Source organism: Nonomuraea sp. NPDC003727, from assembly GCF_053586935.1.
This window is the reverse complement of the sequence record NZ_JBSFNE010000019.1, coordinates 55435-112969: the sequence shown is the minus strand read 5'-3', so window position 1 is coordinate 112969 and position 57535 is coordinate 55435. Positions and strand designations below refer to the sequence as shown.

The following is a 57535-nucleotide window of genomic DNA, read 5'->3' as shown; positions in this document are numbered from 1 at the left end:
CCCAGGTCGACGATCAGGTCGTAGAGGCGGACCACGCCGTACAGCGCGACGCCGACGAAGGCGGCCTGCCCGACCACGAGGTAGAGCGCCTCGCTCACCGTGTCGCGCACGGTCGTCGCCGACCAGTACTGGGCGGCCAGCACCAGCGAGAACGCCGTCCACCGCGGCCACGGCCTCCTGACCAGCAGCAGGACGGCGGCCGCGAGGAAGCCGGTGTTGCCGTACCAGGTGCCGGCGAACCACACCAGCCCGGCCGCCGTCAGCACCGCCTGGACGGCCAGCGTCACCGGCCACCGGCGCGGCCTGCTCCCGTCGGTCCGCCGCACGCAGTTGCGCAGGTGCAGCGCCAGCAGGACGGCCAGCATCGCGAACGCGACGGCCTTCCGCGCGGGCGGGTCGGGGGAGTAGACGACGCCGATGACACCGCCGAAGGAGAAGCCCGCGCTGACCACCACGGCGACCAGCTGCGCCAGCCGTAACATCGCGCCTCCACTGTCACGTGTTCAGCTCACGATGCACCGCGGGGATCACCTTGCGAAGGTATTTGCCGAGTTTCACGAAAGATTCACCGCTTTGCCGGAAGGCGTAGCGGATGGGCACCTCGCGATAGACGAAGCCCTTGGCCAGCAGGTCGAGCGTGAGCACCTGGGCGTAGTTGTAGTCGTGGATCACCTCGGCGGCCGCGACGGCGGCCGGGGAGAAGGCGCGATAGCCGCTCTGGCCGTCGGTCAGGTCGCGCCGCCTGGTCAGCCAGCGCATCCACACGGTCAGCACCCTGTTGCCGAACCTGCGGTGCGGCAGCATCCGCTCGATGGTGCCGGCGAAGCGGGAGCCGACCACGTAGTCGGCCGCGCCGCTGAGGACGGGGGCGGCCAGCGACTCCAGGTCCTCGGGGAAGTACTCCAGGTCGGCGTCCAGGTAGACGGCCGCGGCCGGGCGCAGCCGCGCCGCCTCCGCCAGGCCGCGCCGTACCGCCGCGCCGAGACCCAGGTTGCGCGGCTGCGGCAGGACGACGGCGCCCGCCTCACGCGCGCGGGCGGCCGAGGCGTCGGTGGAGCCGTCGTCGATCACGAGGGTGACCAGGCTCCTGCCGGCGACGGCCGAGGGCAGCCTCCTGATCACCTCGCCGATCGTGGCCTCCTCGTCGAAGACGGGGATGAAGGCGACGACGGGCGCGTCGTCCGGCACGGGACACGGTGCCGGACGGGACGGCAGCCGGCGCGGGAGCCGGAGCCGGCCGAAGTAGCCGGGAGCGGGAACGCCCAGGGCGACGCCGCCCACGACGAGGGAGTAGGCGGTCTTCACCGCGTGCGTGAGCAGCGCGACGGCGAAGGCGGTCCCGCCGGGCACGGCCAGCGCCACCATGGCGGCGGTGGCCGCGGCCTCGTAGGAGCCGAACCCGCCGGGGGTGACCGCCACGGTCTGGGCGGCGATGGTGACGGCGGTGACGGCGACCGCGTCCGCGGCGGACAGGTCCGCACCCGCCAGCCTGGCGACCTCGTAGACGACGGCGGCCTCCAGCACCCAGGCGAGCGCCGCGCATCCGCACACCGCGATCGCCCGCAGCCACTCCACCCGGCCACGGACGCCCCCAGGCCCGCCGGTGCCAGGCGCCCCGGACGGTGCCGCCCGCGTCGCGGCGGCCCTGCGGTGGCGGGCGGCGAGCGCGAAGCCGGCGACCGTGGCGAGCGCCAGGACCGCGGCGACGGGCCACACCCACCACCCGGCGGCCGACGACACCAGCGCGGGCGCGGCGGCGACGGCCAGCAGGACGACGGCCAGCAGGTCCGCCGAGCGCGCCCCGACCGCGGAGGCGACCACCTGGGTGGGCGCCAGCGAGGTCCTGCGCAGCACGGAGGTCACCCGCAGCGCCTCGCCGAGCCGGAACGGCAGCACGTGGTTGCCCAGCAGCGACACGTGGATCGCCGCCCACGACTGCCCGAGCGGCAGCCCCGGCAGCACCAGGGTCCACGCCCACGAGCGCAGCACGAACGCCGCGCCGTACAGGAGGATCGCGGCGGCCAGGCCGAGCGGGTCGGCGAGCAGGGCGCGGGCGGCCCGGGCCAGCGCGGGACCCGAGACCACGTCCGCGAGGTACCAGACGGCCACGCAGAGCGCGACGACGCCGACGGCGCGGCGCAGGGCCTTGGGCATGACGTGCATCGGGATCCTTGGAGGTCAGGCGAAGTGAGGTTAGGCTACCTTTACCCTGCAAGGAGAAACGAGAGGCGGGGTAGCAGGTGACGTGCGTGGTGACCGGTTCCGCCGGATTCATCGGAAAGGCGCTGACCGAGACGCTGCTCGCGGCGGGCCACAAGGTGATCGGGATCGACAGGATCCCGCAGCCGTCCCGTCCCGGGCTGACCGTCCTGACGGCCGACCTGCTGGACGACGACGAGCTGGTCCGCGCCGCCCTGGAAGACGCCGACGCCGTCTACCACCTCGCCGGCCGCCCGGGGGTCCGCGACCACCGCCCCGGCGTCGAATGGCACCGCCACCGCGACAACGTGCTCGCCGCCGCCAGGGTGCTGGCCGTCGTGCCGCGCCGAGTGCCCGTGGTCGTCGCCTCCTCCAGCTCCGTGTACGGCGGAGCCCGCCACGGGCGGCCCAGCGCCGAGACCGACACACTGCGGCCGCTCGGCGGCTACGCGCGCAGCAAGGCCAGGCTCGAAGCGCTGTGCGCCGGGCGGCCGACCACGATCGTCCGGCCGTTCACGGTCGCGGGGGAGGGGCAGCGGCCCGACATGGCGCTGTCGATCTGGCTCGCGGCGGCCGTGGCCGGGCGCCCGCTACGGGTGCTCGGGTCACCGGAGCGCACCCGCGACGTCACCGACGTCCGGCAGGCCGCGCGTGCCCTCGTCGACCTGACCGGGATGCCCGGCGTGGTCAACCTCGGGACGGGGCGCGGGCACACGCTGCGCGCGATGGCGGCGGCCGTCGCGACGGTGACGGGAACGGACGTCGCGCTCGTCGTCGAGCCCGCGTCCGGAGCCGAGCCCCACGACTCGCTCGCCGACACGCGCCGGCTGCGGTCGCTGATCGGATGGACGCCCGAGACGGACCTGCTCGACGTGGTCCGGCGCCAGCACGCGACATCAGGGGAGCTGGTGGGCGCGGTATGAAGCCGCCGGTCCACCGCTCGCCCGACGGTCCCCGTCCGACCGCGACGGTCCCCGAAGGGACGCCCCCGCACCCCGGCGCGTCCGGCGGGGGCCGGATCGCCCTGCGGTGGGCGATCGCCGGGGTCGCGCTCCTCGCGGCCCTGGCGGCGCTGCTCGGCATCGGGGTGCGGGCCAGCTTCGGCGCGCACGTCGCCGTCGACGAGCCGCAGTACCTGCTCACCGCCCTGTCGATCTACGAGGACTTCGACCTCGACATCAGCGACGAGCTCGCCGCGTGCAGGTGGGTGCCCTGGGGCGGCGAGGTGCTGCCCGTGCAGACCGAGGTGCTCGAGGACGGCAGGCAGATCAGCCCGCACGACCCGCTCCTGCCGGTGCTGCTGGCCGTACCGATGGGGCTCGGCGGGTGGGTGGCGGCCAAGGTGACGCTCGCCCTGATGGCGGGCGCGCTGGCGGCGCTCACCCTGTGGACGGCGGTGCGCCGGTTCGGCGTGCCGTACCGGCCGGCGACGGCGGGGGTGGCACTGGCCTTCGCGAGCGCGCCCTTCGCGGTGTACGGCCAGCAGGTCTATCCGGAGCTGCCCGCGGCCCTGGCGACGGTCGCCGCCGTCGCGATCCTGACCGCCTGGCCCGCCCGGCCGGTGTCCGGCCCCGCGGCGGACCCGCGCCGGCCCCGGCCGTCGGCCCTGTGGGCGTTCGGCCTGGTCGTCACCGCCCTGCCGTGGCTGTCGGTGAAGTACGCCCCCGTGGCCGCCGTCATCGCCCTGCTCGGCCTGTGGCGCGCCAGGTCGAGGGCGCTGGCGGCCGGGTTCGCCCTGATGGGCGCCGCCTACCTGGTGATCCACCGGCTGGTCTGGGGCGGCTGGACCGTCTACGCCAGCGGCGACCACTTCCAGCAGTCGGGCGAGTTCGGCGTGATGGGGTTCGACCCCGACTACGCCGGCCGCGCCTTCCGCCTGCTCGGCCTGCTCGTCGACAGGGGTTACGGCCTGGCCGCCTGGCAGCCCGCCTGGCTGCTGCTCGTGCCCGCCGTCGTCTGCGCGCTGCGCGCCCCCCGGCGGCCGGTCCTGCTGCTCCCGCTGGCCGCCGCCTGGCTGACGGCGACGTTCGTGGCGCTGACCATGCACGGCTACTGGTGGCCGGGCCGCCAGCTCGTCGTCGCGCTCCCGCTCGCGCTGATCCTCGTCCTCGCCTACGTGGCCACAGCCTCCAGGCCGGTGAAGGCGCTGGCCGCGCTGCTCGGCGCGGCGGGCGTGCTCACCTACGGCCTGCTGGTGGCCGACGGCCTCGCCGGCCGCATCGCCTGGGTCTCCGGGTTCGAGGACGTCAGCTCCCCGATCTACCGGGCCGCCCGCCTCGTCCTGCCCGACTACCGGCAGGGCTGGGCGCTCTTCTGGCCCTACCACGTCGCGTGGCTGGTCCTCGTGCTCGCTCTGGCTCTCGCTCCGATCATCATGCTGAGAAGGAAAACTCATGTCACTCCGTAGGCTGGTCGCCACCCTGCTCGTCCCCCTGGCGATGCTCACCGCTTGCGGCGGTGAGAAGGGCTTCGACGACGACGCGCTGGTCGTCTACTCCGGTCGCAACGAGAACCTGGTCGGCCCGCTGCTGGAGAAGCTCGAGAAGGCCACCGGGCTCGACGTCCAGGTGCGCTACGGCGACAGCGCCGAGCTGGCCGCCCAGATCATGGAGGAGGGCGACCGCACCCGCGCCGACCTGTTCTTCTCCCAGGACGCCGGGGCGCTCGGCGCGCTGTCCAAGCACGGCCTGCTCGGCACGCTGCCGCAGGACCTGCTCGGCAAGGTCGACCCGAAGTACCGCTCGGCCGACGGCACGTGGGTGGGCGTGTCGGGACGGTCCCGGGTGATCGTCTACGACCCGCGCACGGTGCCCGCGCCGCCCAAGAGCGTGTTCGAGCTGACCGACCCCAAGTGGAAGGGCGCGATCGGCTGGGCGCCCACGAACGCCTCGTTCCAGGCATTCATCACCGCCATGCGGGTGCTCGACGGCGAGGACAAGACACGGCAGTGGCTGCAGGCCATGAAGGCCAACGGCACGCAGAGCTACCCGAACAACGTCGAGATCCTCAACGCGGTCGACGCGGGCACGCTGCGGCTCGGTCTCATCAACCACTACTACTGGTACGAGAAGGTCGCCGAGCGCGGGCAGAGCGGCGTGCCCTCCCGCCTGGCCTACCTGCCCGGCGGCGACCCCGGCGCGCTGATCAACGTGGCCGGCGTGGGCGTCCTGAAGAACGCCCAGCACGCCGACGCCGCGCGGAAGGCCGCCGCCTACCTGCTCGACGCCGACGCCCAGCGCTACTTCGCCGCGAAGACCAAGGAGTACCCGCTGATCGCGGGCGTGGAGGCGGAGCCGGGGCTGCCCAAGCTCGCCACCCTCAACGGGCCCGCGGTCGACCTCGGCAAGCTCGACTCGTTGGAGCAGACGCTCAAGCTGCTCCAGGACGTAGGCCTGGTCTAGGTGGCCCGTCACATCCCCGCAGCCCTGCTGGTCCCGGCGGCCGTCACCGCGGGCCTGTCCCTCGCGCCCGTGGCCTACCTCGTCGTGCGGGCCGTGGAGGGCGGGCTGCCCGCCTTCGCCGCCACGCTGTTCCGCTCGCGTACGGCCGAGCTGGCCGTGCGCAGCATCGGGCTGGCGGTCGTCGTCACCGCGTTGTGCGTGGTGCTGGGACTGTCGCTGGCCTGGCTCGTCGTGCGGACGGACCTGCCGGGGCGCAAGGTGTTCGGCGTGCTGGCGGCCCTGCCGCTGGCGGTGCCGTCGTACGTCGCGGCGTACACGTGGATCTCCCTCTTCCCGGAGATCTCGGGGTTCTGGGGGTCGGTGCTGGTGCTGACGCTCTGCTGCTATCCCTACGTCTACCTGCCCGCCACAGCCACGCTGAGCCGGATGGACCCGGCGATGGAGGAGGTGGCGCTGTCCCTCGGCAGGGGCCGCGCCCCCGTCGTCGTGCGCCAGCTGCGCCCCGCCGCGGCCGCGGGCGGGCTGCTCGTGGCGATGTACGTGCTCGCCGAGTTCGGCGCCGTCTCGATCATGCGCTTCGACGTCTTCACCACGCAGATCTACACCGCCTACCGCGCCTCCTTCAACCGCACGCCCGCCGCCGTGCTGGGCCTGCTGCTGGTGCTCATCACGCTGCTGATCGTGCTGGGCGAGGCGCGCTCGCGGGGCAAGGCGGCCTACGCGCTGCGCGGCGCCCCCGCCAGGCGGCGCACCACGGTGCGGATGACCCCCGTCGCCAGGGTCGCCGCGACGGGCTGGGCGGCGGCGGTGGCCGCGCTGGCCGTCGGGTTCCCGTTGGCGGGCATCGGCTACTGGCTCCTGGACGGCTCGTCGCGCGGCATCGACGCCGCCGACCTCGGCGAGTCGGTGGCCGCCACGCTCGGCGTCTCGGCGGCAGGGGCGCTGCTGACGGGGGCGCTGGCCGTGCCCGTGGGGATCATCGCGGCCAGGCACCGCACGTGGGCGGCCAGGTTCGTGGAACAGTCGTCCTACGTCGGGCACGCGCTGCCCGGCATCGTGATCGCGCTGTCGCTGGTGTTCTTCGCCGTCCGCTACGCCTATCCCCTCTACCAGCAGTGGCCGCTGCTCGTGCTGGCCTACGCGGTGCTGTTCATGCCGGCGGCCGTCGGTGCCGTACGGGCCTCGGTCGTGCAGTCGCCACCCGTGCTGGAGGAGGTCGCCCGCTCGCTCGGCCGCGGCCCGCTCGGCGCGGTCAGGTCGGTCACGCTGCCGCTGGCACTGCCCGGCGTGGCGGCGGGCACCGCGCTGGTCTTCCTGACCGCGATGAAAGAACTGCCCGCCACCCTGCTGCTGCGGCCCACCGGCATGGACACGCTGGCCACCCAGCTGTGGACACAGACCGGCTCAGGTTCGTACGGCGCCGCGGCCCCCTACGCCGCGCTGCTGATGCTGCTGGCGGCGGTGCCGGGATTCCTGCTCGGGAGGCGTGAGGCATGAGCGGACTGACCGTTTCGGGGATCGTGAAGGCGTTCGACGGCGCGCCGGTGCTCAGGGGCGCCTCGCTGTCGGTGCGGGAGGGCAGCTTCGCCGCCGTGCTCGGCCCGTCCGGATGCGGGAAGACGACCCTGCTGCGGATCGTCGCGGGCTTCGAACGCGCCGACGCGGGATCGGTCTCCCTGGGCGGGCGCGAGGTGACCGCGCTGCCGCCGGAGAAGCGGCGGGTGGGGATCGTGCCGCAGGAGGCGGCGCTGTTCCCGCACCTGTCCGTCGCGCGCAACGTCGGGTTCGGGCTCCCGCGCGGGGGCTCCAGGGCGGAGTGGTCGTCACGGGTCGAGGAGTGCCTCGAACTGGTGGGCCTGGCGGGGTACGGCTCCCGCATGCCGCACGAGCTGAGCGGCGGCCAGCAGCAGCGCGTCGCCCTGGCCCGTGCGCTCGCGCCGCGACCGGGGGTGGTCCTGCTCGACGAACCCTTCAACGCGCTGGACAGGTCGCTGCGCGGGGTCGTGCGCGACGAGGTCAGGTCGGCGGTGAAACGCGCGGGGGCGACGTGCGTCCTGGTCACGCACGACCAGGAGGAGGCGCTGTCCATGGCGGACGTGGTCGCGGTCATGCGCGACGGCCTCATCGTGCAGTCGGACACGCCCGCCGAGGTGTACGCGTCGCCCGTCGATCTCGGGGTGGCGACGTTCGTGGGCGAGGCGGTCGTGCTGGACGCGATCTCGTCGGGCGGGGTCGCCTCGTGCGCGCTGGGCCGGTTGCGGCAGCGGTCGAACGGGGTGGCGGGGGCGGGCTTCGTCGCCCTCCGCCCGGAACAGGTCACCCTGACGGCCGGTTCCGCCCTTCCGGCCGACGGGGCAGGAAACGGGCAGGCCGGCACCCCGGCGTCCGCGGCGCCGAGGGGGCGGGTGGCGCGGCTGGAGTTCTTCGGGCACGACGCCGCCGTCACCGTCACCATGGACGACGGCGTGGTGATCCGCGCCAGGACCAGAGGCGTCGCCGTCCACCAGGTGGGCGACATGGTCGAGGTCGGCGTCGACGGACCCGTGCTCTTCTTCCCCGCCGCCGGATAAGGTCGCCCCATGGGTGAGTTTGTACGCGTCGAGGTGTCCGGCCAGATCGCCACGATCAGGCTCGATCGTCCGAAGATGAACGCCCTCAACGGGCAGGTCCAGCGCGAGATCGCCGAGTGCGCCCGCGCCGTGGACTCAGACCAGGGCGTCCAGGCGGTGGTCCTGTACGGCGGGGAGCGGGTGTTCGCCGCCGGGGCCGACATCAAGGAGATGGCCGACATGTCCTACGCGGACATGGCGGCCCACTCCAAGACCCTCCAGGACTGCTTCACCGCCGTCACCCGCATCGGCAAGCCGGTCATCGCCGCGATCACCGGCTACGCGCTGGGCGGCGGCTGCGAGCTCGCCCTGTGCGCCGACTTCCGCGTGGCGGGCGAGGGCGCCAAGCTCGGCCAGCCCGAGATCCAGCTCGGCATCATCCCCGGCGCGGGCGGCACCCAGCGCCTTCCCCGCCTGATCGGCCCGGCCCGCGCCAAGGATCTGATCTTCAGCGGACGCCACGTCACCGCCGCCGAGGCCCTGTCCATCGGCCTGGTCGACAGGGTCGTCCCCGACGCCGAGGTCTACGAGGCCGCGCTGGCGTGGGCGGCCACGTTCGTCGGCGGGCCCGCGGTCGCCCTGCGGGCCGCCAAGCAGGCCGTGGACGCGGGGCTGGAGGTCGACCTGGACACCGGGCTCGAGGTGGAGCGGCTGCAGTTCTCCGGCCTGTTCGCCACGGAGGACGCGAAGACCGGCATGCGCGCCTTCGCCGAGAAGGCCAAGCCCACGTTCACCGGCCGCTGACCCTTCCATCCCGGGGGCTCGCCTTCGCGCCGAGCCCCCGGGCCCCGGCGACGCCGGCGGCCTTCCCCGCGACCCCCGGGAGCGGCGTGCCGGGGGTTGGTCACTCCTTGATGACGGCGTCGCGCGGGCCGTCGTACACCGTGTTGCGGTCGTAGCGCCGGTCGGTGACGAGCAGGCGGACCGCGTTCTTGCCGTTCTCCTGCGCCTCCCACACGATCCAGTCGTCACCCACGGGGGTGTCCTGCACGCGCAGGATTCCGACGAACGTCTGGCCGGGCTTGAAGAGCTTGATTTCTGGTCAATCTCCAGAATCCCGACAGGCCCGGGTGGCAGAGGGTTTGCCGCTATCGTGGCGTTTCATGATGCGCGTCCTTGTCCCCGCGCGGCTGAGGAAGGCCGTGCGCTCGTGGTTCGACTCCCGCTACATCTCGGTCGCCGACCACCGCCAGGACATCAAGGACGCGTTGTGGGAGGTCCAGACCCTCCGCAGGGAGGTGACGAGCCTCCAGGAGGAGGTGCGGCGCCTCAGGGCGGCCCCCGGGCCCGCCGGGCCGCGCCCCGACCCCAAGGTCGCGGAGAAGGCGGACGAGGCGCACCGGCTGGCGCTCGAGACCGCGCAGGCGCTCGACAAGGTGCTCCAGAACGAGGTGCTCGTCTGGCAGGCGATCGACGAGCTGAAGGAGCGCTCGTGCGCGTGAGCTGGAGCGGGGGAGAGCTGACGTTCCGGCTCGACCCCGAGGACGAGATCACCGGCAGCGCCGCCGACGGCCACCCGGTGAAGCTGGCCACCAACTCGTGCGAGATCAGGGGCGTGCCGGGCGACGCGCACGACGACCTGTGGGCGGTGGCCGCGTGGACCGTCGTCGCGCCGTGGACGCGCAGGCGGATCACCTTCGACCGGCCGATATCGCCGGAGCTGGCGCGCGTGCTGCACGACGGGTGGGGCGTCGAGGCCGGGCCCGTCGGCGGGACGCCGCGCGCGGCGGGCAGGACGCTGGCCATCTCCTACAGCGGCGGCGCCGACTCGGTCGCCGCCGCGACGATCTTCCCCGACGCCCCGTTCGTGCACTTCAGGCGGGTGCCGCACCAGCGGGTGCCGAACCGCTGGCCGCACTACCGGTCGGACGTGCTGGCCAGGCTCGCCGCGCAGACGGGCCGCGAGGTCACCACGGTCGAGTCCGACCTGGAGTTCACGCTGGCCGAGCCGCGGCCCGGCTACCCGGAGCACCACGCGGTCGCGGCGGGCGCGCTACTGCTCGCGGACGAGATGGACCTGGGCGGGCTCGCGTTCGGTTACGAGCTCGGCTCGCGGTGGCTGGGCGGCGACCGCTACCTGCTGCGCTTCACCCCCGACAACCCCATGTGGGCGCCGCACGGCGCGTGGGGGCGGCTGTTCGCGGCGGCGGGGGTGCCCATCGTGCTGCCCGTGGGCGGCGTCAGCGAGGCGGTCACGATGCGCATCGCGCTGGACTCGCCGCTGAAGGCGCAGGTCAGGTGGTGCCTGAGGGGCACCGGCGGGCCCTGCCGTACGTGCGGGAAGTGCCTGTACAAGGAGCTGATCCAGGCCGCGGTCGAGCGCCGCCCGATGGACACGCCGATCACCGCGAACCGTCCCGTGGCGCGCAAGTGGCAGGAGCCGCCGCCGTACGGCGGGCAGGAGATGATCGAGTACGGCTGCGCGCGCGTCCCCGGGATCGAGACGACGCCGTTCGCGAAGGCGGCCCACCACCTGCGGGCGACGGAGGAGTCGACGGCGTGGCTCGACCACTGCTACCGGCCGGCGGTCGAGGAGATCCCGCGGGCGTGGCGGGACCAGGTGGCGGACTTCATGGCGACGCGGGTCGGGTTCATGGACGCGGCGCAGGAGCGGCGGGTGGAGACGTGGGGCGCGTGACCGTCGGAGGAGCCGCACGGCTCCCTCATGAGAGGCACGCGGGCGGGCCCGGACCGGGCCGCGGGCGAGTGGAGGCGATGAGGTGAAGGTCTACCTGTCGGTCGACATGGAGGGCGTGACCGGGCTGACCGACCCGGAGGAGATGCACGCGGGCAAGCGCGGCTACGAACGCGGCTGCGAGCTCATGACCGCCGACGCCAACGCCGCCATCGAGGGCGCCTTCGCCGCGGGCGCCACCAGCGTGCTGGTCAACGACGCCCACGGCTCCACCAAGAACCTCCGGATCGACCTGCTCGACCCCCGCGCCACCCTCATCCGCGGCCCCGGCAAGTCGCAGCGCATGGCGCAGGGGCTCGACGCCTCGTTCGACGCCGCCATGTTCGTCGGCTACCACGCCCGCGCCGGGGTGCAGCACGGCGTGCTCAACCACACCTGGATGGGCAAGGAGATCCAGAACGTCTTCCTCAACGGCGAGCCGTGCGGCGAGACCCGGCTGGTCGCCGCCTGCGCGGGCTTCCACGGCGTGCCCGTCGTGCTGGTCGCGGGCGACGAGGCGGTCGGCGAGGAGGCCAGGGGCGTGCTCGGCGACGTGGAGACGGTCGCGGTGAAGAAGGGGATCGACAAGTTCTCCGCCGAACTGCTGCCGCCGAGCCTGGCCCAGGCGCGCATCCGTGAGGGCGCGGCCCGGGCGCTTGCCCGGTTGAGCGACTTCACGCCCTACGCGGCGGCCAGGCCGTACACGCTGGGTGTGGAGTGGAACTCCACGGCGATCGCGGCGGCCTGCGCGCTGGTTCCCGGGGTGAAGCAGGCGGGGCCGCGGGAGATCGAGTTCGTGACCGGCGACTTCACCGAGATCATGGCGTTGATGGGCCTGTTCGCGACGATCGGCGGGCAGGTGGCCTGCGGCAGCGGTCCGTATGGCTGACCGGGCGACGCTCACCAGGCGGGGCCTGCTGGTCGGGATCGGCGCGGCGGGCGGCGCGGGGGCGATGTACGCCGCCATGGGCGCGCTCGGGATGGCCCCCTCGGCGCAGGACAAGGCCTTCACCCCGCCCCGGCAGGGGGATTTCACGCTCAAGGGCAAGGGCGCCGGGTCCGTGGTCGTCCTCGGCGCGGGCGTCGCGGGCCTGACCGCCGCCTACGAGCTGGGCAAGGCGGGCTACGACTGCACCGTGCTGGAGGCGAGCGACCGGACGGGAGGCCGCAACCTCACCCTGCGCGGCGGCGACCGGCTCACTGAGCTGAACGGCCCCGCCCAGGACGTCCGCTTCGGCGAGGGCGTCTACTTCAACGCGGGGCCCGGCAGGATCGCGCCGTGGATGGTCACGATGGACTACTGCCGCGAGCTGGGCATCCCCGTCGAGACGTTCGTCAACACCAACGCCGCCGCCTACGTGCACACCAACGGGCGGACGGTCCGCAACAGGACCGCCCGCGCCGACATGTACGGCTACATCGCGGAACTGCTGGCCAAGGCCACCCACCAGGGCACGCTCGACCGCAGGCTCACCGAGGACGACCAGGAGCGCCTGCTGGAGTTCCTGCGCAGGTTCGGCGACCTGGGGCCCAAGCTGTCCTACGAGGGTTCGGAGCGCCGCGGCTTCACCCGGTACCCGGGCATGGACGGCGGGACGGCGATCGCCGGGCCCGTGTCCGTCCACGACGTCCTGGCGGCGGGTGTCGGCCGGGCGATCACCAACGACTTCGGCTACGACCAGGCGACGCCGATGTTCCAGCCGGTCGGCGGCATGGACGCGATCGTCGTCAAGCTGGTGGCGGCCGTCGGCCGCGACCGCATCAGGACCGGCGCGAGAGTCACCGCGATCACGAACCAGGACCACGGCGTCACCGTCACCTGGGACGGCGGCGAGCTCACCGCCGACTTCTGCGTGGCCACCCTCCCACCGCACGTGCTGGCCAAGATTTCCCACAACCTTGGGGCAAACGTTACGAGTGCCCTCAAGACCCCCGTTCCGGTCGCCGCCGGCAAGATCGGACTGGAGTACGGCAGGCGCTGGTGGGAGCTGGAGGACCGCATCTACGGCGGCGTCACCGAGACCGACCTCGACATCACCCACATCTGGTATCCGTCGCACGACTACCACGCCCAGCGCGGACTGCTCGTCGGCTACTACAACGCCGACGAGGCCGCGCACCTGTACGGCGCGCTGACCCCCGAGGACCGCAGGCGCCGCGCGCTCACCCAGGGCAAGAAGATCCACGGCGAGAAGTACCGGGCGGACCTGCTGTCGAGCGTCTCCATCGCCTGGGAGCGCCAGCCGCACCTGCAGGGCGGGTGGGTTCGCTGGCCATCCTTTGATTCGTCCTTCACTCTCCTGCAACGTCCGTCTGGAAGGGTTTACTTTGCGGGTGACTGGCTCACTCATCTGGTGGCCTGGCAGGCAGGCGCCATGGAGTCGGCCAGGAGCGCCGTGACCCAGCTCCATCAGCGGGCCGCCGCGTCCGCGTGAGGCGTAGGGTCCTGGTCATGACATTGCACTGGGTTTCCGCGCTCGATCGGCTCGATCTGCTCGCCGAACCGGTGGCGCTGGCCGTACGTCACATGGAGGAGGAGGTGCGCGTGGCCGAGATCGACCCTGACCTGGCCGACACGGCGGCCTTCTGCGAAACCTACGGTGTGGCGATGGACGCGTCGGCCAACTGCGTGGTGGTGGCCGCCAGGCGCGGCGGCGAGGTGCGCTACGCCGCCTGCATGGTGCTGGCCACGACACGAGCCGACGTCAACGGTGTGGTGCGCAAACACCTCGACGCGCGCAAGGCCAGCTTCGCGCCGATGGACGACGCCGTCTCGCTGACCGGCATGGAGTACGGCGGCATCACCCCGCTCGGTCTGCCCGACGACTGGCCGATCCTGGTCGACGCCCGGGTGGCCGCGCATCCCGACGTGGTCATCGGCAGCGGGGTGCGGCACTCGAAGCTCGCCCTGCCGGGGGCGGCGCTGGCGGGGTTGAAGACCGCGGAGGTCCTGGATCTGGCGAATTGAGACTGAGGCGATACCGATGATTGGGAAACCCATGGGGGCGTGTCAGACGTTACACCTGCGTGGGAATGTGACCTCGAGGTTCATCTCTGGGGCGGGGTTTGAGCCGATATGGTGCTTCTGCCATGAACGATGACCGACTAGGCCCTTACCGGCTGCTCAGGCGGCTCGGCGAAGGCGGAATGGGCGTTGTCCACCTCGCTGTCGACCCGCAGGGGCGGCAGGTGGCGGTCAAGGTCCTGCGCGCGGAGGTCGCCGGCGACGACGTCGCCAGGCGGCGGCTCTCGCGCGAGGTCGACACGATGCGGCGGGTGCGCAGCAAGTACATCGCCGAGGTGCTCGACGCCGACGTGACAGGTCACCGGCCCTACATCGTGACCCGCTACGTGCCCGGACGTCCCCTCGACGAGGTCGTCAAGCAGGACGGACCGCTGGAGCTGCCGGCACTGGTCAAGGTCGCGCACGGGGTGGCCTCCGCGCTGGCCGCCGTCCACTCCGTCGGCGTGATCCACCGTGACCTCAAGCCGGGCAACGTGCTGATCCTCGACGGCGACCCCGTTCTCATCGACTTCGGCATCGCCCAGGCGGTCGACGCGACCAGGCTGACGCAGACCGGCATGTTCATCGGCACGCCCGGTTACCTCGCGCCCGAGATCATCGAGGGCCAGGAGGCGGGCCCCGAGGTCGACATCCACGCGTGGGCCGGCACCGTGCTGTTCGGCGCCACCGGCCAGCCGCCCTTCGGCAAGGGCACGCTGGAGATGATCTTCTACAACATCACGGCGGGCAAGGCCGAGGTGTCGGCGGCGCCGCGCGAGCTGCAGCCGATGCTCAAGGCGGCCTTCCAACGCAACCCCGCCAAGCGGCCCAAGGCCGCGGAGCTGGCGGAGCAGACCGCGAGGCTGCTGTCAGGGCTGTCGGCGCCGGCCAGGACGCCCGACGAGCTCTCCACCATGCCGGAGTCCGGCAGGCAGGGTTCCCGGCAGGTCACCGACCCGGCCGACGTGCCGACCCCCGCGATCCCGCCCGCGCGCCCGCCGCTCGGGACCTCTTCCGGGCCGCACGGTGCGCCCGCCCCCGGCAGCCAGGAGTTCGTCTCGCTGCTGGGCAACCAGGGCGGCGCGCCGCCCGCCGCCGGTCAGGGCCGGCAGGCCCCGCCGGGCGTCCAGGGCCGGCCGCCGGGCGCGCAGGGCCCCGCCGCGGGCGGCCGGCAGCACGGCGGCGGCGACCACGCCCCGCAGGTGCACCCGCAGGGCGGCAGGCAGCAGGGCCCGCAGCCGACGCAGCCGCCCGGCCTGCCCGGACAGGGCCAGGTCCCGGGGCAGGGTGCGCAGGGTCAGGTCGCTCAGGGACAGGGTCAGGGGCCCGGTTCGCGCGGGCAGGGCCAGGTCCCTGGGCAGGGTGCTCAGGGGCAGGGCACTCAGGGGCAGGGCACTCAGGGGCAGGGTGCTCAGGGTCAGGGGCCGCAGGGCGAGCCCACCACGACGGGCGGCGACCCGTGGCCGACGCGGCGCGTGAGCCCCGAGGAGCTGCGCCAGATGCGTGAGGAGGCCGCGGCGCACCCGTGGGACGCGCCGACCCGCGCGGCCACCGACCCGCCCGCCAGCCGTCCCTGGCCGGTGTCCGGCCAGCCCGACCATCACGCTTCGCCTCCCGGCCACGGAACGGCCCAGCCGCCCGCCGGCCAGGGTGGTGGCCACCCCGCGGGCGGCTTCCAGCAGGGAGCGGGGACGTTCCCGCCGGCCGGCGGCCAGGGCGCGCAGGGTGGCCGATCCGGCTACCAGGGCGTGCCCCCGCAGGCTCCGCCGTACCCGCACCGGGACGGCGACATCCCCACCCGCAGGGTCCGCACCGACTCGCCGGACTTCCCCTCCCCGTACGGCCAGCCGTACCAGGGGACGCCGCAGCAGGGCCAGCAGCAAGGCCACCAGCAGGGCCACCAGGCGCCGCAGGATCCGGAGACGTGGCGCGAGCCGCGCATCCCCGGCTCGCGTCCAGGAGCGGCGTTGCAGCGCTCCAAGGCGTACGGCGTCGCCGGCGCCATGCTGCTGGTCATCATGATCGTGCTGGCGGTCCTGGCTCCCGTGGTGATGACCGCGGTGGTGCTGCCGTGCGTCGTGCTGCTGCGCGCGGCCGACCTGGCCCAGCCGCAGCTCAACGCCAGACGGCCGACCGGCGCCGCGGCGGCCGACGTGATCAGGGTGTTCGGCCAGCCCGCCGCGCTGCTGAAGTCGATCGGCATCACGATCGCGCTCGTGCCGTACGCGCTCATCCTCGGCCTGCCCGTGACGCTGCTGCTGACCGTGCTGACCTGGATGCCGTTGCCCAACGCGCTGGCCTGGGGCGCGGCGATCGCGCTGTGGACCGTGTGCGCGGGTCCCGGGGTCGAGTCTCCCGGACGGCAGATGCGCAGGACGCTCGCGTCCCTGGTTCCGTCGCGTACGGTGGCCATGGGGGTCGCGGGCGTGCTCGCGGTCGGAGCCGCGCTCTCGCTGGTCCTGGCGCTCGGCACGGTGCCGAACTCAGGCAGGCAGGCGGTGTGGTCGCCGGTCGGCGTGAGTCCGGTCACGGACAGGCTTCAGGACCTCAGGGGGAAGGCGGAGCAAGGAGGGGGATGAGTAGATGAGCACCGGCAACACCCAGGCGCCCGAGCGTCTCGGACCCTACCGGCTCGTCAGGAAGATCGGCGAGGGGGGCATGGGGGTTGTCCACCTCGGGATCGACGAGGAAGGGCGCGAGGTCGCCATCAAGGTGCTGCACCCCCACGTGGCCGCCGACCTCAAGGCTCGCGACAGGCTGACCCGCGAGGTCGAGACCATGCGCAGGGTGCGCAGCAGGAACGTGGCCGAGGTGCTCGACGCCGAGCTGGTCGGGGGCCAGCCGTACGTCGTGACCAGGTTCGCGCCGGGGCGCACCCTCGAGGAGACGGTGCTCACCGACGGGCCGCTGCCCGCCCAGGAGCTCATCAGGCTGGCCCAGGGGCTGTGCACGGCCCTGGTGGCCATCCACGCGGCCGACGTCATCCACCGCGACTTCAAGCCGTCCAACGTCATGCTGGTCGACGGCGAGCCGCTGGTCATCGACTTCGGCATCGCGCACCTGGTCAACGCGACCAGGCTCACGCAGACCGGGATGTTCGTCGGCACGCCCGGCTATCTCGCCCCCGAGATCATCCGCGACTCGGAGATCACCCAGGCCGCCGACGTGCACGCGCTGGCCTCCACGGTGTTCTTCGCGGCCGTGGGGGCGCCGCCGTTCGGCACCGGCACGTTCGAGGTCGTCTGCTTCAACATCATGGAAGGCAGGGCGCAGCTCGACAAGGCCCCGGCGTGGCTGCGCGGCTGGCTGTCCAGGGCGCTGTCGGTCGACCCGCAGGCGCGGCCGAGCGCGCAGGACCTGCTGCGGATGGCGCGGCAGCTCGACCCGACGGTGACCAGCTTCCACGAGACGCCGCCGAACGGCACGCGGACGCTGGAGCAGCCGCCCAGGACCAGGACGTTCGAGCGCGACGACAGCTACTCCGACCTGCTGCCGCCGGTGGAGTACGCCCAGCCGCCCAGGCCCGAGCCGAAGCCCCGCAAGGAGCCGAAGCCGCGCGACGAGCAGCGACGGCGCGAGCCGGCCACGCCGCCGCCGTACGTGCCCGCGAACGTGCCGCCGTACCGGCCGGCCGCGCCGTACCCCGACCAGCGTGTGGCCGGCTATCCACCACCGCCGGAGCAGGCGGCGGTCAGGCCGTACACGCCGCCGCCGCCGGCCGCCGCCCGCCCCTACACGCCGCCGCCCGCCGCGCGGCCGAAGTACCGCGTCGGGCACCCGCTCATCGCGGCGTTGCTGCTGACCCTGCTGGTCGCGCTCGCGGTCATGATGCCGGTGATGGTGGGGGCGGCCGCCGTGGTGATCGCGCTGGTGCTGCGCGTGGGCGAGTACCTGTTCGGCGACCACGTGGCCCGCCGCCAGCTGCGCGGCAGCAGCGCGGCCGACCCGGCGCTGATCCTGCTCGGCACCCCGTGGGCGCTGATCAAGTCGGCGTTGATGTCGCTGGTGCAGGTGCCTCTGTCGATCCTGTGGGGCGTGTGCGTGTGGGGCGTGCTGAACTACGGGCTGAAGGTCGAGAGCGACCAGGCGGTGGCCTACGCCGCGGGCGCCTTCGCCGCCGGCCTGTTCGTGCTGCCGGGCGGGGGAGCGCCGCGCAAGGCGGTCACCCGCACGCTGACCGGCGTCATCCGCAGCCCGGGGGCCGGGCTGGTGGTGGCCATCACGGTCGGCACCGCGGCCCTGCTCGCGGTGATGTTCGCGATGGGCCAGGAGCCCACCTGGTATCCGTGGGAGCAGCCCTCCGACGTGGTCAGGGAACTGACCCGCAGCGCCCAGGAGAGCGTGACGGGGCTCATCACGGGGCTCATCGACTCGCTCATGACCAGCCTGGGGCTCGGCTTCCTGTCACCCTGGTCATAACGTGGTCTCCCGCCTCCGCTCGGGGCACTATGGAGACATGAGCGAGCCGGACGGTGAGCACCTTGGCCCCTACCGACTGCTGTCCACCCTGGGCTCCGGCGGCTTCGGGGAGGTGCATCTCGCGCTCGACCCCGAGGGGCGCACGGTCGCCGTCAAGCTCCTGCACCCGCATGTCGCCGCCGACGCCTCGGCGCTGACCAGGCTGGAGCGCGAGGTCGAGACCATGCGGCTGGTCGAGGGGCCGTGCGTGGCCGAGGTGCTCGACGCCTCGCTCGGCGGCGACCGGCCGTACCTGGTGACGCGGTACGTGCAGGGGCGGCCGCTCAGCGTCGTCCCGGTGCCCGTGGCCGACCTGCGGCGCCTGGCGAAGGGGCTGGCGCAGGCCCTGCTGGCCATGCACGAGGCGGGCGTGGTGCACCGCGATCTCAAACCGGCCAACGTGATGATGGCCGACGGCGACCCCGTCGTGATCGACTTCGGCATCGCCTCGGCGCTCGACTCCCTGTCGGTCACCGCCTCGGGCGCGGTCATCGGCACGCCCGGCTACCTGGCGCCCGAGGTGCTGGAGGGGCAGGAGGCGGGCGCGCCCGCCGACGTGTTCTCCTTCGCCGCCACGCTGGCCTACGCGGCCACGGGGCGCCAGCCGTACGGGACGGGGCCGCTGTCGGCCATCGCCTACCGGGTGGTCCACCACGAGCCGGACCTGGAGGGGGTGCCGGCCTGGCTGGAGCCGCTGCTGGGCGAGTGCCTGCAGCGCGATCCCGAGGCGCGGCCGACGGCCGCGCGGATCTGCGCGCTGCTGGGCGCGGACCTGCCCGCCCGGGGCCGGCACGGCGTCACCGGCGCCGGTACGGCACGCCGCCGTCCCGCGCTGAGCGAGAGCCAGGAGCCGGCGGCGCTGCTCGACGCGTCGGGCGGCGGCTTCTTCTCGCGGGGCAGGCGTCGGCAGGGGCCGGGGCCCGCCCGGCCGGTCGAGCCCGGCGTGCACGACCTGTCCACCCGCGAGTGGCGGCCGGGCGCCGACCGGCACCGCAGGCCGCCCGAGGAGGCCAGGGCCCTGCACAGGGAGAAGATCCGCAGGAGGTGGGTGATCGGGTCAGGGGTGTTCGCCGCGCTGCTCGCGGCGGCCGCGCGCACCCCGCTGCCCGAGGTCTCGCTGCTGTTGCTGGCCTCCTACGCGCTGGTCGTGGTCGCCGACGCGGGGGTGGCCCTGCTGTCGCGCGGGCTGTTCAGGACCAGGCGCATGGTGACGGACCTCACGTCCGTGGCCGGCGTGGCGGTTCTGTGGCTGGCGCTGAGCAGCTTCTTCAGCCCGGCGACGCTGGCCCTCTTCGCCGTGACCGCGCTGGTCGTGGGCGTGGTCTTCCTTCTCAACGCCTGATCGGTCCTTCGGGCGGGGGCCACGGCGGGCTTCCGGAACAAAGTTCGGTAGGGTGGGGCGAACTGCGGGTTTGCGTCAAATCTACCCGTGGGTAACATGACCACCCGAGGGGCCGTGCAGCTGGCGCCCCGGGCAGTCTGGCAGTCTGGACAGCACCCATCCGAGCATGCGATTACGGGAGGTCGGCCACCGGCCATGAACATCGTCGTCTGCGTGAAGCAGGTCCCCGACACGGCGACCGAGCGCAAGCTCCGGTCTGATGACAAGACGCTCGACCGTGACGCCGCCGACGGCGTCGTCAACGAGCTTGACGAGTACGCGGTCGAGGAGGCCCTGAAGCTCAAGGAGGCCCACGGCGGTGAGGTGACCGTTCTCACCATGGGTCCCGGCAAGGCCACCGAGACCATCCGCAAGGCCCTGGCCATGGGCGCGGACAGGGCGGTTCATCTCAGCGACGACGCCCTGCACGGCTCGGACGCGCTCTCGACCTCCTACGCGATGGCCCAGACGCTGAAGAAGATCGGCTTCGACCTGGTCATCCTCGGCTCCGAGTCGACCGACGCCCGTACCGGCGTGCTCGCCGCCATGCTGGCCGAGCGCCTCGGTGTCGCCCAGCTCACGCTGGCCAACAAGGTGGACGTCGAGGGCTCCTCGATCTCCGTCCAGCGCCTGACCGACTACGGCTACGACAAGGTCGAGGCCACCCTGCCCGCCGTCGTCTCCGTGGTCGAGAAGATCAACGAGCCGCGCTACCCGTCCTTCAAGGGCATCATGGCGGCCAAGAAGAAGCCGGTCGCCGCGATGGGCGTGGCCGACGCCGAGATCGACCCGGCGCAGGTCGGGCTCGGTGCCGCCTGGTCCGAGGTCGTCGACTTCGCCGCCGCTCCTCCGCGCGCGGCCGGCACGATCGTCAAGGACGAGGGCGACGGTGGCGTGAAGGCCGCCGACTTCCTCGCGTCCAAGAAGTTCATCTGAGAACGGGGGTTTTGCTGATATGTCGGAGATTCTCGTTCTCGTCGAGCAGGTCGACGGCGAGGTCAAGAAGGTCACGCTGGAGCTGCTGACCCTGGCCCGCTCGCTCGGCGCCCCGTCGGCGGTCTGGGCCGGCCCCGGCTTCACCGCCGACGCCAAGGCCAAGCTGGCCGAGTACGGCGCGGAGAAGATCTACGTCGCGGGCTCCGCCGACGTGGTCGACTACGTCGTCGCGCCCAAGGCCGAGCTGCTCGCCCAGCTCGTCGGCGCGGCCTCGCCCGCCGCCGTCCTCGTCGCCGCCACGGCCGAGGGCAAGGAGGTCGCGGGCCGCCTGGCCGTCAAGACCGACTCGGGTGTCATCACCGACGCGGTCGGCGTCGGCGAGGGCCTCGTCGCCGACCAGTCCATCTTCGGTGGCGGCGTCAACGTCCAGTCGCGGGTCACCAAGGGCACGCCGATCATCGCGGTCCGCCCCAACTCCACCACGCCGTCCCCGGCCCCCGCCGCGGGCGCCGAGGAGGAGGTGTCCGTCACGCTCTCCGACGCCGCCAAGGCCTCGAAGATCGTCGACAGGGTCAAGCAGGAGAAGGGCGCCCGCCCCGAGCTGACCGAGGCGGCGATCGTCGTCTCCGGCGGCCGTGGAGTCGGCTCGGCGGAGAACTTCTCGGTCATCGAGAACCTCGCCGACGCCCTCGGCGCGGCCGTCGGCGCCTCCCGCGCCGCCACGGACGCCGGGTGGTACCCGCACCAGTTCCAGGTGGGCCAGACGGGCAAGACCGTCTCGCCGCAGCTGTACATCGCCGCCGGCATCTCCGGCGCGATCCAGCACCGGGCCGGCATGCAGACCGCGAAGACCATCATCGCGATCAACAAGGACCCGGAGGCGCCGATCTTCGAGCTGGCGGACTTCGGTGTCGTGGGCGACCTGCACCAGGTCGTCCCGCAGCTCGCCGACGAGATCGGCAAGCGCAAGTAGGTCCATGCCGAAGGCGGCGGCTCCCCTGGGGGCCGCCGCCTTCGCGTTCCTATCGCAGGGCCGCCCTGATGCGGTCGGCCAGCTCCCTCGCCTGCTCCTGGCTCCACGGAATGAGGCCGTTCTCGCTCATGAGGGCGTGAAACTGCTGCTCGTGGTACGGCGTGCCGGGCGGGAGCGGCGCCACGTGCCAGTGCAGGTGCGCGTTGCCCTGCTGGCTGCCCAGCGTGAGCAGGTAGGTCCGCTCCGACGGCACGACCGCCTCGACGGCCAGAGCCACCCGGCGCACCACGGCCATCAGGGCCAGGTAGGCGGCCTCGTCCAGGTCGCGCACGGCGTGCTCGAGGTGCGCCTTGGGGGAGACGAGGGTGTAGCCCGGCATGGTCGGGTACCTGGCCAGGAAGGCCAGGTGCGCGTCGTCCTCGTAGAGGATCTCCTCCAGGGCGTGCGCGGGATCGCCGGCCACGATCGCGCAGATGAAGCAGGGGCCGGTTCTGGTGCGCTCGACATAGGCGTCCAGATCCATGCGCTCGGTGCGGTTCATGATCCTTTTTCCCCTGCCGAAGGGTCCCGCGTCCAGCGGACGGCACCGCGCGCCTGGTTTCCGCGTGCGCGGGTTCTGCGGGCGGCGGTGGTGCGTGGCGGAGGGGGCATGGCGGGGAGCCCCGGGAGGCGGGGCGCACGCCGTTCGGGAGGACGGGCGGGCGTCCCGCCGGGAGGTCAGGCGGCGAGCTCGGCGGGCTCGCGTCGCTCGACCGGGGCGATCGTGATGACCTCGGGCTCGGCGCGGGGCAGGAGGCGGGCGGCCACCGTGATGAGCAGGCCGAGCGCCACGGCGATGCCCAGCGCGGTCCGCAGCGAGGTGATGTCGCTGAGGAAGCCGATCACCACGGGGCCGAGCAGCAGGCCCGCGTACCCCATGGCGCCGGCCTGGGCGATGGCGGGACCGGGGTTGTCGGTCGAGGTGCCGGCCAGCGAGAGCGTCATCGGGGAGATCGTCGCCACGCCGAGGCCCACGAAGAACATGGTGAGCACGGCGATCAGCGGCGTGGCGGCGGTCAGCACGATCGCGAACGTCGCGGCCGTGGCCAGGCCCGAGACGGTCATGATGCCCCGCACGCCGAAGCGGGTGCGCAGCCTGTCGCCGCCGAGCCTGGCGACCAGCATGCCGATCTCGAAGATCGGGTAGCCGAGGGCGGCGACCGCCTCGGTGGCGCCCAGCTCGTTACGCATGAACAGGCCGTTCCAGTCGGCGACCGTGCCCTCGACCATGAACGCGAAGAACATGATCGCGCCCAGCAGGTAGACGATCGGCGGCATCCGCCTGCGCGCCCTGGTGGCAGTCCCGGTCACGGGGGCCTCGGGCAGGTAGGTGCGTCCGGTGATCATGATCAGCGGGAGCGAGACGAGGGCGACGAGGGCGAGGTTGGCGGTGAAGGACAGGCCCAGGGCGATCGACAGGCTGCCGACGCCGCCCGCGGAGATCGCGCCGACGCACCAGCCCGCGTGCATGCCGTTCATCAGCGGCCTGCCGTAGGCCTGCTCGACCGTGGAGCCCTGGGCGTTCATCGCGATGTCGACCGTGCCGAACGCCAGACCGAACACCGCGACCGCGACCAGCAGCGACGGCAGGTTGGGCGCGCAGGCGACGCCGAGGAGCGACAGTGCCGTGGCAGGGCCGCCGACCCGCAACACCGTCCTGCTGCCCACGCGGTTCATGATCCCGCGCATCGCCTGCATGGTGATGAGCGCGCCCAGACCCCACACGAGCAGGATCACGCCGATCGTCGCCTCGGACAGGCCGAGTTTGTCGGTCAGCGCCGGGATGCGCACCGTCATCGTGCCCACCATGAAGCCAGCAAGGACAAAAGTGAGGATCGACCCAAAACGGGCAGTCCTCAGGTCGCGGGTCATCGTCAACACCTCTCAGGGTCGTCACATCGCACGCCGGCGCGCACGCGGGCGTCGTGGGGAAAACGGGTTGGGAAATGGGGGGGGATGGGGAGAATGGGTGGCGCGACGGGGGCGCGCTACAGCAGGGCGAGCAGGCGGGCCTCGAGGGCCCGTAGGTCGCTCTCGGAGTTGAGGGCGGGGTCGTGGCTCGCCACGTCCCACAGGCCCTCACACGCCAGCCGTACGATCTGGGAAGCCACGGGGTCGGGCTCGTCGGCCAGCCCCTCGCGGTGCCACCTGGCCATGGCGTCGCGCAGCGGCGCGAGCAGGTACAGGTTGCCGGAGGCGCTCGTCACGACCGCCCATCGTCGCAGCCGGCCCGTGCGGACGGCCGCCAGCGTGGCACCCAGGTACCGTTTGGTGTAGGTGTCGTACGGCTGCGCCGCCACCAGGTCGTCGAACTCCGCGATGAGCCGCTCGACCATGCCCTTGATGAGGGCTTCCTTGCTGTTGAAGTGGTAGAGAAGTCCGCCCTTGCTCACGCCGGCCCGCTCGGCGACGGCGGAGAGGGTGAGCGCGGCCGAGCCCTGGTCGCAGAGGAGCTCCTCCGCGGCATCCAGCAACTCGTCACGCCTCATGGTTCTACTGTACCGTCCGGACGGTACAGTTGCAAACGAGATACCCTGAGCGGGTGAGCCCGGCCTACCTAGATCACGCGGCGACCACTCCGATGCTCCCCGAGGCCATCGAGGCGATGACCCGGCAGCTCGGCCGCGTGGGAAACGCTTCGTCGCTCCACGCGGCAGGACGGCAGGCCCGCCGGGTGGTCGAGGAGTCCCGCGAGGCGATCGCCGACGCCCTCGGCGCGCGTCCCAGCGAGGTCGTCTTCACCTCCGGCGGCACCGAGGCCGACAACCTCGCCGTCAAGGGCCTCTACTGGGCCCGCGAGCCGCGCCGGCGCATCCTGATGAGCTCGGTCGAGCACCACGCCGCGCTCGACCCGGCGACCTGGCTGGCCGACCGGCAGGGCGCCGAGGTCGAGCTGCTCGAGGTCGACGCCGACGGCAGGGTGCACCCCGACACGCTGCGCGCCGCCATCGAACGCGACCCCGCCGGCGTCGCCCTGGTCAGCGTGATGTGGGCCAACAACGAGGTCGGCACCGTCCAGCCGATCCACGTGCTGGCCGCGATCGCCCACGACCACGGCATCCCCTTCCACACCGACGCCGTCCAGGCGGTCGGCATGCTGCCCGTCTCCTTCGCCGACTCCGGCGCCGAGGCGCTCACGCTGAGCGGCCACAAGGTCGGCGGGCCGATGGGCGTCGGCGCCCTGCTGCTGGCCCGCGGCATCACGCCCGTCTCCGTCCTCCACGGCGGCGGCCAGGAACGCGACGTGCGCTCCGGCACCCTCGACGCCCCCGCCATCGCCGGGTTCGCCGCCGCCGTCACGGTGGCCGTCGGCAACCAGCAGGAGCAGGCGCGCCGCCTCGCCGCCCTCCGCGACGACCTCATCAAGCGGGTACGGCAGGCCGTCCCCGACGTGATCCTCAACGGCGACCCGGACGACCGGCTGCCGGGCAACGCCCACTTCTCCTTCCCCGGGTGCGAGGGCGACGCGCTGCTGATGCTCCTCGACGCCAAGGGCGTGGAATGCTCGACCGGATCGGCGTGCTCGGCCGGCGTGGCCCAGCCGTCCCACGTGCTGCTGGCGATGGGCGCGGACGCCGCGACCGCCCGGGGGTCGCTGCGGTTCACGCTCGGGCACACCTCGACGCAGGAGGACGTCGACCGGCTCGTCGAGGTGCTTCCCGCGGCGGTGGAGCGGGCCCGCCGGGCCGGCCTCAGCTGACGGGGGCACGGGCCTGGGGCCCGGTCCAGGTCCGGCGTGGGCATCAGGCGAGACGACCGGGCCCACGCCGGTTGGAACGGCGCCGAAAGGGCAGGTGAGAAGGTAAGCGAGCGGTGAAATGGCCACCTCATGAAGGAGGCCGTCGTGGAGCTTTCACAGCGCGAACGCCGGATCCTGATCGAGATCGAACTCGGCCTGCAGCGGGACCGGAGATACGCCCATCTCTTCGACGTGCTCGACGCCTCGCCGAGGGTGGGGCCGCAACGTTTCGCCTGCCAGGTCAGCACCACCGAGCTGGCGGTCGTCGTCGTGGTGGCGCTCGCGCTCGCGGCACTGCCGATGCTGGCCGTCCTCGCCCTGTGACCCGCGCCGAGGCGGACCCTGCCGACGCCCCGGGGCACCGCGGGTACGGCGCGTAGATCATCTGTGGCTGGGTCGCTGACCTGGGCTGACGTCCGAAGGTGGGCGTTGGGAGGCGCCGGCCGGTGGGTAGGGCGGTCGATACGCAACGTCAGGAGACATGATGTCGGACCGCGATCAGGCCGATGTGCGCTTCATCGGCAACGCCACCACACTCATCCGCTATGACGGCTTCACCGTGCTGACCGACCCCAACTTCCTGCATCGCGGCCAGCACGCCTATCTCGGTTACGGTCTCACCAGCAGGCGGCGCACCGAACCGGCGCTGGATGTCGACGAGCTGCCGCCGCTGGACGCGATCGTCCTGTCCCATATGCACGGCGACCACTGGGACCGGGTGGCGCGCAGGGGCCTGGACAGGAGCACGCCCGTCATCACCACCCGCCATGCCGCGCGCCGCCTGCGACGGCAGGGGTTCGGCGCGGCCGTGGGTCTCGACCTGTGGCGCGAGCACCGGCTGACGGCCGGCGACCGTACGCTCACGATCACGGCCCTGCCCGCCAAGCACGCGCCGGGCGTCGCGAACCTGCTGCTGCCTCCGGTCATGGGCAGCATGCTCGAGTTCGGCGACTCCTCGGGACGGACGGACCTGCGCCTGCACATCAGCGGCGACACGCTGATGGACCACCGGGTCCTGTCGGGCATCCCGATCCGGTTCCCGGCCATCGACCTGGCGATCGTGCATCTGGGCGGCACCAGGCTGCTCGGGACGCTCCTGGTGACCATGGACGGCGAGCAGGGCAGCCGTTGGGTCCGCCTGATCGACCCCCGAGAGGTGCTGCCGGTCCACTACGACGACTACACCGTCTTCACCTCGCCGCTGGACGACTTCCTGCGTCACATCGACAGGTCGGGGCTGTCCGAGCGGGTGCGCCGCCTCGCCCCGGGCCAGAGCCTCCCGCTGCCCCTGCGCCCGGCGAGCCGTGAGCGCAGGGGGCGCGCGTAAGCGAGGCTAGACCACGCTGGTCGGCGTCTGGTGGCGTGAGCGGCTCAGCAACGTGTCCAGCGCCCACACCCCCGGGCCGAGGACCGCGATCAGCAGGAACGACCAGCTGTAGACCGCGGCCAGCTCGCCCTGGTTCTGCAGCGGCCACAACGCCTTCGGCTGGTGGACGAGGAAGTACGCGTAGGCCATCTCGCCGGAGCAGATCAGCGCCGCGATCCGGGTGAACAGGCCGACGATGAGCAGGCTCCCGCCGACGAGCTCGATGATGCCGGCGTACCACGCCGGCCAGCTACCGGCCGGGACCACTTCGCCGCCGAGCACGCCGAAAAGCTTGGCCGCGCCGTGGCAGGCGAACATCAGCCCCACGACGATACGGAACAGCGACAGGACGTACGGTCCGGCCGCGTCGATGTTTTTCATAATGGCTCTCCTCTACAGCAGTGCTCTGCCCGCGTGGTGAGGAGCGCCCGGCAACTCAAGACATTTTTGGTACGGATTTCACCTACCTGCGAAGCTCCCCGCGGGAGTCGCCCGTGGCAGGGCCGAGGACCGGGTCGAGCCGGGCGTCGTTCAGGCCGCGACTGCCTTCCGCAGCGAGCGCAGGCACAGCCCCAGCGCCTCGTGCTTGGAGGCGCCCGAGTCGCGGATGTGCTGCCACGCGCTGTAGAGCAGGGACCACACGACCTGCTGCATCCAGTCGGCGGGCAGCTCGGCGTCGATGGCGCCCTCGGCCTGCCCCCGCTCGATCAGCTCGATCAGCGCCCGGTCGGACGGGGTCTCCTCCTCCCACATGTCGCTGGCCACGAGCTGGGGTTCGGTGAAGGCGAGCATGAGCCCGTCGCCGAGTTCGAAGTACTCCTGGCAGAGCCGGTCGAGCGCCTGGAGCGCAGGCCCCTCGGTGGGTCTGGCCCGCGCGGTCGCCGCCGCGATCCTCTCCAGCACGTCGTTGCCGATGGCCGTGATCAGGTCGGACCGTTCGGGGAAGTAGCGGTGGATCGTGGTGCGACCCACGCCCGCGGCGGCGGCGACGTCGCTCAGCGACGCGCCGGGGTCCTTGGAGAGCGTGGCGACCGCCGCGTCGAGGATGGCGCGCCTGGTCCGTGCGCGCATGCCGGTCTCAACAGCAGTCATGTGTCCCACGGTAGCGCACCGTGCCCCATCGTGGAACAAGCTTGACCGCTATGGAACACGTATGTTTCACTGGAGAGCATGCGTGTTCCCGTCTTTCCGCGGCTGCGTGTCCTGTGGTCTTTCGCCCGGCCCCACCGGGGCAAGCTGGCGATCGGCCTGCTGCTCGCGCTGATCGGCTCGGCGCTGGGCCTGGCGACCCCCATGGTGACCAAGTGGGTGCTCGACTCGCTCGGCGCCGCCACCTCGCTCACCGGACCGGTCGTGGCGCTCCTCGTGCTGCTGCTGATCGGCGCGTTGATCTGGTCGTGCCAGTGGATCGTGCTCGGCGCGCTCGGCGAACGCGTCGTGCTGGAGGCGCGCGAGTCGATGGTGCGCAGGCTCTTCAGGGCGAAGGTGCCCGAGGTGACCAGGCGGCCGACGGGCGAGTTCGTCACGCGCGTCACCTCCGACACCGTCCTGCTGCGCGAGGCCGCCTCCTCCAGCCTGATCGGGCTGATCAACGGCGTGGTCATGCTGGCCGGCACGCTCGTCCTCATGGGCGTGCTCGACCTCGTCCTGCTCGGCACCACGGTCGCCGCCGTGGTCGTGGTCGGCGTGCTGTTCGCCGTGCTCATGCCGGCCATCGCGAAGGCGCAGGAGCAGGCACAGGAACACGTGGGCAGGCTCGGCGGCGTGCTGGAAAGCGCGCTGCGCGCCATCAGGACCGTCAAGGTCAGCAGGGCCGAGGACCGCCAGGCCGAGCGGATCATCGCCGACGCCCGCGCGTCCACCCGGCACAGCGTCAGGGCCGTGCGCAGGGAGGCCGTCGCGTGGACCCTCGCATGGTCGGGCATCCAGCTGGCGATCATCCTCATCCTCGGCATCGGCGCCTGGCGGGTCGCGGCCGGCCACCTGGAGGTCTCCAGCCTGATCGCGTTCCTGCTGTACGCGTTCGCGCTGATGGAGCCGGTCACCGAGCTGAGCCAGAACGTCACCGCGCTCCAGTCGGGCATCGCGGCGGCCGAGCGCATCCGCGCGGTCGACGACCTGGAGCTGGAGAGCGACGTGCCGGTGACACGGCATGGACCGCCCGCCGCGCCCTCCGGGCCGGTCCTGGAGCTGCGCGGGGTCTCGGCCGCCTACGGGCCGGGCGCCGAGCCGGCCGTACGCGGCGTCGACCTGGTGATCCCGCGCACGGGCCACACGGCGATCGTCGGGCCGTCAGGCGCGGGCAAGACCACGCTGTTCTCGCTGCTGCTGCGCTTCCTGGAGCCGCAGGAGGGGCAGATCCTGCTGGACGGCGTGCCGTACACGGGGCTCACGCACGAGCAGGTGCGCGAGCGGCTCGCATACGTCGAACAGGACACGCCGATCGTGCCCGGCACGATCCGCGACAACCTGTTCTTCTCCCACCCCGACGCGACGGAGGAGGAGCTGGAGCGGGTCCTCGCCGAGGTACGGCTGGCCGGCATGGTCGACCGGCTCGGCGACGGGCTGGACACGCCGCTGTCCTCCACGTCGGTGTCGGGCGGCCAGCGGCAGCGGATCGCGCTGGCCAGGGCGCTGCTGCGCACGCCGGACGTGCTGCTCCTCGACGAGGCCACGGCGCAGCTCGACGGGCTGACCGAGGCGGCCGTCCACGAGTGCATCGCGGCCCGGGCCCGGACGGGCGCCGTGGTCACCGTCGCGCACCGGCTCTCCACGGTGATCGACGCGGACACGATCGTGGTGATGGAGGACGGCGGCGTTCGCGCCCAGGGCACGCACGAGGAGCTGCTGGAGTCCGACGAGCTGTACCGCAGGCTGGTCGAGGCGCTGCGCATCGCCGCGGAGGAGGTTCCCGCCAAAGCGGCGTGAACCGGTCGACGGCCTTCGGCGAACAAGGGGTGGATCTTTTCCTTGTGACCCGTGAGGTGGCTGATGACCTTAGGTAAGTCGTTCGTCGCCGCTCTGCTCGCCGGAGCGGTCGGCTTCACACCGGTACCGCGGCAACCGTCGGACGCGGTCGGCTCCACGCCGGTACCGCGGCAACCGGCGGACAGCGAGAAGGCAGTCGGCGGCGCCGCCCAGATGGGCAGCGTGACCCTGATCACCGGCGACCGCGTGGTGGTGACCGGCCATGGCCACCGCGTGGAGCCGGGTGCGGGCAGGGAGGTGAGCTTCACCAGTCAGGTGCGCGGGGGCCATCTGTACGTGATCCCCTCCGACGCCCGTCCGCTCATCGCCGAGGGCGTGCTGGACCGGCGGCTGTTCGACGTGACCCAGCTGCTGGCCTGGCGGTACGGCGACGCCGACACCCCGGACATCCCGGTGATCTCGCAGACGACGGGTGGCCAGGCCGCCCTGGTGCCGCAGGGGGCGCGGCAGACGCGGCAGCTGTCCGGACTCGGGATGAGCGCCTCGCGGGTGCCCAAGGCGGGCGCGGCGCAGGCGTGGAAGGGCCTGGTGGGCGGGGGCGCCCGGCTGGCGGCAGGGAGGACGAAGTTGTGGCTGGACGGCCGCCGCTCCTTCTCGCTGGACCAGAGCGTCAAGCAGATCGGCGCTCCGCAGGCCTGGCAGCAGGGCCTGACCGGCAAGGACGTCACGGTCGCCGTGCTCGACTCCGGCTACGACCCCGACCACCCGGACCTGAAGGAAGCGGTGGTGCAGGCGCGCAACTTCAGCGAGGACCCCGACGTCCGCGACACGCTCGGCCACGGCACCCATGTCGCCTCGATCGTGGCGGGCAGGGGCGAGAAGTACCGCGGGGTGGCGCCGGAGGCCAAGCTGGTCATCGGCAAGGTGGGCACCGCCGCCGGACCCGTCGACTCGGCCATCCTGGCGGGCATGGAGTGGGCGGCGATGGAGGTCAAGGCCAAGGTCGTCAACATGAGCCTCGGCGATGTCGACTCCATGGAGCTCGACCCGCTGGAGCAGGCGGTCGACACGCTGTCGGAGCGCACCGGCACGCTGTTCGTCGTGGCGGCGGGCAACGACGCTCCGCACGGCGTGGTGAGCAGCCCGGGCAGCGCCGACGCGGCGCTCACGGTGGGCGCCGTGGACAGGCAGAACCGGATGGCGGACTTCTCCAGCCCCGGGCCCCGGGTGAGCGACCACGCGATCAAGCCGGACGTCACCGCGCCCGGCGTGGAGATCGTGGCGGCGGCCGCCTCCGGCACCGCCGACGGCCCCTACGTGGCCTACAGCGGCACGTCGATGGCGTCCCCGCACGTGGCGGGGGCGGCGGCGATCCTGGCCCAGCGGCATCCCGAGTGGACCGGCGCGCAGCTGAAGGCGGCGCTCGTCGGCAGCGCCGCCCCGCAGCAGGGGGCCGGGCCGTACCAGCAGGGGGCGGGACTGGTCGACCTGGTCCGCGCGCTGAAGCAGCCGGTCGCGGCGACCACCGGCAGCGTGTGGGCGGCCTTCCCGTGGAACGGCACCGGCGAGCGGGTGAGGACCAGGACGATCACCTACGCCAATGCGGGCGACACACCGGTCGCCCTGGACCTGGCGGCCGAGGGCGAGGTGCTGAAGCTGTCGGCCGACCGGCTCGAGGTGCCCGCCAAGGGCCAGGCGTCGGTCACGCTGACGATCGACGCGACCGGCAAGGCGCCGGGCGACTATCCCGGGACGGTCACCGCCCGCTCCGGCGAGACGGTGGTCCGCACGCCGGCCGGCGGCTACGTCGAGCCTGAGTCCTACGACGTCACCATCACGCTGGTCGACAGGCAGGGCCGGCCGGCCAGGCCATGGGTCGCCGAGGTCTACGACGCCGGCACCGGCGACGTCCGCATGCCGGCCGTCAAGGACGGCGTGGCCAAGCTCCGCCTGCCGAAGGGCGACTGGAACTTCTACAGCGAGGTCCCCGAGCGCGACGCGTTGACGATCGCCGCCACCCCGGTGAAGGTCGACAACGGCGACCAGCAGGTAACGGTGGACGCGCGCCAGGGCAGGCCGATGCGGGTCACGATCGATGACCCCACCGCCGCCACCGGGCCCGCGCTCGAGATCAGCATCGGCCATGGACCGTGGACCACGCAGTCCGGCGTCCACGGCTGGGACCCCAACACCGAGGTGTACGTCGTTCCCACCCGCCAGCCGGGGCTGACCGCCAGGTTCAGGACGGTGTGGCGCAGCAAGGACGTGTCCCCCAGCCCGTACGTCTACGACCTCGTCGACCAGCGGACCGGCGGCTTCCCCGACGACCTGTCCTACCACGCCAGGAAGAACGACCTGGCCAAGGTGACGGCGACCTACCGGGCCTCCGGCGTGGCCGCGAAGGGCCGGCCCGCGACCGGGCCGCGGTTCCGTGGCCAGCCGGGCATGGTGACCCCGGTGACAGGCGCGATCGACCTGCCCGGCACGATCACCCACTACCGGACCCCCGGGCTGGTGTGGGACAGCATGCTCGACGTCGGCACCGCCGTCGTCGCCGACGCGGGCAGGCTCATGGGTCGCGGCCAGACCAGCGAGGTCTGGAACGCGGCGGTCACCGGGCCGTCGTTCCCCGCCCCCGGCGGCAGCCGAACCGGCGACCAGCTGACCTTCTCCGGCGCCGGGCTGTTCGCCGACGGCGGCGCGGGCCGGACCGGCTCCGACAGCGCCGCCACCGGCAGCGCCACCCTCACCAAGGACGGCCAGGTCATCGCCAGGACCGACCTGACCGGCTGCGTGTTCTACCTGTCCGAGTCGTGCCGGCTCCACGCCGGTCTGCCGGCCGGGCAGGCCACCTACACGCTGACCGCCTCGGCGCGCCGGCAGGTGCCGTACTCGACCCTCTCCACCGGCGTGGACGCCACCTGGACGTTCCCGTCCTCGACCGCCACCACGGAGCAGCCGCTCCCGCTGATGGCCGTGCGCTACACCCCCGCCGGGCTCGACGACCACAACCGCGCCAGGCCCGCGTCCCTGACCCGGCTGCCGCTGTCCGTCGAGCGCAACCCCGGCGCGGCGAAGGCGGAGGTGACGTCCGTCCGGCTGGAGATGTCCACCGACGACGGCACCACGTGGCGCCGCATCCCCGTGGTCCGCACCGGATCAGGCTGGACCGCCGCCGTGCCCAACCCCGGCACGGCGGGGTTCGTCTCCCTCCGGGCCAGCGCGCATGACAGCGCGGGCGCGAGCGTGACCCAGACGATCACCCGCGCGTACGCCGTGGGCTGACCCCTCACGCTCTGGTACGGCCGGCCGCAGCCGTACCAGAGCACCGAGGTGGCGGCCCCGCACCTCCGCCCGCAGACTGCTGTGCCCCGCGTTCTAGGACAGGAAGGGGGCGACCGCCGTCCAGCCGGGGTCGGTGACCACGTCGACGAGCGGCTGGCCCTCCTCCCAGCTCACGATCAGTTCCTTGGCGTGGATGGCCGCCTCGCCCGTCGGGTCGGCGTAGACGTGGATCACCCTGGCGCCCTCCGCGCTCAGGTGCGCCGCCAGCACCCCGTCGGCGTGCTGCCTGCCGAGCCTGGCCGCCAGCCGTTCCTCGAACTCCCGCAGCGCCGTCAGCGACTCGCCCACCGGCAGGCCGTTCTCGTCGGCGTGGGCGTAGGGGAGGGTGATCTGGATGTGCTGGTCGTAGAGCGGGTGGTCGACGGGACGCAGCGGGAAACGGGCCGTCGCGATCAGCGGCGCGCCGCCCGCGGTCTGCCCTTCGAGCAGCACCCACTGCTCCTCGGCGAACTCGGTGGCCAGGTCGGCGATCACCGCGGGCAGGTGCACGGCCTCGACCGAGTCGATCGGCTGGAACGTCGCCGGAGTGATCTCGCCCACCCACCTGGCCACGTCGTCCTCGCCGAGCAGCCAGTCGAGGGACAGCAGGGTGGCCTCCATGCGGGTGTCCTCGTCCAGCATGACGAAGACGGGGTGGAAGGCCGCGATGTCGATGCGCGGGTTGCCCCTCGGCACCCGCAGCCCGAGCAGCAGCTTGTCGAGCGCGAACTCGTAGCCGCCGACGTCGAGCGTGAGCTCCATCGCCTCGGGGTTGGCCTGGCGCGAGGGGTGGTACTCCCACAGCGCGTCGGTCTCCGGCGCGCCCTTCGACCACCGGTGGGCGAGCGAGCGCAGCTCGGGGTCGCCCGCGGCGGTCACCACCAGCGCCTGCTGGGCCTGCCTGCCCGGCGCGACCTCCCAGACCAGGCCGGGATGGATCGCGGTGACCGCGGGCGCGATCAGCTCCGACAGCCGCTCGGCCTCGCCGGCCTCGACCAGCGCGTCGATCTGGGGCCTGGTCTCCCGCCACCACTCCCAGAACTCGGCCAGCGCGTCGCCGGTCTCGCCGGTCTCGCCGGCCTCTTCCTCGTCGTCCTTGCGCCCGAACAGTCGCATAACCCAGCATTCTCGCACCTCGCGGGCGCGTAACTCGCCGATCTCCGCCCGCCCGGCGAGCCGATCTACGCCGGTGTCAGCCCGCCGGTATCCGCTCCCGCCGGTGTCGCCCCGCTGCTCCGGTGGCCGGCCGCCCGGCCCACCCCGCCCCACCCCTCGCCGTCCCTCCGCCGCGAGGTCTCCCCGGAGGGTCGAGAAGCCGCTCGTGGACGGTAGTCTCGAAACGTCATGGGACTGCGTGTGCTTGCCGCCATGTCGGGCGGCGTCGATTCCGCCGTGGCCGCCGCTCGGATCGCCGAGGCCGGTCACGATGTCACCGGTGTGCATCTGGCGCTCTCGGCCAACCCGCAATCCCACCGCACGGGCGCCAGGGGCTGCTGCACGATCGAGGACTCCCGCGACGCCCGCCGCGCCGCCGACGTCATCGGCATCCCGTTCTACATCTGGGACATGGCCGAGCGTTTCCAGCGCGACGTGGTCGAGGACTTCGTGGCCGAGTACGCCGCCGGCCGTACCCCGAACCCGTGCCTGCGCTGCAACGAGAAGATCAAGTTCGCGGCGGTGCTCGACAGGGCGCTGGCGCTGGGGTTCGACGCGGTGGCGACGGGCCACCACGCCAAGCTCGAGGACGGCGTGCTGTCCAGGAGCGTCGACCAGGGCAAGGACCAGTCCTACGTGCTCGGCGTGCTCACCAGGGAGCAGCTCAGGCACGCGATGTTCCCGCTGGGCGGCTCCACGAAGGCCGAGGTGCGCGAGGAGGCGGCCAGGCGCGGCCTGACCGTCGCCGACAAGCCCGACAGCCACGACATCTGCTTCATCGCCGACGGTGACACGCGCGGCTTCCTCGCCAAGCGGCTCGGTCAGGAGCCCGGCGCCATCGTCGACCAGCAGGGCGCGGTCGTCGGCACGCACGAGGGCGCCTACGCGTTCACGGTCGGCCAGCGCAAGGGCCTGCACCTCGACCGTCCGACCGCCGACGGCAGGCCGCGCTACGTGCTGTCGATCGAGCCGGTGTCCAACACGGTGACCGTCGGGCCGAGGGAGGCGCTGCAGGTCTCCGAGATCGTCTGCGTCCGGCCGGTGTGGAACGGGCCCGACCGGTTCGACGACCTGTCGGTGCAGCTCCGGGCGCACGGCGAGGTGTACGGCTGCCGCTACGAGGAGCGCGACGGCACGCTCGTCGTCGCGCTCGACCGGCCGGCGACCGGAGTGGCGGCGGGGCAGGCGGCCGTGCTCTACTCGGGCGACACGGTCATCGGCTCGGCCACCATCTCCACGGCCGCCTGACGGCCCGGCGGGAAGACCCGGGTCAGGACAGGGTGGCGGAGTCGCCGACCGCCAAGCGGCGGATGTCGGCGCCCTGCTTCTCCGCCTCCATCCTCAGCCAGTTGTCCACCAGCCCGAGCCCCGCTTCGCTGTACAGCGCGTCATGCGTGGAGTACGCCCGGGCGGGCTTCACCGTGCGCAGGTACTCGATCACCTCCGCCAGCTTCAACCACGGCGCACCCGTCGGCACCAGCAGCGTCCCGACCGGCACCGGCGGCACGGTGAACGCGTCGCCCGGGTAGAACACCTCCCCGTCCACCAGGAACCCCACGTTGTCCACGACCGGCAGGTCGGGGTGGTTGGCGGCGTGCCACTCGCCGAACACCTTCATCTCGAACCCGGCGGCCTCGAAGGCGTCGCCGTGCCGTACGACGTGGGCATCGAGCCCCTCGGCCGAGCCTGAGGCGACACCCTCGCACGTCCAGATCGACACCTCGGGCGCGAGAGCGGCCAGCTTGTCGCGGTCGGCGTGGTCGAAGTGGTCGTGTGTGACAAGGACGACGTCGGCCCCGTCGAGGGCGGAGGCGTCGGTGAAGACGCCCGGATCGATGACCAGCACTTTGCCGTTCTTCTCGATCCTGACGCAGGCGTGACCATATTTGGTGAGTTTCACCTTCCCACGATAGTTCAGGGCCCGTTGTCCGGATCGGCGCGGGCGCCGTCCGGAGCGCGACAGCTGGGAGCCCGCGGTGGGCCGGGCGGGGTGGAGATGGCGGCTCGGCCGCCGCTCTAGGCTTGGAGCCATGTCTTTTGGCGCAACCGGTGTCGGATCCCATCCCGGCGAGGACCATCTCGAGGCCCTCAGGACGGTGTTCGGAGAGCTGCCCGACCTGCCGTACCTGCCGGAGCTGCCCGCCAGGGGCGTGGGCGCCGACATGGCGGGCCGTACGGCGGCGCTGCTGGTCGACCTGCCGGTGGAGGTCCAGCCTTCGGGCTGGCGGCTGGCCTCGCGTCCAGGCCGCGACCACCGCAGGGCCGTCGACCACCTGGCGCGCGACCTCGACGGCCTCGAAGAGGTCGCGCAGGGCTACACCGGGCCGCTGAAGGTGCAGGTGTGCGGGCCATGGACGCTGGCGGGCGCGATCGAGCTGCGCCACGGCGACAAGATGCTGTCCGACGCGGGCGCCGTCAGGGACCTCACCGCCTCGCTCGCCCAGGGGGTGGCCGACCACGTGGCCACCGTGCGCCGCAGGGTGCCAGGGGCCACCGAGATCCTGCTCCAGCTCGACGAGCCGGGCCTGCCGGGCGTGCTGGCGGGCACCGTGCCGACGGCCTCGGGGTTCGGCAGGCTGCCCGCGGTGGAGGAGTGGCGGGTGGAGGAGTCGCTGCGGCTCTTCCCCGGCGCGATCGTGCACTGCTGCGCGCCGAGGGCCCCGATCGCGCTGCTGCGCAGGGCCGGCGTGCGGGCGATCTCGCTGGACGCCGCGCTGCTGTCGCGGCGCGACGAGGACCCGATCGGCGAGGCGGTCGAGGCGGGCGTCGACTTCTTCCTGGGCGTGGTGCCGGGCGTCGACACCCGGCTGCCCGACCTGAAGGTGATCGCCAAGCCGGCCGTGGAGCTGTGGGAGCGGCTCGGGTTCGCCGCCGAGGAACTGCAGCGCCGGGTGGTTCTCACACCCGCCTGCGGGCTGGCCGGCGCCTCGCCGGCCTACGCGCGTCTCGCCTTGTCGAAGTTGAGGGAGACGGCAAGGGCGCTGCAAGCCGGCTGAGCTATCCAGGAGGGATGAGGCGCCACCTCCGCCCCAGGGGGGCCGACGCGTGACGGCCGGAGACTTCGCCGGCGCGAGCGCGCTGCTGCTGGGCACCGGCACCCACGGCTCCGGCTCCGACCTGCCCGACCTGCCGTCGGTGGCGCGCACGCTCGCCGACCTGCGCGAGGCGCTGCTGACCAGGTGCGGGCTGGCGTCGGTGCGGGTGGTGCTCGATCCGGCCTCGCCCCGCGAGATGGGCGCCGCGATCGCCGCCGCCGCGTCGGCCGAGGGGCCGCTGATCGTCTACTACGTCGGGCACGGCCTGGTCAGCAGGCGGGGGGCGCTCCACCTGGCGACGGCGGGGACCGTCTCGGGGGTCCTGGGCCTCGAGCACACGGCGCTGCCGTACGACCTGTTACGCCGCTACCTGCTCGACAACGTCGAAGGCCCGCTCGTCGTCGTCCTCGACTGCTGCTTCTCGGGCCGCGCGATCGACGGCATGTCGGACCCGTGGGACGTGGCGGAGATCTCCGGCGCCTTCGTGCTGACCTCGGCCGGGCGCAGCGAGCCGTCCTTCGCGCCCGAGGGCCTGCGCCACACCGCCTTCAGCGGCGCGCTGCTGCGGCTGCTGGCCGCGCCGCCGCCGGTGCTGACCCTCGCCGGCCTGCACCGCCGGCTGAGCAGGGAGCTGCCCGCCGCGGGCTTTCCCGTGCCGCGCGTCCGCACCACCGGGCGGGTGGGCGAGCTGGTGCTGCTGCGCGCCGCCCACACCGCGGGCGTCCCGGGACGGCGGGAGCGGCCGCCACCCTTCGACGGCCCGCCGTACAAGGGGCTGGAGGCGTTCGGGACGGCGGACGCGCCGCTGTTCTTCGGCCGCGAACGGCTGGTGGAGACCCTGGTCAGGCGCCTGGACGACCCGGCGCCGCTGATCGTCACGGGCGCGTCGGGCTCGGGCAAGTCGTCCTTGTTACGGGCCGGGCTGGTGCCCGCGCTCCGGCAGCGCGCGGCGGGCACCTCGGTGGCGGTGATCACACCGTCGGAGCCGGTTCCCGCCGACGTGGACGTGCTGGTGGTCGACCAGTTCGAGGAGGCGTTCACCGCGGGGAGGATCCCGGACCTGCGCGGACGGGTCGTGCTCGGCGTGCGGGCCGACTTCCTCGGCCGGTGCGCCGCCGTACCCGAGCTGAGGGCGGGTCTGGAACGCGGGCCCGTCGTCGTGGGCCCGATGAGCGCCGCGGGGCTGCGCGAAGCGGTCGAGCGGCCCGCGCTGGCGGCGGGGCTGACCGTGGAGCCCGGACTGGTCGAGCTGCTGCTGCGCGACCTGGGCGAGGAGCCGGGGCGGCTGCCGCTGCTCTCCCACGCCCTGCTGGTCACCTGGCAGCGGCGGCGCGGGGCCGCGCTGACCGTGGCGGGTTACCAGGCCACGGGCGGCATCCACGGCGCGCTGGCCGCCACCGCCGACGCCGTCCTGGACGCCCTGCCGTCGAGGGAGCAGGCCCGCGCGGTGTTCACCCGCCTGGTCCACGTGGGGGAGGGCACCGACGACACCCGGCGGCGGGTGGAGCTGGACCGGTTGCTGGCCGAGGTGCCCGACGCGCTGGCGGCCTGCGAGGTGATCGACGCCTTCGCCTCCGGCGGCGCCCGGCTGATCACCATCGACGGGCCGGCGGTCACCATCACCCACGAGGCCCTGCTGGCGGCCTGGCCCGCGTTGCGCGGCTGGCTCGACTCCGACCGGGCGGGCCTGCTCGTCGAGCAGCACCTCGTGGCCGCCGCGGCGGCGTGGGAGGGCGACGACTCGGGGCTGTACCGGGGGTCCAGGCTCGCGCTCGCCCGCGAATGGGCCGAGGGCAGGCGGCTCGGCGCGGCCGCCCGCGCCTTCCTCGACGCCTCCGCCGCCGCGGAGGAGCGCGCGGCACTGGCCGCCCGCCGCCGCGCCAGGCGCAGGGTGCTGCTGTCGGCCGTGCTGGGCGTCCTGCTGGTCCTGTCCGTGGCCGCCGGCGGCATCGCCCTCCACCTGTACGGCAGCGCCGACGCCGCCCGCCGGAGCGCCACGGCCAGGGCCCTGGTCCTTCAGGCGAACGCCCAGGTCCAGACGGACCCGCCGGTCGCGCTCCGCCTCGGGCTCGCCGCGCTCGCGATCGAGCCGGGCGAGCGGCACCGGGCCGCGCTGGTCGGGCTGCTGGCCGGCACCCTCTACTCGGCCAGGCTCGAGGGCGCCGGCCCCGGTCTGCTGGGCCTGGCCTTCAGCCCACGGGGCCGGATGGTGGCGACCGTGGGCATGGGCGGGACGGCCGAGGTGTGGGACACCTCCAGGCCGCACGCGCCCGTGCGGGTCGCCTCGCTGCGCGGCCACACGGGACACGTGCGGACCGCGGCCTTCAGCGGTGACGGCCGCACGCTCGCCACCGGCGGCGACGACGGCACCGTGATCCTCTGGCAGGTGGCGGGCTGGGCACGGACGGCCACGTTCGAGCCTGGCTTCGGCAGGATCTACGCGCTGGCCTTCAGCCCCGACGGCAGGCGGCTCGCGCTCGGCACGGCCGCGGGCGCGCACGTGTGGCCGGTGGGCGACGACCAGCCCGCGACCACGCTGCCGACGCACCAGGACGATCCGGTCAGATCCGTGGCCTTCACGAAGGACGGGCGGCGCGTCGTCGCCTGCTCCAGGTTCACCGCGTGCCTGCTGTGGACGCCGGGAAAGGCCGCCGGGAGCTTCACCACGCCGGCGTCCGCCGAGGGGGAGCAGGCGCAGGTCACGTGGGCGGTCGCGGTCAGTCCCGACGGCAGGACGATCGCCACCAGCGGCCGGCGCTCGCGCGCCTACCTGTGGAACATCGAGGGCGCCCGGCCGAGGCCGCTGGCCGACCTGGCGGGGCACGCCTCCGGGGTGAAGGCGGTCGCCTTCAGCGGCGACGGCAGGCTGCTGGCCACGGCGGGCGGCGACGGGCGCACGATCGTGTGGGAGGTGGGCGAGGGCGCTCCGGTGCAGCGGGCCGTGGTCGGCGCGGGCACGGGCGGGATCGTGGCCGCCGCCTTCGACCCCGTCACCTCCGACCTGGTGACGGCTGACAGCGACGGCAGGACCGTGCTGTGGGGGACCGCGCGGCTGCGTCCGCCCGCCGTCCTGGCGAGAGTGCCGCGGCCGGACGTCGGGCGCGGGGTGCTCGCCCGAGACGGCAGGCGGCTGGTGACGGTGACGGCCGAGCACGCGGTCACGTTGTGGGAGATGGGGGCCGGCCGGCTGACCGAGGCGGCGGCGCTCGCCGAGGACGCCGGGCAGGTGTCGGCGCTGGCCCTGGACGGTACGGCGGTGCTGGCCGGGCGGGTGGACGGCGGCGCCGTACGGTGGACGGAGGGCGCCGCCGCGCGGCTGCTGCCGCCGGGCGCCAGGGTCACGGCGGTCGCCTCGGCGGGCGGACGGGCGCTGGCGGGCACCGAGGACGGCACCACGACGCTGTGGCCCGCCGCGACCTCACCCCCGGTACGGCTGCCGCCGATCGCGAGCCCGGACGACCCGGGCGACGCCCCGGCCCCTGCGGACGTCCCCGCCTCCGTCGGCGCCCCGGCCACGGCGGGCACTCCGGCCCCTGCGGACGTCACGGCCCCGGGAGGCGTCCCGGCCTCCGTCGGCGTCCCGGCCTCCACCGGCGCTTCCGCCTCCGTCGACGCCGCGGTGATCAGCGACGACGGGCGGCTGGCCGTCACGGGCGACGCCCGGGGCGTGGTGCGGCTCTGGACCCTGGCGGACCCGCGCAGGCCGGTGCCCGCCGCCGCCTTCGCCGCCGACCCCTCCGGGATCGTCTCGGCCGCCCTGTCGCCCGACGGTCGCCGGCTGCTCACCGGCGGCAGCGCGAAGCTGGCCAGGCTCTGGGACGTCGCCGACCCCGCCAGGCCGCGTCACCTGGCCGACCTGGGCAACGACGGTCCCGTGGTGTCGTCCGTCGGTTTCGCCCTCGGCTCGGCCGTGGCGTACACGGGGGCGGGCGGCGGCCCCGTCACCCTGTGGCACGTGGAGGGGTCGGGCCAGGCCCGCAGGTACGCGGCGCTGCCGGCGGCCGACGAGGTCACGATGAGCGCCGACGGGACCCGGATGCTCGCCGTCGGGCCGGGGCCTGAGGCCGTCGTGCGGGACCTCGCGCCGCACATGGCCGTGCTGCGCGACCCCGTGGCGGCCGCCTGCGGCATCGTCCGTCGCGGGCTGGACGAGAAGGAGTGGATGCGGCTGACCGACGGACTGGCCTACCAGCGTTCGTGCCCCTAGGAGATGACCTTGAGACGTCCCATCGCCACCGCCGTCCTGCTGACCTCACTCGCGCTCCCGCCGGCGCCCGCGTACGCGGGCTCGGCCGTCACGGTTTCCGGACCCGGAGGCAACTGGGCCGCGGTCACCGCCACCATCAGGGACGGCAAGCTGACCGTCACCGTGCCGACGGTCACCGACAAGCACAACGACCGCAACTGCACCTGGGTGATCCTGCTGCTCAGGCTCAGGGGCGACGCCGACCGGCGGGTCGTGGCACGGTGGGAGGCGGCCACCAACCGCAACTGCGGGAACAGGAACCGCTCGCTGCCGGTGTACGAGAGGGGCGGCGGCGTCGAGCGCGTGTCGGCCCAGCTGTGTCTCAGCCCCGCGAGCTCGCCGCCGAGGGAGGCGTGCTCGGCCACGTGGAAGCGGGTGGCGTGAGAGGCGGACGGCGAGGCGGACGGCAGGGCCCCGTCGGGAGCCGAATGTCGGTGCCGCGAGATAGCGTTCTCTCAGGTTTGACGGAGGGAGTAAGCGATGAGCGCCGAGGTCGAGGGCGTGCCCGTGGACGCGCTGAAGCGCCACGCCGAGCTGAGCGAGCTGGTGGAGGAGGCGCGCTGGCGCTACTACGTCCTCGACCAGCCGACGGTGAGCGACGCGGAGTTCGACGGCTGGTTCAACGAGCTGCTCGCGCTCGAGGAGGCCCATCCGAAGCTCCAGACGCCCGACTCGCCGACGCAGAAGGTCGGGGCGCCCGTCTCGGGTGACTTCGAGAAGGTCGAGCACCTGCAGAAGATGGAGAGCCTCGACAACGCCTTCACCGACGCCGACATCGCCGCCTGGCAGGTCAGGGCGGAGCGGCTGGCCGAGGGCGACCCGGGCCCCTACCTGTGCGAGCTGAAGATCGACGGACTGGCCATCGCGCTGGTCTACCGGAACGGCAGGCTGGAGCGCGGCGCCACCAGAGGCGACGGGCGCACCGGCGACGAGGTGACGGCCAACGTCCGCACGATCACCGGCATCCCCCACCGCCTCGTGGGCAGCGACATCCCCTCGCTGGTCGAGGTGCGCGGCGAGGTCTACATCCCGGTCGAGGAGTTCGAGAAGCTCAACGAGCAACTGGTCGAGCAGGGCAAGCCGCCGTTCGCCAACCCGCGCAACGCCGCCGCGGGCACGTTGCGGCAGAAGGACCCGCGCATCACCGCGCAGCGACCGCTGCGGATGCTGGTGCACGGTGTCGGCGTCTGGGAGGGCGCGGCCGAGCCGCAGGCGCAGTCACAGGTCTACGACCGGCTGCGGGAGTTCGGGCTGCCGGTCAGCGACCTCTACCGGGTGGTGCCCGACGTGCGGGGCATCGACGACTTCATCGAGCACTACCGCAAGCACCGCCACGACCCCGCCTACGAGATCGACGGCGTGGTCGTCAAGGTCGACAAGATCAGGACCCAGCGGGAGCTCGGCTCCACCTCGCGGGCGCCGCGCTGGGCGATCGCCTACAAGTACCCGCCGGAGGAGGTCAACACCAAGCTCCTCGGGATCGAGGTCGGCATCGGGCGCACCGGTCGCGTCACGCCGTACGCGGTGATGGAGCCCATCGTGGTGGCCGGGTCCACGGTCGAGCGGGCCACCCTTCACAACGCCGCGATCGTGGAGAAGAAGGGCGTGCTCATCGGCGACACCGTCGTGCTGCGCAAGGCGGGCGACGTCATCCCGGAGATCGTCGGGCCGGTGACCGCGCTGCGCGACGGCTCCGAGCGCGCGTTCGTCATGCCGACCCACTGCCCCGAGTGCGGCACCGAGCTGGCCTACGAGAAGGAGGGCGACGCCGACCTGCGCTGCCCCAACGCCCTGGGCTGCCGCGCGCAGCTCCGCGAGCGCCTCTACTTCGCGGCGGGGCGCAAGGCCCTCGACATCGAGGGCCTGGGCTACGTCGCGGCCACGGCGCTGAGCCAGCCGGTGGCCGAGCAGGAGCCGGTGGTGCGCACCGAGGCCGACCTGTTCGACCTCACGCTGGAGCAGCTGGTGCCGATCAGGTCGGTGGTGCGCGACCAGGAGACCGGCCTGCCCAAGATCGACCCCAAGACCGGCGAGCCGAAGGTCGTCTCGTTCTTCTCCAACGTCAACGGCCAGCCGAGCCAGAACGCGCTGAAGCTCATCGACGAGCTGGAGCAGGCCAAGCAGGTGCCGCTCTGGCGGGTCCTGGTCGCGCTGTCCATCCGCCACATCGGCCCGCCGACGGCCCAGGCGCTGGCCGGGGCGCTGCGCTCGATCGACGAGGTCATGAACGCCTCCGAGGAGGAGCTGAGCGCGGTCGAAGGCATCGGCCCGCGCGTGGCCGCCACGGTCCGCGAGTGGTTCGAGGTCGACTGGCACCGGGAGATCATCGAGCGCTGGCGGGCGGCGGGGGTCCGCATGGCCGACGAGCCGGCCCCGGAGAAGGGCCCGCAGATCCTGGAGGGCCTCACCTTCGTCGTCACCGGCACCCTCGAGGGCTTCACCCGCGACTCCGCCGCCGCGGCCATCACCGGCAGGGGCGGCAAGGTGGCCGGGTCGGTGTCGAAGAAGACCGCCTTCGTCGTCGTGGGGGAGAACGCCGGGTCGAAGTACGACAAGGCGGTCAGCCTCGGGGTGCCCGTCCTCGACGAGGCCGGATTCCATGTCCTCCTCGACAAGGGCGCGGAAGCGGCTGCCGAGGTGGCGGTGAAGCCGGAAGAATAGCCCTCTCCACGGAAAGGGTTCACATATGTCGGATCTCAGCCCCGAGCGGCTGGCGGAGCTGCGCCAGACCTTCGACGCGATCGACGCCAGCGGCGACGGCTTCATCAGCCAGGCGGAGCTGGTTCGCCACTTCCCCGGGCTTCCCGGGGAGGCGCTCGGTTCGCTCGAGCAGAACGCCGACGCCGACGGTGACGGCCGCATCTCCTTCGAGGAGTTCGTCAGGCTCGTGGGGTGAACGCGGGGCGGGAGCGGCTGCGGTCACGGCCGCCCCTCGCCGGCGTGACGGGGAGCCCCTGAGGGGGCGGCAGTGACCAGGGGGAACCACTGTCGAGCAAAAACGTACAAAAGATGCTTCTTGCCGATAAATCTGGGCAAGTGGTGTGACGGAACGTAGGCGGGTGGTTTCGGGAAGTGGGGTGGAGGTCGTACCCTCCCATAGTGACCTCTTGGGGGTTCTGTTACCGATGACCGACCCAACTGACACGCGCGACACGGGACCACGTGTGGGAAGCCCGCTCTGGGCCTTCCTCCTGGCGGTCTCCGTGATCGGCTTCACCGCGCTCCTCGTGGCCGAGCTACGACTCGACCTGGCGGGCCTGGCCGAGCTGGCCAGGACTCCGCTCTTCTGGGTGCTCGCCGTGCTGGTGGTGCTGGGCGAGCTGCGTCCCGTCATGGTGTCCTCGGCGACCGCCGTGGGCGGCACCTACCCGGCGACCATGTTCACCTTCGCCGTGTTACTGCACTACGGCCTGCCGGTGGCGGTGCTCATGCAGGTGGTCGGCATCGCGGTCAACGGGATCGTCACGCGCAAGGCGTGGCATCGGGTGATGTTCAACATCGCGCAGGCGACGCTGGCGTTCACGGCGGCGGCGGTCGTGCTGGGGCTGTTCGGCATCGTGCCGACCCCGTCGGCGCCCTGGGTGCCGGCCGGGTTCGCCATGGTGCCCATCGCGCTGTCGGGTGTCGCCTACTTCGCCGCGCGGGCGCTGCTGGTGTGCGGCGCGGTCGCCCTGCACGAACGGCGCTCGCTCAGCAGGGTGCTGCGCGCGACCGTGGGGCCGCAGGCGCTCGTCTACGCCGGGCTGCTCGGGCTCGCGCCGCTGGTCGTCGTCGTCATGCAGGACTCTCCGGGGCTGGTGCCGCTGTTCGTGGCGCCGCTGGCCGCCGTCTACTTCACCGCCACGCTGTCCATGCGCCGCGACCACCAGGCCCTGCACGACGAGCTGACCGGCCTGCCCAACCGCAAGATGCTGATCGTCTCGACCGAGGAGGCGCTGGCCGAGTGCCGCCCCGACGAGCGGGTCGGCCTCTTCCTGATCGACCTCGACCGGTTCAAGGAGGTCAACGACACGATGGGCCACCCGGTCGGCGACCGGCTGCTGCAGATGGTGGCCCACCGGCTGACCCACTCGGTACGGCCGGGCGACGTGGTCGCGCGCCTCGGCGGCGACGAGTTCGCCGTGCTGCTGCCGTCCATCAGGGACACGCACGCCGCCAGGGAGGTCGCAGCCCGGCTCAGGGCCGCCCTCACCGAGCCCGTGCGCCTGGAGGGCATGACCTTCGACATGGACGGCTCGGTCGGCATCGCGCTCTTCCCCGACCACGCGCCCGACTTCGAGCTGCTGCTGCAGCGTGCCGACGTGGCGATGTACCTGGCGAAGGAGGGGCGCACGGGCGTCGAGCTCTACCAGCCCGACAAGGACCGCAACTCGCCCGAACGTCTCGGCCTGCTCGGCGATCTGCGCCGCGCGGTCGACAACCGCGAGCTGCGCCTGCACTACCAGCCCAAGGTCGACCTGGCCACCGGCGAGGTGCGCGGGATGGAGGCGCTGCTGCGCTGGCGCCACCCCGTGCGGGGGCCGATCTCGCCCGCCGACTTCATCCCGCTGGCCGAGCAGTCCTACCTGATGCGCCAGATCACCGAGTACGTCATCGACGCGGCCATGGAGCAGGCCGCCCGCTGGTGGCACACCGGGCTCCAGGTGCAGATCTCGGTCAACGTCTCCGCCCGTGACCTGCTCGACTCCGCGCTGCCCGACCAGCTGGAGGCGGGGCTGTCCCGCTTCCGGCTGCCGCCGGAGGCGATCCAGCTCGAGGTCACCGAGCGGATCCTGATGGGCGACCAGGCCTACACCCACGACACCATCAGGGCGCTGGCCGCCCTCGGCGTGCCCCTGGCGCTGGACGACTTCGGCACCGGCTACTCGTCGCTGATCCGCCTGCAGCGGCTGGCCGCCTCCGAGGTCAAGATCGACGCCTCGTTCGTGCAGCGGATGTCGTGCTCGGAGGACGACGAGCGGATCGTGCGCTCGATCGTCGACCTGGTGCGCTCGCTCGGGCTGCGGTCGGTCGCCGAGGGCGTGGAGTCCGACGAGCTGGCGCTCCGGCTGGCCGACATGGGGTGCGACATGGGGCAGGGCTGGCTGTTCGGCCGGGCGATGGCGCCGGCCGACGCGACGGTCTGGCTGCGGGAGCGGGTCGGGGTGGAGGAGATCGACTACGTGGAGATCTCGCAGACCGTCTGACGCCCGCCTGCGGGCCGCGTCGACGCCGAACGGCCCGCTTCCGGCCGCCGCCACGCCACAGGCGTGTTAACGGTTCGGCCACCCTGCGTCAAGAGCCCTAGGATGACACTGTCCAAACTCCATCCATGAAACGGGTTCAACGACTCATGTCCGCCATAACCCGCGACGAGGTCGCGCACCTGGCCCGGTTGTCCCGGCTGGCGATCTCCGACGACGAGCTCGACCACTACGCCACCCAGCTCGATGACATCATCGCCGCGGTCGCGAAGGTGGCAGAGGTCGCCGCTGAGGACGTCCCGCCTTCGTCGCACGCGCTTCCGCTGACCAATGTGTTCCGTGCCGACGAGGTGCGACAGTCCCTCACGCCCGAGCAGGCGCTCTCGGGCGCGCCGGCCGTCGAGGACGACCGCTTCCGGGTTCCGCGCATTCTCGGGGAGGAAGCATGAGTCTGATCCGCAAGACCGCCGCCGAGCTGGGCGCGCTGATCGCCGCGGGCGAGGTGAGCGCGGTCGAGGTCGCCGAGGCGCATCTCGACCGCGTCGAGCAGGTCGAGCCCCAGGTCCAGTCGTTCCTCCACGTCGACCGCGAGGTCACGCTGGAGCAGGCGCGCGCCGTCGACGCCAGGCGGGCGGCCGGCGAGAAGCTCGGCCCGCTCGCGGGCGTGCCGATCGCGCACAAGGACATCTTCGCCACCAAGGACATGCCGACCACGGCCGCGTCCAAGATCCTCGAGGGGTGGCGCCCGCCGTACGACGCGACGGTGACCGCGCGGCTGCGCCAGGCGGGCCTGGTCATCCTGGGCAAGACCAACCTCGACGAGTTCGCGATGGGCTCCTCCACCGAGAACTCCGCCTACCACGCCACGCGCAACCCGTGGGACCTCAGCAGGATCCCCGGCGGCTCGTCCGGCGGGTCGAGCGCGGCGGTCGCCGCCTACCAGGCGCCGCTGTCGACCGGCACCGACACCGGCGGCTCGATCAGGCAGCCCGCCGCCGTCACCGGCATCGTGGGCATGAAGCCGACCTACGGCGGGTCCTCCCGCTACGGCCTGATCGCCTTCGCCAGCTCCCTCGACACCCCCGGGCCCTTCGCCCGCAACGTCATGGACGCGGCCCTGCTGCACGCGGCCTTCTCCGGGCACGACCCGATGGACTCCACCTCCATCGACGCGCCCGTGCCCGACGTCGTCGAGGCGGCGCGCAACGCCGACATCGCGGGGATGCGCATCGGCGTCGTCAAGGAGTTCGACGGCGAGGGCTACCAGCAGGGCGTGCTCAACCGCTTCCACGACACCGTCGCGCTGCTGGAGTCGCTGGGCGCCAAGGTCGTCGAGGTCTCCTGCCCGTCGTTCACGACGGCGCTGCCGGCCTACTACCTGATCGCGCCCTCGGAGTGCTCGTCCAACCTGGCCCGCTTCGACGCCATGCGCTACGGCCTGCGCGTCGGCGACGACGGCACCCGCAGCGCCGAGGAGGTGATGGCGCTGACCAGGGCCGCGGGCTTCGGTCCCGAGGTCAAGCGGCGCATCATGCTCGGCACCTACGCGCTGTCGAGCGGCTACTACGACGCCTACTACGGCCAGGCGCAGAAGGTCCGCACGCTCATCGCGCGCGACTTCGAGGCCGCCTTCCACCAGGTCGACGTGCTGATCTCGCCGACCACGCCGACGACGGCGTTCCCGATCGGCGAGCGCGCCGACGACCCGATGGCGATGTATCTCGCCGACCTGTGCACGATCCCGTCCAACCTGGCCGGCAACGCGGCCATCTCGGTGCCCTGCGGCCTGGCCGACGAGGACAACCTGCCGGTCGGCCTGCAGATCATGGCCCCGGTCCTGGGCGACGACCGCTGCTACCGGGTCGGCGCCGCGGTCGAGAAGGCCCTGGAGAGCCGCTGGGGCGGCCCGCTGCTGAAGGAGGCTCCCGAACTGTGAGCGTCATGGCATACGACGAGGCCCTCGACCGGTTCGAGCCGGTCCTCGGCCTGGAGACCCACGTCGAGCTCGGCACCGCGTCGAAGATGTTCTGCGGCTGCCCCACGGCCTTCGGCGCTCCGCCCAACACACAGACCTGCCCGACCTGCCTCGCGCTGCCCGGCTCGCTGCCGGTGGCCAACGCCGAGGCGATCGAGTCGACGATCAGGATCGGCCTGGCGCTGAACTGCTCCATCGCCGAGTGGTGCCGCTTCGCCCGGAAGAACTACTTCTATCCGGACATGCCGAAGAACTACCAGATCTCCCAGTACGACGAGCCGCTCTGCTCCGACGGCTACCTCGACGTCGAGGTCGACGGCAAGATCGTGCGGATCGAGATCGAGCGCGTCCACCTGGAGGAGGACACCGGCAAGTCCACCCACGTGGGTGGCGCGACCGGCCGCATCCACGGCGCCGACTACTCCATCGTCGACTACAACCGCGCGGGCATTCCGCTGGTCGAGATCGTCACCAAGCCGATCCCGGGCGCCGACCGCCTCGCCCCCGAGGTGGCTCGCGCCTACGGCGCCGAGCTGCGCGAGCTCATGCGCTCGCTGGGCGTCTCCGACGTCCGCATGGAGGAGGGCTCCATGCGCTTCGACGTCAACGTCTCGCTCATGCCGCGCGGGTCGTCGGAGTGGGGCACCCGTACCGAGACCAAGAACGTCAACTCGCTGCGCAGCGTCGAGCGGGCGGTCCGCAGCGAGATCCAGCGGCAGGCGGCGCTCCTCGCCGACGGCGGCCGGATCACCCAGGAGACCCGCCACTTCCACGAGGACACCGGCACGACCACGTCCGGCAGGTCCAAGGAGGAGGCGCAGGACTACCGCTACTTCCCCGAGCCCGACCTGGTGCCGATCGCGCCGGATCCCGCCTGGGTGGCCAAGCTCAAGGCCGAGCTGCCCGAGCTGCCGTCGGTCCGCCGCAAGCGCCTGCAGACCGAGTGGGGCGTGACCGACCACGACATGGAGTCGATGTACAACGCCGGTGCCATCGAGATCGTGGAGGCCACGATCGCGGCGGGCGCTCCCGCGGCCGACGCCCGCAAGTGGTGGATGGGCGAGCTGGCCCGCAGGGCCAACGAGGCCGGCGTCTCCCTGGCGGAGCTGCCCATCACCCCGGCGCAGGTCGCCAGGGTGACCGAGCTGGTCGCCTCCGGCGCGCTGAACGACAAGCTGGCCCGCGAGGCGCTCGACGGCGTGCTGGCCGGCGAGGGGGACCCCGACGAGGTCGTCGCGGCCCGTGGCCTGCAGATCGCCGACGAGGGCGAGCTGGTGGCGATCATCGACGGTGTCCTCGCCGGAAACGCCGACGCGGCGGAGAAGGTCCGCTCCGGCAAGATCGCCGCGGTGGGCGCGCTGGTCGGCGGCGTCATGAAGGCCAGCCGGGGCAAGGCCGACGCGGCCAGGGCCCGCGAGCTGATCCTGGAGCGGCTCGGCGTCTCGGAGTAGCCGACGCCCAGGCACGACGACCCCGGCACGCAACCCGTGCCGGGGTCGTCGCGTTCCCGCCCTGCCGCCCTGCCTGCTCCCCACCGCGCCCCTCCGCCGGAACGCCGGAAAGCCGGAATGCCGGAAAGCCGGAATGCCGGAAAGCCAGCATCCGGGAATCCGGGAATCCGGAAAGCAGGGATGCCGGGAAGCCGGGATGCTGGGAAAGCCAGGATGCCGGGAGGGCCGAAAGCGGCCTCGCCGGGTGCCTAGGGCGATGTACGGAGGAGGGCCTAGGACCAGCGCACGATGTGCGGGCGAGGGCCCGTCCGTAGCGTCGGTGGCATGTCGCGCAAATCTCTGACAGCGGGTCTGGTGGCGTTGGTGTCGCTGGTGGCCTTCGAGTACATCGCGGTGGCGATCGCCATGCCGGTCGTGGCGCGCGAGTTCGGCGGTCTCCACCTGTACGGCCTGGCGTTCAGCGGCGCGATGGCGGCCGCGGTGGTCGGCACGGTCCTCGGCGGCCGGTGGGCCGACGTGAAGGGCCCGAGCGCACCGCTGTGGACAGGGGCGGCGGGGTTCACCGGCGGCCTGCTGGTGGCCGGGCTGGCCACCTCCATGGAGATGCTGATCGCCGGACGGCTCGTGCAGGGTTTCGGCGGAGCGCTGGTCAACGTGGCGCTCTACGTGGTGGTGGCCAGGGTCTATCCGGAGGAGTCACACCCGAAGATCTTCTCCTTGTTCGCCACCGCCTGGGTCGTGCCGTCCATGGTCGGCCCGGCGGTCGTCGGGCTGGTGGTCGGCACGCTCGGCTGGCGCTGGGTGTTCCTCCTGGTGCCCGCGCTGACGGTGGTCGCGGCGTTGATCCTGATGCGTGGACTGGCGGGGCAGCCGGTCACGGGCGGGCAGGCCGCGCCCGCTCCCGGCCTGGGCGGGAAGGTGGCGTGGGCGGCGCTGACGGCCGTGGGCGCGGGCCTCATGCAGTACGGCAGCGACGGCAGGCTGCCGTTGCTCCTGGCGGGTCTGGCGCTGCTGCTGTTCGCGTTGCCGAAGCTGCTGCCTGCGGGGACGCTGCGCGCGGCCAGGGGCCTGCCCGCCGTGGTGGCGCTGCGCGGGCTGACCGCCGCGGCCTTCTTCGCCGCCGAGGTGATCGTCCCGCTGATGCTGATCAACGAGCGCGGCATGTCGCCGCTGCTGGCCGGGTTCGCCCTCACGGGGGGCGCGCTGACCTGGTCGTTCGCGTCGTGGCTGCAGGGGCGTGAGGTGTTCGGCAGGTCGGTGAACCTGTTCGGCGGCACCGCCGCTGTCGCGCTCGGCATCCTGCTCATGGGCGCCGTCACCTTCGACGCCGTGCCCGTCGCCCTCGCCTACCCGTCGTGGATCATCACCGGGTTCGGCATGGGCCTGGTCTACCCGACGCTGTCGGTGCTCACGCTGGAGCTGTCCAGGCCGGGCGAGCAGGGCGTCAACAGCTCGGCGCTGCAGGTGGGCGAGTCGGTGTTCTCCGTGGTGTCCGTGGCGGTGACCAGCGCGCTGTTCGCCGGTGTCGGTCAGGGCTACTGGGCGGTCTACGCGGCGACGCTGGTCATGGCGCTGGCGGGCCTGTGGGTGGCACCCCGGTTCCGGGCGAACCCGACGTCCTCCGCGGCGGTCGTACCCATGTGATGACTTCCGCCGGCGCGGGGGACGGTCACCGTCCCCCGCCCTTCCGCGTCGAGAGCTGGGACGGCGGCCGTGAAAGCGGATCGGCCGATCGGGTGATACCTCTGGACAGCCTCGTCCACGGAGGGCCACCCATGACCGTTACCGCGGTGCGCGAGCCGGATCTCGCCCGACCCGAGGGGTTCCGCGAGATCTTCGACGCCTACTTCGAGGAGATTTTCAGGTACGTCGCGCAGCGCCTCGGCCCCGACGACGCCGAGGACGTGGTCGCCGAGACCTTCCTCACCGCCTTCCGCAAACGCGACCGCTACGATCCCGAGCGGGCCGGCGTCAGGTCCTGGCTGTACGGCATCGCCACCAACCTCATCGGCAAGCACCGGCGGGCCGAGGTCAGGGCGCTGCGCGCCAGGGGCCGCATGGCGGCCGACCGCGACGTCTCCGGCCTGGCGGACGTGGTGGCGATGCGGGTCAGCGCGCAAAGCCTGGGGCCGAGCCTGGCCGGGGCGATCGCCCGCCTGGGCAAGGGCGACCGGGACGTGCTCCTGCTGGTGGCGCTCGCCGGGCTCTCGCACGAGGAGATCGCCACCGCGCTCGGCATCCCGTACGGCACGGTCGGCTCCCGCCTGAACCGCGCCAGGAAGAAGCTGCGCAAGGCCCTTGGCGGCACCAACCCGATGGAGGGCGACCATGGATGACCTGCGGCGGATCAGGGAGCTGTACGGCGAGCCCGCGCCGGACCAGGTGGCCAGGAACAGGGTCAGGGCCAGGCTCGAGGCCGAGCGCGGCCCCGCCCCTGTCTCCAGCCGGCGTCCGCGCTGGACGCCGCTGCTGGCCGGGCTCGCCGTCATGGTCGTCGCCGCGGTGGCCTTCGTCGTGCCGAGGCTGCACGCCGGCCCCACGGGCACCGACAAGGCGAGTGTCCTGCTCGCCGCGGCGGGCGCGGCGGCGGCCGTCCCTCCTGCGAAGGGCGCCTACTGGTACGTCAAGCGCGTGGTGAACGGCTCCGACGTCAAGGAGCTGTGGGCGGGAAGGGACGGCCGCGCCTGGACGAGGGAGCACAAGGGCACGACCACCGTCACGACCAAGACCGACGAGCCGTTCACCCTGAACGGGCACCCCATGACGATCGCCCAGATCGAGGCGCTTCCCGCCGACCCCGGCGCGCTGCGCGCCCACGTGACCGACATGCTCGGCGGCGTGCCGGAACGGGACCGCGGCGGCGTGGTCGCCGACGCGCTCACCGGCCTGCTGTGGAGCAAGCCCGCCCCGCCCGGCGTGCGCGCCGCCGCCTACCGGGCGCTGGCCGACCTGCCCGACGTGCGCTACCTCGGCAGGTCGACCTTCGGCTACACGGTGCGCGGAGTGGAGCGCGAGCTGGTCATCGACGCGCGCACCAGCCAGGTGGTGAAGGCCAGCACGGCAGGCAGGACGGAGGTCGTGCTGGTGGCCGGGTGGACCGACGAGAAGCCGGCGATCTCCTGATCGGCCTCCTGATCGGCCTCCTGACTGGCCTCCCACCCGGCCTTCCGATCGGCCTCCCGGTCGGCTCGGGGCGCGGCCCCGCCGGGTGGACGGGCCGGCGGGGCCGTGACGTTCGCGTTCCCGCGGCCGTCCGGGTGACGCCGGACGGGCCGGCGCTCAGTCCTCCGGCGGCCGATGCGTGCTCGCCGCCGCGGCGGGGTGGCGGCGTGCCCACAGCCGCCGGAACAGCGGCGTCAGCAGGGCGAGCGCGGCCAGCGTCAGCAGGACGGCCGCGATCGGGCTCCTGACCAGCGTGGTCACGTCGCCCGCGCTGATGGCCAGCGCCCTGCGCAGCTGCTTCTCCGCCATCGGGCCGAGGATCATGCCGATCACCGCGGGGGCGATCGGCAGGCCGAAGCGCCGCATGGCGTAGCCGAGCAGGCCGAGCACGAACAGCACCACCAGGTCGACGGCCGAGGAGTTCAGCGCGTAGACGCCGAGCGCCGCGAACAGCACGATGCCCGCGTAGAGGTAGGGGCGCGGGACGCGCAGGACGCGGGCCCAGAGCGGGGCCAGCGGCAGGTTCAGCACCAGCAGCATCGTGTTGCCGATGAACAGCGAGGCGATCATGCCCCACACCAGGGCGGGGTTGTGGTCGAACAGCTGGGGTCCTGGCTGCAGGCCGTACTGCTGGAAGGCGGCCAGCAGGATCGCCGCGGTGGCCGAGGTGGGCAGGCCGAGCGTGAGCAGCGGGACGAGCGTGCCCGCCGCGGACGCGTTGTTGGCCGCCTCGGGGCCGGCGACGCCCTCGATGGCGCCCTTGCCGTACTCCTCCCTGGCCGCGCCGCGGGCGAGCTTCTTCTCCGTGGCGTAGGACAGGAAGGTCGGGATCTCCGCCCCGCCGCCGGGCAGCGCGCCGAACGGGAAGCCGAGCGCGGTGCCGCGCAGCCACGGCTTCCAGGAGCGGCGCCAGTCGGCGCGGCCCATCCACGCCGCCCCCACCGGGACCACCTCGGGGCCGGCGTGCCGCAGCCTGGAGGCCACGTAGAGCGCCTCGCCCAGCGCGAACAGGCCGACCGCGACGATCACCACGTCAATGCCGTCCAGCAGCTGGTCGACGCCGAAGGTGAGGCGGGCCTGCCCGGTCTGCTCGTCGATGCCGATCAGGCCGATGACCAGCCCCAGGCCGAGGGAGGCCAGGCCACGGATCATCGAGCGCGACAGCACCGATGAGACCGCGGTGAAGGCCAGGACGGCCAGCGCGAAGTAGTCCTCGGGGCCGAAGGAGATGGCGAAGTCGACCACCGCGGGAGCGGCGACGACCAGCAGGCCGGTGGCCAGCGTACCGGCGACGAACGAGCCGATCGCGGCGGTGGCCAGCGCCTGCGCGGCCCTGCCCCGCCTGGCCATCTTGTTGCCCTCCAGCGCGGTGATCATCGAGGACGACTCGCCGGGCGTGTTGAGCAGGATGGACGTGGTGGACCCGCCGTACATGCCGCCGTAGTAGATGCCGGCGAACATGATGAACGCGCTGGCCGGAGGCACGGTGAAGGTGATCGGCAGCAGCAGCGCCACGGTCATGGCGGGGCCGATGCCGGGCAGGACGCCGACCAGCGTGCCGAGGGTGACGCCGACGAGCGCGTAGAGCAGGTTGACGGGCGTGAGCGCGGTGGCGAAGCCCTCCAGGAGCGCCTGGAGCGAATCCACTCAGATCACCCCCTGCAGCAGGCCGCCCGGCAGCGAGACGCCGAGGCCGTTGACGAAGACCACGTAGGACAGCACACCGAGGACCACGGCGATGACGGCCGCCTTGACCTTGTTCTCGGCGCCCAGGGCGACCGACAGCCCGAAGAACAGCAGCGAGGCCGACAGGACCCAGCCCAGGGTGGACAGGACCGCGGTGAAGCCCAGGAAGATGCCGCTGACCAGGCCGACGCTCTTCCAGTCGGCGGGGGCGTCGGCGTCGATGTCCTCGCTCTCCTCGGGGTCGCCCCGGCCGCCGCGCACGACGTCCAGGGTGTAGAAGGCGCCGATGAGGATCAGCGCTCCGCCGATGAGGATGGGGAAGAAGCGGGGGCCCAGGCCGAGGCGGGACGTGGCGGCGGAGACGTCGAGCGTGCCGACGATGACCAGCACGCCGAGCGCGAGGACGGTGACCGACAGCCCCATCTCGGGCCGCCACCACCCGCGCTTCCCGGCCTCGCCGACCGGCGCCCGGTCGTCAGGGGGAGGGCCGGCCGGGCCAGGACGCGGATCCTGAGCCGCGGGGACGGCGCCACGGGCCGTGGCGCCGTCCTGCTCGTGCGGGGCGGACATCAGGAGACGAGCCCCATCTCGGCGATGACGGCCTTGACGCGGGTCTGCTCGGCGGTGAGGAAGTCGGCGAACTGCTGGCCGGTCTGGAAGGCGTCGATCCAGCCGTTCTTGGCCACCGCGTCCTTCCACGCCTTCGAGCCGTGCATCGTGGTCACCAGGTCGGTGAGCGCCTTCTTGTCGGCGTCGCTCAGCCCGGCCGGCGCCACGAAGCCGCGCCAGTTGGCCAGCGCGACGTCGAGCCCGCCCTCCTTCAGCGTGGGCGCGTCGACGGTGTCGATGCGGGTGGGCGCGGAGACGGCCAGCGCGCGCAGCTTGCCGGACTTCACGTGCTCGGCGAACTCGCCGACACCGGACACGCCGATCGTGACCTTGCCGCCGAGCAGCGCGTTGAGCGCCTCACCGCCGCCGGAGTGGGCGATGTAGTTGACCTGCTTGGGGTCGACGCCGCCCGCCTTGGCCATCAGGCCGGCCAGGATGTGGTCGGTGCCGCCCGCCGAGCCGCCCGCGACCGACACCTTCGCCGGGTCGGCCTTCCACGCGGCCACCAGGTCCGCCAGCGTCTGCAGCGGCGAGTCCGCCGGCACGACGACGATCTCGTACTCCTCGGTCAGCTTGGCGATCGGCGTCGTCTCCGCCAGCGTGACCTTGGACTTGTTCTGCTCGATCGCGCCGACCATGACCAGGCCCATGGTCATGAGCATGTTGCCGTTGCCCTTCTCGCCGGCGAGCTGGGCCAGGCCGATCGTGCCGCCGGCGCCTGGGACGTTGAAGACCTCGATGGCGCGCTGGGAGTCGACGGACTTGATGGCCTGCTCGGCCGTACGGGAGGTCTGGTCCCAGCCGCCGCCCACGGCGGCGGGAGCCATGATGCGCAGCGTGCCGGAGCCGCTGCCGCCCGCGCCCTGGCCGCAGCCGGTCAGGGCCGCCACGGCGACGGCGGCGACGGCGGCGAGTATGCGGAGTCGCATGATCACTCCAATGTGGGGGGTGTCACAATCTCGAATACTGGATAGTGAAACGCACATTTCCTGGCGTCGACCCTTTACGCGTTTCCCGTCGTAAAGGTCATATTGGTCGCGACCCTCGCGTGACCTGCCGGTGCTTCCATGGCCCTGTGAGACTCGGCACGCAACTCTTCGTGCTGCAGATGGTGATCGTCGTGCTCGCCGTCAGCGGCACGGCTGTCGTGTGGGCCCAGCACACCCGCAGGCAGCTCGACTCGCAGTACCAGCAGCGGGCGCTGGCGATCGCCGAAGCGGTGGCGGGAATGCCACAGGTGCGTGCCGCCTTCGCCACGGGGGATCCGGCCGTCCTGCTGCAGCCGATCGCGGCGGGCGTCCAGCTGGAGACCGGGGCCGACTACGTCGTGATCGCCAACAGGGAGCAGAAGCGCTACGCCCACCCCAACCCCTCGCTCATCGGCAAGCAGCTGTCCACGGACGGCTCGGCCGTCCTGCGCACCGGTCAGAAGTGGGTCGGCGTCGAGACGGGCACGATCGGCACCACCGTGCGCGGCAAGGCCCCGATCTTCGACGAGTACGGCACCGTCATCGGGCTCGCCTCGGTCGGCGTGCTCGTGGAGCGGGTGGACGCGCAGGTCGGCTCGGTGCTGGCGCCGCTGCTGTGGACGGCGCTCGCCGTCCTGGTGGCGGGTTCGGCCGGCGCCGCGCTCATCGCCCGCCGGGTGCGCAGGCAGATCTTCGGCCTGGAGCCGGGCGAGATCGCCAAGCTCCTGGAGCAGCGCGAGGGCGTCCTGCACGGCGTGAAGGAGGGCGTGCTCGCGCTCGACATGCGGGGCCGGGTGACGCTGGTCAACGACGCCGCCCGCGAGCTGCTCGGCGAGGTGGGCGACGACCTGACCCAGATGCCGGTCTCCGAGCGCATGCGCGACGTGCTCGGCGGCGCCGACCCGGGCGAGGACAGGATCGTGCTGCACGGCGAGCGCGTGCTGGTGCTCAACCGCACGCCCGTGTCCGTACGCGGCCGGCAGCGCGGCTGGGTCATCACCCTGCGCGACAGGACCGAGCTGGTCCGGCTGTCG

At 72.9% G+C, this 57535-nt stretch carries 48 protein-coding genes (2 of these 48 running past the window's edge); 35 read left to right on the top strand and 13 right to left on the bottom strand.

Annotated elements, in window-relative coordinates; translation table 11 throughout:
* A protein-coding gene (locus ACWDLG_RS36485) for a histidine kinase (protein ID WP_449928873.1) crosses the window boundary here: on the bottom strand, window positions 1-482 show its 5' portion. Its footprint begins 1390 nt before the window's first position; 482 of the gene's 1872 nt are visible here — the first part of the coding sequence; the start codon lies at window positions 480-482; its stop codon lies off the left edge, out of view.
* Window positions 483-495: 13 nt separating this feature from the next.
* The gene (locus ACWDLG_RS36480) at window positions 496-2163 is read right to left on the bottom strand and encodes a lysylphosphatidylglycerol synthase domain-containing protein (RefSeq protein ID WP_449928871.1); all 1668 of its coding nucleotides are present in this window, start codon (window positions 2161-2163) and stop codon (window positions 496-498) included.
* Window positions 2164-2249: 86 nt separating this feature from the next.
* Here ACWDLG_RS36480 and ACWDLG_RS36475 point away from each other — a divergent pair, with 86 nt between their 5' ends.
* From ACWDLG_RS36475 to ACWDLG_RS36450, 6 genes are read left to right on the top strand one after another with little or no spacing between them, the layout of a single operon-like run.
* Window positions 2250-3122, top strand: coding sequence for an NAD-dependent epimerase/dehydratase family protein (locus ACWDLG_RS36475; protein ID WP_449928869.1), 873 nt, complete (start codon window positions 2250-2252; stop codon window positions 3120-3122).
* Window positions 3119-4606, top strand: coding sequence for a hypothetical protein (locus ACWDLG_RS36470; RefSeq protein WP_449928867.1), 1488 nt, complete (start codon window positions 3119-3121; stop codon window positions 4604-4606). Before ACWDLG_RS36475 ends, ACWDLG_RS36470 begins: the two co-directional genes overlap by 4 nt.
* On the top strand, window positions 4593-5600 hold the full coding sequence (locus tag ACWDLG_RS36465; protein ID WP_449928865.1) for an iron ABC transporter substrate-binding protein: 1008 nt from the start codon (window positions 4593-4595) through the stop codon (window positions 5598-5600). Before ACWDLG_RS36470 ends, ACWDLG_RS36465 begins: the two co-directional genes overlap by 14 nt.
* On the top strand, window positions 5601-7097 hold the full coding sequence (locus tag ACWDLG_RS36460) for an ABC transporter permease (RefSeq protein WP_449928863.1): 1497 nt from the start codon (window positions 5601-5603) through the stop codon (window positions 7095-7097).
* Entirely contained in the window at window positions 7094-8170 is a 1077-nt protein-coding gene (locus ACWDLG_RS36455; protein WP_449928861.1) for an ABC transporter ATP-binding protein, read from the top strand. Before ACWDLG_RS36460 ends, ACWDLG_RS36455 begins: the two co-directional genes overlap by 4 nt.
* Before the next feature lie 9 nt (window positions 8171-8179).
* Window positions 8180-8953 carry an enoyl-CoA hydratase/isomerase family protein gene (locus ACWDLG_RS36450; protein ID WP_449928859.1) on the top strand — a complete coding sequence of 258 codons (774 nt, stop codon included), beginning with the start codon at window positions 8180-8182 and terminating at the stop codon, window positions 8951-8953.
* 100 nt (window positions 8954-9053) lie between these two features.
* Here ACWDLG_RS36450 and ACWDLG_RS36445 read toward each other — a convergent pair whose 3' ends face one another.
* Window positions 9054-9200, bottom strand: coding sequence for a hypothetical protein (locus ACWDLG_RS36445; protein ID WP_449928857.1), 147 nt, complete (start codon window positions 9198-9200; stop codon window positions 9054-9056).
* 112 nt (window positions 9201-9312) lie between these two features.
* On the opposite strand from ACWDLG_RS36445, the gene ACWDLG_RS36440 reads away from it, so the two are divergent.
* The 10 genes from ACWDLG_RS36440 to ACWDLG_RS36395 all read left to right on the top strand — a co-directional run bounded on the left by ACWDLG_RS36440 (window position 9313) and on the right by ACWDLG_RS36395 (window position 21635).
* Window positions 9313-9651 (top strand): hypothetical protein, encoded by a 339-nt coding sequence (locus ACWDLG_RS36440; RefSeq protein WP_449928855.1) that lies wholly within the window; start codon window positions 9313-9315, stop codon window positions 9649-9651.
* On the top strand, window positions 9642-10847 hold the full coding sequence (locus ACWDLG_RS36435; protein ID WP_449928853.1) for a DUF6395 domain-containing protein: 1206 nt from the start codon (window positions 9642-9644) through the stop codon (window positions 10845-10847). The genes ACWDLG_RS36440 and ACWDLG_RS36435 overlap by 10 nt, the downstream gene beginning before the upstream one ends.
* A gap of 82 nt (window positions 10848-10929) precedes the next feature.
* Complete coding sequence (locus ACWDLG_RS36430; protein ID WP_449928851.1) at window positions 10930-11772, top strand: M55 family metallopeptidase; 843 nt, start codon at window positions 10930-10932, stop codon at window positions 11770-11772.
* Window positions 11765-13318, top strand: coding sequence for a flavin monoamine oxidase family protein (locus tag ACWDLG_RS36425; RefSeq protein ID WP_449928849.1), 1554 nt, complete (start codon window positions 11765-11767; stop codon window positions 13316-13318). Before ACWDLG_RS36430 ends, ACWDLG_RS36425 begins: the two co-directional genes overlap by 8 nt.
* Before the next feature lie 17 nt (window positions 13319-13335).
* Window positions 13336-13851: a YbaK/EbsC family protein gene (locus ACWDLG_RS36420; RefSeq protein ID WP_449928847.1), complete on the top strand. Its 516-nt coding sequence runs from the start codon at window positions 13336-13338 to the stop codon at window positions 13849-13851.
* Window positions 13852-13973: 122 nt separating this feature from the next.
* Entirely contained in the window at window positions 13974-16466 is a 2493-nt protein-coding gene (locus ACWDLG_RS36415) for a protein kinase domain-containing protein (RefSeq protein WP_449928846.1), read from the top strand.
* A gap of 4 nt (window positions 16467-16470) precedes the next feature.
* Window positions 16471-18306 carry a serine/threonine-protein kinase gene (locus ACWDLG_RS36410; protein ID WP_449928845.1) on the top strand — a complete coding sequence of 612 codons (1836 nt, stop codon included), beginning with the start codon at window positions 16471-16473 and terminating at the stop codon, window positions 18304-18306.
* Between the two features lie 37 nt (window positions 18307-18343).
* Window positions 18344-19687, top strand: coding sequence for a serine/threonine-protein kinase (locus tag ACWDLG_RS36405; protein WP_449928843.1), 1344 nt, complete (start codon window positions 18344-18346; stop codon window positions 19685-19687).
* A gap of 195 nt (window positions 19688-19882) precedes the next feature.
* Window positions 19883-20662 carry an electron transfer flavoprotein subunit beta/FixA family protein gene (locus tag ACWDLG_RS36400; protein WP_449928841.1) on the top strand — a complete coding sequence of 260 codons (780 nt, stop codon included), beginning with the start codon at window positions 19883-19885 and terminating at the stop codon, window positions 20660-20662.
* A gap of 19 nt (window positions 20663-20681) precedes the next feature.
* Window positions 20682-21635, top strand: a complete 954-nt coding sequence (locus tag ACWDLG_RS36395) for an electron transfer flavoprotein subunit alpha/FixB family protein (RefSeq protein ID WP_449928839.1) — start codon at window positions 20682-20684, stop codon at window positions 21633-21635.
* A gap of 49 nt (window positions 21636-21684) precedes the next feature.
* Here the strand turns inward: ACWDLG_RS36395 and ACWDLG_RS36390 are convergent, their stop codons facing one another.
* The 3 genes from ACWDLG_RS36390 to ACWDLG_RS36380 form a co-directional block, all read right to left on the bottom strand.
* Entirely contained in the window at window positions 21685-22176 is a 492-nt protein-coding gene (locus ACWDLG_RS36390; protein ID WP_449928837.1) for an HIT family protein, read from the bottom strand.
* Between the two features lie 176 nt (window positions 22177-22352).
* Entirely contained in the window at window positions 22353-23471 is a 1119-nt protein-coding gene (locus ACWDLG_RS36385; protein WP_449928835.1) for an MFS transporter, read from the bottom strand.
* A 191-nt stretch (window positions 23472-23662) separates the two neighbouring features.
* Window positions 23663-24163 (bottom strand): TetR/AcrR family transcriptional regulator, encoded by a 501-nt coding sequence (locus ACWDLG_RS36380; RefSeq protein ID WP_354909797.1) that lies wholly within the window; start codon window positions 24161-24163, stop codon window positions 23663-23665.
* 53 nt (window positions 24164-24216) lie between these two features.
* On the opposite strand from ACWDLG_RS36380, the gene ACWDLG_RS36375 reads away from it, so the two are divergent.
* The 3 genes from ACWDLG_RS36375 (at window position 24217) to ACWDLG_RS36365 (ending at window position 26740) form a co-directional block, all read left to right on the top strand.
* On the top strand, window positions 24217-25374 hold the full coding sequence (locus ACWDLG_RS36375) for a cysteine desulfurase family protein (RefSeq protein WP_449928832.1): 1158 nt from the start codon (window positions 24217-24219) through the stop codon (window positions 25372-25374).
* A 144-nt stretch (window positions 25375-25518) separates the two neighbouring features.
* Window positions 25519-25737 (top strand): hypothetical protein, encoded by a 219-nt coding sequence (locus ACWDLG_RS36370; RefSeq protein ID WP_449928830.1) that lies wholly within the window; start codon window positions 25519-25521, stop codon window positions 25735-25737.
* A gap of 157 nt (window positions 25738-25894) precedes the next feature.
* Window positions 25895-26740 carry an MBL fold metallo-hydrolase gene (locus ACWDLG_RS36365; RefSeq protein WP_449928828.1) on the top strand — a complete coding sequence of 282 codons (846 nt, stop codon included), beginning with the start codon at window positions 25895-25897 and terminating at the stop codon, window positions 26738-26740.
* Window positions 26741-26746: 6 nt separating this feature from the next.
* Here ACWDLG_RS36365 and ACWDLG_RS36360 read toward each other — a convergent pair whose 3' ends face one another.
* Window positions 26747-27160 carry a DoxX family protein gene (locus ACWDLG_RS36360; protein WP_449928826.1) on the bottom strand — a complete coding sequence of 138 codons (414 nt, stop codon included), beginning with the start codon at window positions 27158-27160 and terminating at the stop codon, window positions 26747-26749.
* A gap of 150 nt (window positions 27161-27310) precedes the next feature.
* The gene (locus ACWDLG_RS36355; protein ID WP_449928824.1) at window positions 27311-27871 is read right to left on the bottom strand and encodes a TetR/AcrR family transcriptional regulator; all 561 of its coding nucleotides are present in this window, start codon (window positions 27869-27871) and stop codon (window positions 27311-27313) included.
* Window positions 27872-27949: 78 nt separating this feature from the next.
* On the opposite strand from ACWDLG_RS36355, the gene ACWDLG_RS36350 reads away from it, so the two are divergent.
* A complete protein-coding gene (locus ACWDLG_RS36350; RefSeq protein WP_449928822.1) occupies window positions 27950-29707 on the top strand; it encodes an ABC transporter ATP-binding protein in 1758 nt (585 codons plus the stop codon).
* A 63-nt stretch (window positions 29708-29770) separates the two neighbouring features.
* Window positions 29771-32992, top strand: coding sequence for a S8 family serine peptidase (locus tag ACWDLG_RS36345; protein ID WP_449928820.1), 3222 nt, complete (start codon window positions 29771-29773; stop codon window positions 32990-32992).
* 93 nt (window positions 32993-33085) lie between these two features.
* Here the strand turns inward: ACWDLG_RS36345 and ACWDLG_RS36340 are convergent, their stop codons facing one another.
* Entirely contained in the window at window positions 33086-34147 is a 1062-nt protein-coding gene (locus tag ACWDLG_RS36340; RefSeq protein ID WP_449928818.1) for a DUF695 domain-containing protein, read from the bottom strand.
* Between the two features lie 228 nt (window positions 34148-34375).
* On the opposite strand from ACWDLG_RS36340, the gene mnmA reads away from it, so the two are divergent.
* The gene (gene mnmA, locus ACWDLG_RS36335; RefSeq protein WP_449928816.1) at window positions 34376-35434 is read left to right on the top strand and encodes a tRNA 2-thiouridine(34) synthase MnmA; all 1059 of its coding nucleotides are present in this window, start codon (window positions 34376-34378) and stop codon (window positions 35432-35434) included.
* A gap of 22 nt (window positions 35435-35456) precedes the next feature.
* On the opposite strand, the gene ACWDLG_RS36330 is transcribed toward mnmA, so the two are convergent.
* A complete protein-coding gene (locus tag ACWDLG_RS36330) occupies window positions 35457-36086 on the bottom strand; it encodes an MBL fold metallo-hydrolase (protein ID WP_354909770.1) in 630 nt (209 codons plus the stop codon).
* Between the two features lie 130 nt (window positions 36087-36216).
* Between ACWDLG_RS36330 and ACWDLG_RS36325 the strand changes: the two genes are divergently transcribed.
* From ACWDLG_RS36325 to ACWDLG_RS36270, 12 genes are all read left to right on the top strand, one after another.
* Complete coding sequence (locus ACWDLG_RS36325; RefSeq protein WP_354909767.1) at window positions 36217-37182, top strand: methionine synthase; 966 nt, start codon at window positions 36217-36219, stop codon at window positions 37180-37182.
* Between the two features lie 49 nt (window positions 37183-37231).
* Window positions 37232-41428: a caspase, EACC1-associated type gene (locus tag ACWDLG_RS36320; RefSeq protein ID WP_449928813.1), complete on the top strand. Its 4197-nt coding sequence runs from the start codon at window positions 37232-37234 to the stop codon at window positions 41426-41428.
* A 9-nt stretch (window positions 41429-41437) separates the two neighbouring features.
* Window positions 41438-41851 carry a hypothetical protein gene (locus tag ACWDLG_RS36315; RefSeq protein ID WP_449928811.1) on the top strand — a complete coding sequence of 138 codons (414 nt, stop codon included), beginning with the start codon at window positions 41438-41440 and terminating at the stop codon, window positions 41849-41851.
* Window positions 41852-41947: 96 nt separating this feature from the next.
* Window positions 41948-44128, top strand: a complete 2181-nt coding sequence (ligA, locus tag ACWDLG_RS36310) for an NAD-dependent DNA ligase LigA (protein WP_449928809.1) — start codon at window positions 41948-41950, stop codon at window positions 44126-44128.
* 25 nt (window positions 44129-44153) lie between these two features.
* Window positions 44154-44363: an EF-hand domain-containing protein gene (locus tag ACWDLG_RS36305; RefSeq protein ID WP_449928807.1), complete on the top strand. Its 210-nt coding sequence runs from the start codon at window positions 44154-44156 to the stop codon at window positions 44361-44363.
* Window positions 44364-44592: 229 nt separating this feature from the next.
* The gene (locus ACWDLG_RS36300) at window positions 44593-46653 is read left to right on the top strand and encodes a putative bifunctional diguanylate cyclase/phosphodiesterase (protein WP_354909754.1); all 2061 of its coding nucleotides are present in this window, start codon (window positions 44593-44595) and stop codon (window positions 46651-46653) included.
* Between the two features lie 146 nt (window positions 46654-46799).
* The gene (gatC, locus tag ACWDLG_RS36295) at window positions 46800-47099 is read left to right on the top strand and encodes an Asp-tRNA(Asn)/Glu-tRNA(Gln) amidotransferase subunit GatC (protein WP_354909752.1); all 300 of its coding nucleotides are present in this window, start codon (window positions 46800-46802) and stop codon (window positions 47097-47099) included.
* The gene (gene gatA / locus ACWDLG_RS36290) at window positions 47096-48586 is read left to right on the top strand and encodes an Asp-tRNA(Asn)/Glu-tRNA(Gln) amidotransferase subunit GatA (RefSeq protein ID WP_354909750.1); all 1491 of its coding nucleotides are present in this window, start codon (window positions 47096-47098) and stop codon (window positions 48584-48586) included. The genes gatC and gatA overlap by 4 nt, the downstream gene beginning before the upstream one ends.
* Window positions 48587-48591: 5 nt before the next feature.
* On the top strand, window positions 48592-50076 hold the full coding sequence (gatB, locus tag ACWDLG_RS36285; protein ID WP_449928887.1) for an Asp-tRNA(Asn)/Glu-tRNA(Gln) amidotransferase subunit GatB: 1485 nt from the start codon (window positions 48592-48594) through the stop codon (window positions 50074-50076).
* Between the two features lie 324 nt (window positions 50077-50400).
* Window positions 50401-51720 carry an MFS transporter gene (locus tag ACWDLG_RS36280; protein WP_449928804.1) on the top strand — a complete coding sequence of 440 codons (1320 nt, stop codon included), beginning with the start codon at window positions 50401-50403 and terminating at the stop codon, window positions 51718-51720.
* Between the two features lie 131 nt (window positions 51721-51851).
* Window positions 51852-52412 carry an RNA polymerase sigma factor gene (locus ACWDLG_RS36275; protein WP_449928802.1) on the top strand — a complete coding sequence of 187 codons (561 nt, stop codon included), beginning with the start codon at window positions 51852-51854 and terminating at the stop codon, window positions 52410-52412.
* On the top strand, window positions 52405-53199 hold the full coding sequence (locus tag ACWDLG_RS36270) for a hypothetical protein (protein WP_449928800.1): 795 nt from the start codon (window positions 52405-52407) through the stop codon (window positions 53197-53199). The genes ACWDLG_RS36275 and ACWDLG_RS36270 overlap by 8 nt, the downstream gene beginning before the upstream one ends.
* A 156-nt stretch (window positions 53200-53355) precedes the next feature.
* Here the strand turns inward: ACWDLG_RS36270 and ACWDLG_RS36265 are convergent, their stop codons facing one another.
* Genes ACWDLG_RS36265 through ACWDLG_RS36255 form a run of 3 tightly spaced genes read right to left on the bottom strand, consistent with a single transcriptional unit; the run spans window position 53356 to window position 56462 of the window.
* Window positions 53356-54885 (bottom strand): tripartite tricarboxylate transporter permease, encoded by a 1530-nt coding sequence (locus ACWDLG_RS36265; RefSeq protein ID WP_449928798.1) that lies wholly within the window; start codon window positions 54883-54885, stop codon window positions 53356-53358.
* Window positions 54886-55494, bottom strand: a complete 609-nt coding sequence (locus tag ACWDLG_RS36260; protein ID WP_449928796.1) for a tripartite tricarboxylate transporter TctB family protein — start codon at window positions 55492-55494, stop codon at window positions 54886-54888. It lies immediately after the preceding gene.
* A complete protein-coding gene (locus ACWDLG_RS36255; RefSeq protein ID WP_354909735.1) occupies window positions 55494-56462 on the bottom strand; it encodes a tripartite tricarboxylate transporter substrate binding protein in 969 nt (322 codons plus the stop codon). The genes ACWDLG_RS36260 and ACWDLG_RS36255 overlap by 1 nt, the downstream gene beginning before the upstream one ends.
* Before the next feature lie 146 nt (window positions 56463-56608).
* On the opposite strand from ACWDLG_RS36255, the gene ACWDLG_RS36250 reads away from it, so the two are divergent.
* Window positions 56609-57535, top strand: partial view of an ATP-binding protein gene (locus ACWDLG_RS36250; protein WP_449928794.1) — the 5' portion only. 606 nt of this gene lie beyond the right edge of the window; 927 of the gene's 1533 nt are visible here — the first part of the coding sequence; its start codon is at window positions 56609-56611; its stop codon lies off the right edge, out of view.

Coding starts and splice junctions, on each gene's coding strand:
- ACWDLG_RS36390 (WP_449928837.1), bottom strand. CDS start 22,176: ATGAACCGCACCGAGCGCATGGATCTGGACGCCTATGTCGAGCGCACC.
- ligA (WP_449928809.1), top strand. CDS start 41,948: ATGAGCGCCGAGGTCGAGGGCGTGCCCGTGGACGCGCTGAAGCGCCAC.
- ACWDLG_RS36380 (WP_354909797.1), bottom strand. CDS start 24,163: ATGAGGCGTGACGAGTTGCTGGATGCCGCGGAGGAGCTCCTCTGCGAC.
- ACWDLG_RS36255 (WP_354909735.1), bottom strand. CDS start 56,462: ATGCGACTCCGCATACTCGCCGCCGTCGCCGCCGTCGCCGTGGCGGCC.
- ACWDLG_RS36465 (WP_449928865.1), top strand. CDS start 4,593: ATGTCACTCCGTAGGCTGGTCGCCACCCTGCTCGTCCCCCTGGCGATG.
- ACWDLG_RS36350 (WP_449928822.1), top strand. CDS start 27,950: ATGCGTGTTCCCGTCTTTCCGCGGCTGCGTGTCCTGTGGTCTTTCGCC.
- ACWDLG_RS36405 (WP_449928843.1), top strand. CDS start 18,344: ATGAGCGAGCCGGACGGTGAGCACCTTGGCCCCTACCGACTGCTGTCC.
- ACWDLG_RS36305 (WP_449928807.1), top strand. CDS start 44,154: ATGTCGGATCTCAGCCCCGAGCGGCTGGCGGAGCTGCGCCAGACCTTC.
- ACWDLG_RS36365 (WP_449928828.1), top strand. CDS start 25,895: ATGATGTCGGACCGCGATCAGGCCGATGTGCGCTTCATCGGCAACGCC.
- ACWDLG_RS36450 (WP_449928859.1), top strand. CDS start 8,180: ATGGGTGAGTTTGTACGCGTCGAGGTGTCCGGCCAGATCGCCACGATC.
- ACWDLG_RS36415 (WP_449928846.1), top strand. CDS start 13,974: ATGAACGATGACCGACTAGGCCCTTACCGGCTGCTCAGGCGGCTCGGC.
- ACWDLG_RS36470 (WP_449928867.1), top strand. CDS start 3,119: ATGAAGCCGCCGGTCCACCGCTCGCCCGACGGTCCCCGTCCGACCGCG.
- ACWDLG_RS36410 (WP_449928845.1), top strand. CDS start 16,471: ATGAGCACCGGCAACACCCAGGCGCCCGAGCGTCTCGGACCCTACCGG.
- ACWDLG_RS36385 (WP_449928835.1), bottom strand. CDS start 23,471: ATGACGGTGCGCATCCCGGCGCTGACCGACAAACTCGGCCTGTCCGAG.
- ACWDLG_RS36420 (WP_449928847.1), top strand. CDS start 13,336: ATGACATTGCACTGGGTTTCCGCGCTCGATCGGCTCGATCTGCTCGCC.
- ACWDLG_RS36280 (WP_449928804.1), top strand. CDS start 50,401: ATGTCGCGCAAATCTCTGACAGCGGGTCTGGTGGCGTTGGTGTCGCTG.
- ACWDLG_RS36345 (WP_449928820.1), top strand. CDS start 29,771: ATGACCTTAGGTAAGTCGTTCGTCGCCGCTCTGCTCGCCGGAGCGGTC.
- ACWDLG_RS36440 (WP_449928855.1), top strand. CDS start 9,313: ATGATGCGCGTCCTTGTCCCCGCGCGGCTGAGGAAGGCCGTGCGCTCG.
- ACWDLG_RS36395 (WP_449928839.1), top strand. CDS start 20,682: ATGTCGGAGATTCTCGTTCTCGTCGAGCAGGTCGACGGCGAGGTCAAG.
- mnmA (WP_449928816.1), top strand. CDS start 34,376: ATGGGACTGCGTGTGCTTGCCGCCATGTCGGGCGGCGTCGATTCCGCC.
- ACWDLG_RS36355 (WP_449928824.1), bottom strand. CDS start 27,871: ATGACTGCTGTTGAGACCGGCATGCGCGCACGGACCAGGCGCGCCATC.
- gatA (WP_354909750.1), top strand. CDS start 47,096: ATGAGTCTGATCCGCAAGACCGCCGCCGAGCTGGGCGCGCTGATCGCC.
- ACWDLG_RS36480 (WP_449928871.1), bottom strand. CDS start 2,163: ATGCACGTCATGCCCAAGGCCCTGCGCCGCGCCGTCGGCGTCGTCGCG.
- ACWDLG_RS36275 (WP_449928802.1), top strand. CDS start 51,852: ATGACCGTTACCGCGGTGCGCGAGCCGGATCTCGCCCGACCCGAGGGG.
- ACWDLG_RS36400 (WP_449928841.1), top strand. CDS start 19,883: ATGAACATCGTCGTCTGCGTGAAGCAGGTCCCCGACACGGCGACCGAG.
- gatC (WP_354909752.1), top strand. CDS start 46,800: ATGTCCGCCATAACCCGCGACGAGGTCGCGCACCTGGCCCGGTTGTCC.
- ACWDLG_RS36455 (WP_449928861.1), top strand. CDS start 7,094: ATGAGCGGACTGACCGTTTCGGGGATCGTGAAGGCGTTCGACGGCGCG.
- ACWDLG_RS36340 (WP_449928818.1), bottom strand. CDS start 34,147: ATGCGACTGTTCGGGCGCAAGGACGACGAGGAAGAGGCCGGCGAGACC.
- ACWDLG_RS36270 (WP_449928800.1), top strand. CDS start 52,405: ATGGATGACCTGCGGCGGATCAGGGAGCTGTACGGCGAGCCCGCGCCG.
- gatB (WP_449928887.1), top strand. CDS start 48,592: ATGGCATACGACGAGGCCCTCGACCGGTTCGAGCCGGTCCTCGGCCTG.
- ACWDLG_RS36300 (WP_354909754.1), top strand. CDS start 44,593: ATGACCGACCCAACTGACACGCGCGACACGGGACCACGTGTGGGAAGC.
- ACWDLG_RS36325 (WP_354909767.1), top strand. CDS start 36,217: ATGTCTTTTGGCGCAACCGGTGTCGGATCCCATCCCGGCGAGGACCAT.
- ACWDLG_RS36260 (WP_449928796.1), bottom strand. CDS start 55,494: ATGTCCGCCCCGCACGAGCAGGACGGCGCCACGGCCCGTGGCGCCGTC.
- ACWDLG_RS36360 (WP_449928826.1), bottom strand. CDS start 27,160: ATGAAAAACATCGACGCGGCCGGACCGTACGTCCTGTCGCTGTTCCGT.
- ACWDLG_RS36425 (WP_449928849.1), top strand. CDS start 11,765: ATGGCTGACCGGGCGACGCTCACCAGGCGGGGCCTGCTGGTCGGGATC.